Raw genomic sequence first — 57,671 nt, 5'->3', positions numbered from 1 at the left:
CTGATCGCGAATACCGCGCCGGTGGCGTTCGGTGCGATGGGTATCCCGATCATCGTCGCCGGCCAAGTAACCGGCATCGATCCGTTCCTGATCGGACAGATGGCGGGGCGGCAGCTCCCGCTGTTGTCGATCATCGTTCCGTTCTGGCTGATCCTCATCATGGACGGCCCGCGCGGTGTCCGGGAAACGTGGCCTGCGATCGTGGTTGCGGGCGGTTCGTTCGCGATCGTCCAGTTCCTGACCGCACAGTTCATCGGCCCCGAATTGCCTGACATCACCGCCGCGCTCGCCACGCTAATCGCGCTGCCGGTGTTTCTTCGCTTCTGGCAGCCCAAGCGCATCTTCCGCTTTGACGCGGCCGAAGTCGCCGCCGACGGCGCGGTGCCGGTCGCACCGGTGACGGCGCAAACCGTACGTCACACGCCGGCAAAGATCGCATGGGCATGGTCGCCGTTCCTGATCCTGACGGTGTTTGTCACGCTGTGGAGCATCGCACCGGTCAAGGCACTGTTCGCCGCCGACGGCCCGCTCGCGCACCTCGTCTTCAAACTGCACGTGCCGTTCCTCGACAAGCTGGTGGCCAAGGTGCCGCCGATCGTGAAGCAGGTCACGCCGTACGAAGCGGTCTATAAATTCGACTGGCTTTCGGCGACCGGCACCGCGATCATGCTGGCGGCGATCGTCACCATCGCCTTCCTGCGGATGAAACCGGCCGATGCGGCGCGCACCTTCGTCGAAACGCTCAAAAGCCTCATGATCCCGATCTATTCGATTGGCATGGTCCTCGCCTTTGCCTTCCTCGCCAATTATTCCGGATTATCGGCGACGCTGGCACTGGCGCTGGCGCATACCGGATCGGCATTCACCTTCTTCTCGCCGTTCCTCGGGTGGCTGGGCGTGTTCCTGACCGGCTCGGATACCTCGGCGAATGCGTTGTTCGCGGCACTCCAGGCCAATACGGCGCACCAGATCGGGGTCAGCGAGGTGCTGCTGGTCGCGGTCAATACCACCGGCGGCGTCACCGGCAAGATGATCTCGCCACAATCGATCGCGATCGCCTGCGCCGCGGTCGGGCTGGTGGGCAAGGAGTCCGACCTGTTCCGCTTCACCGTCCGCAACAGCCTGCCGCTGTGCGCACTGGTCGGGATCATTACCACGATCCAGGCCTATCTCGTCCCGTGGATGATCCCGTGAGCGCGGTCGTGAACGCAGCGCCCAGCGTGTCGGGCCGGGCCGAGGCAGCGATCGAGGCATTGATTGCCGAACGTAAACTGTTGCCGGGCGCGCGGCTTCCCTCCGAACGCGCGCTGGCCGACACGCTGGGCGTATCGCGCAACATCCTGCGCGAGGCGATGAGCCGGTTGGTATCGCAGGGGCGGATCATCATCCGCCCGCGCGCCGGCGCGATCCTCGCCGAACCGTCGGCGCAGTGGACGCAGGCGATGATCGCCGAACCGCTCGCCCCGCTGGTCGAGGGGAACTCGGGCTACGGCCATGACATCTTCGAAGTGCGCGAATCGCTGGACGGAACCGCCGCCTATCACGCCGCACGCCGGGCGGACGCGGTCGACAAGGACCGTATCCGTCGCCGGTTCGATGCGATGGAGAAGCTGCACGCGGCCGGCGATGTCGTCGCCGAGGCGCATGCCGACGCCGCGTTTCACCTCGCCATCGCCCATGCCTCGCGCAACGCGGTGTTGACCCATGTCATGTCGAGCCTGTTCGGGCTGCTGCACACCAGCATTTCGCAGAGCCGTGAAAAGATCTACGCGGTGCCGCGCACGTTCGAGGCGCTGTCGGCGCAGCACCGCGCGATCATGGAACGGATCGTTGCGGGCGATGCCGACGGCGCGCGCGATGCGGCCGACGTCCATCTCGAATTCGTGCGCACCACGGTTCGGCAGGTCGAAGACGACCTGGCTCGCACCGAACGCGCCGCCGCCGCACGCAGCGCCGGCCCCTCGCTTTAGATCCGGGAACGATCCGATGATTATCTCCGCCACCACCGACTATCGCGAAGCGGCGCGGCGTCGCCTGCCGCCGTTCCTGTTCCACTATATCGACGGCGGGGCCTATGCCGAGCATACGCTTCGCCGCAACGTATCGGACCTGTCCGACGTGGCGTTGCGTCAGCGGGTGCTGTGCGACGTTGCCGATATCGATCTGTCGACCACGCTGTTCGGCCAGTTGCTCGGCATGCCCGTCGTGCTGGCCCCGGTTGGGCTAACCGGCATGTATGCCCGACGCGGCGAGGTGCAGGCGGCACGCGCGGCGGCGGCCAAGCAGGTGCCCTTCACCCTGTCCACCGTCTCGGTCTGCGCGATCGACGAGGTGCAGCGCCAGTCGAGCGCGCCGATCTGGTTCCAGCTTTATGTGCTGAAGGATCGCGGCTTCATGCGCGACGCGCTGGAGCGTGCGCAGGCAGCGGGTGTCGAGACACTCGTGTTTACGGTCGACATGCCGGTGCCGGGCGCGCGGTATCGCGATGCACATTCGGGTATGTCCGGCCCCCATGCCGCGTGGCGGCGGATGTTGCAGGCGGTTACCCATCCGCGCTGGGCATGGGATGTCGGCATCCACGGGCGGCCGCACGATCTGGGCAACATCTCGGCCTATCGCGGGGCCGCCACCGGGCTTGCCGACTATATCGGGTGGCTCGGCGCGAATTTCGATCCGGGGATCAGCTGGCGCGATCTGCAATGGATCCGCGATTTCTGGAAGGGATCGATCGTCATCAAGGGCATTCTCGATGTCGAGGATGCGCGCGAGGCGGTGCGCTTCGGCGCGCAGGGCATCGTCGTGTCGAACCATGGCGGGCGTCAGCTGGATGGCGTGCTGTCATCGGCACGCGCGCTGCCGACCATCGCCGACGCGGTGAAGGGGCAGGTGACGATCCTTGCCGACTCCGGCGTCCGTTCGGGGCTGGATGTCGTGCGGATGCTGGCGCTTGGCGCTGACGCCGCGATGCTCGGCCGCGCCTTCATCTATGCGCTGGCAGCCGACGGGCAGGCGGGGGTCGCCAACCTCCTCGAACTGTTCGACCGGGAGATGCGGGTCGCGATGGCGCTGACCGGCGTGCGGACGATCGCAGACATCGATTCGACCATCATCGCGCGCTGACGCGGACCGCACCGGCGCGGACGCTGGACCATCAGGATAGGGGATACAGGATGCCGCATTTCAGGCAGCGGACGACCCGCGCCGTCTTGCTTTCGGGGCTGATGCTGGCGGGCACGGCGCCCGCCGCTGCGCAGACCGCCGCAGATTATCAGGCGCTGCGCAACAAGGTGGACGAGTTGCAGCGCCAGCTCGACACGGTGCAACGCGCGCTGGCGGCGGCGGCACCGATAATGGTGGCCACCGCATCGCCCCCGGCCGCCGCCGCACCGGCACCGCAAGCCGCGCATGACCCGCTGCCCCGCCCGGCAGGTGCGCCCCCGGTTACTGCACAGGGAGGACCATCGACGCTGCCGGCGGGCTATGGCTTCCGCATCGGCGAAACCAGCTTTCGCATCAGCGGCTTTATCAAGGGCGATCTGATCTTCAGCCGCTATGGCGACGGCGACACCGCAACCAATCCGTTGGGGCGCGAACTGTCGCTGCCGCAATCGATACCGGTCGGCGGGCGGCGATCAGGCATACTCGCCGATGCGTCGGCCAAACAGTCGCGGATCGCGTTCCAGACGGCGACACCGGTCGGCAATACCACGCTGACGACGCTGATCGAGGCCGATTTCCAGGTTGCTCCGGCGGTATCCGGCGGCGAGCGTGCGCTCAACCCATATACCTTCGGGCTGCGCCGCGCGGTCGCAGGCTATGGCGGGTTTGCCGTCGGCCAGGATTGGAGCAACTTCCAATATGTCGCGGCACTGCCGGAGACCGCCGATTTCGTCGGCGTCACCGACGGTACCGTATTGGTCCGCCAGATGCTGCTGCGCTACAGCCGCCCGATCGGCAGCGGGTGGACCGTATCGGCCTCGATCGAAAATCCGGAAACCGTCTCGGCGATGGCCGGCGCGCCTGCGTTGTCGGACAATGACGACGACAGTCTCCCCGACCTGACCGGGCAATTGCTGTGGTCGGCAAAGGGGGCCAGCCTGTCCCTGGCTGGACTGTTGCGCTCGATGCGGGTCGATCCGGCGAACGGTCGCTCGGCGGCCACTGCGCGCGGCTATGGCGTGTCGCTGGCCGGTATCGCGCCGCTGCCCACCGGCAAGGGTGATGATGTCCGGTTCATGATGACCGGGGGGCACGGGATCGGACGCTATGTCGGCGCGAACGTCGCGCCGGACGCGATCTACGATCCGGCGGAGGACCGTCTGTTGCCGGTATCGCTTCTCGCCGGGTTCGTTGGTGTGCGCCATTACTGGACCGGCACGTTGCGCAGCACCTGGATGGGGTCGTTCCAGCGGATCTGGAGCCCGGCATCCGCATCGGCGCTGTCGACACGACAGGTGTGGGACACCGCGATCAACCTGTTCGTATCGCCGCTGCCACGCCTCGACATCGGGGTCGAGGCCCGCCTGTCGCACCGTGAGCTAATCAACGGCTCTACGGGTACGCTCGATCGGCTGCATTTCACCGTCAAACAGGGCTTTTGATGGGCTGATCGGCGAGGGGGTCGAAGGGCAGCGCCAAAGGCTTCAGCGGACTTCGAAGCTGCCGGCGATCTCGGTTTCGTAACCGGCGCTGACCCAGCAGTCGAACGCGCCGGGTTCGATCTGCCACGTCCCGTCACTCGCGATCAAAGCCAGTGCGTCGCCGGCGATCGTCAGTACTACGCGTGCCTCGGCCCCTGCTGGCAGGGTGACATGCGTAAAGGTCTTCATCTGCCGTATCGGCCGCGTCCTGCTCGCCACGCGATCATGGACGTCGACACGGACCAGCGCGGTTCCGCCTCGCGTGCCGACATTGCGCACGAGGACCGATACCGGGACCGCTTTACCGGCCGCGACCGTCGGTGGCAGTAGCAATGCCGACAAGGCGAAGCGCGTATAGCCCATGCCCGCCCCGAATGGGTACAGCGCCCGGTCGGGCGCATCGCGCCAGTGGCTGCGCCCCGCCGTCATGGGATCACTGTCGGGCGCCGGCCGACCGGTACTGCGACGGTCGTAGGACCAGGGTTGCTGGCCTGGGGCCATTGGGAAGCTGACTGGCAGCCGCCCGGTGGGTTCGAGCACGCCGAACAGGATGTCGGCGACAGCCGGCCCGGTCTGTTCGCCCAGAAACCAGGTCGCCAGCAACGCCGGTGCGTCTCGAACCGCGCCGCTGAGCGCCAGCGCCCGGCCGTGACGCAGCAGCACGACGATCGGCTTGCCGGTAGTCGCCAGCGCCTCTGCCAATGCCTGTTGTGCGGCCGGGATGGTGATATCGACGCGGCTATTGCCTTCGCCCGACATGTCGGCGCCTTCGCCGATCGCGAGCAGGACGATATCGGCCGCCCGCGCGGCGGCCACCGCGCGGGCGATCCCGCCCGGCAGCGCGTCGCTGATGCCGCTGCCCGGCTCGACGACCAGCAATGCCGGATCGTCCATCATCGCCCGCAATCCGGTCGCGAGGTCGATACCATCTCCCGCCTTGCCCGCGAACGACCATGGCCCGTTCAGGTTGGCGCGATCCGCGCCGAACGGGCCGATCAGCGCCAGTCGCTTGCCATGGCGGGGCAGCGGCAGCAGGTCGCCATCGTTGCGGAGCAACACGATCGATTTGCTCGCGACCTCACGCGCAATCGCGCGGATCGCCTTGCTCCCGGTTTCGCGCCGTTCGGCCCGCGCGTCGATCGAGCGGAACGGATTGTCGAACAGCCCCAGCCGCTCCTTCAGCGTCAGTACCCGCCGCACCGCCTGATCGACCGCCGCGATCGGCACCCGCCCGTTTTCGACCAGCGTCGGCAGGTGGCGGACGTACAGCCCGCTCTGCATCGACATGTCGATCCCGGCGAGCATGGCGAGCCGCGCTGCATCGGCCTCGTCCGCGGCGATGCCGTGCGCGATCAATTCGCGGTCGGCGTCGTAATCGGACACGCATACCCCGTCGAAGCGCAGGTCGCCGCGCAACAGGTCGGTCAGTAGCCCCCGGTTGGCGCTGACCGGCACCCCGCCGAAATCAGTGAACGACGCCATCGTCGCGCCGGCCCCGGCGGCAAAGGCGGCGGCGAACGGCGGCACGAACGTCTCGCGCAGTTCGGCCATGCTCATGTCGACTGCGGCATATTCCATGCCGCCCCGTACCGCGCCATAGCCGACGAAATGCTTCGGGGTGGCCAGCAAGGCATCGGGCCGCGTCAGGTCGGGCCCCTGAAATCCCTCGACCCGTGCCTTGGCCAGGAGGCAATTGAGCAGCACATCCTCGCCGGCGCCCTCCGCCACCCGGCCCCAGCGCTGGTCACGGGCGACATCGACCATCGGTGCAAAGGTCCAGTGGATGCCGCCGGCCGCCGTCTCGCGCGCGATCGCCCGAGCCGCGCGCCGCGACAGGGCGGGATCGAACGCCGCCGCCTCCGCCAGCGGGATCGGAAAGATCGTGCGACACCCGTGGAGCACGTCGGCGGCGAAGGCGAGGGGGATACGCAGCCGGCTAGCCAGTGCCGCCTCCTGCGCGCGCCTGGCGCCCGCCGTGCCATAGCCGTTGAACAACATGCCGACCCGCCCGGCGCGTATATCGGCCAGCATCGCCGCCGCGCCGCGCGGATCGACAACGGGATTGAAGACGGCGCCGACCGGACGGACCTCGTCGTTGAAACAGCTGAGCTGCCCGGCCTTTTCGGCCAGGGTCATCTGCCGGATCAGCGCCTCGATCCGCGGCGAGGCGGCGCGGGCCGGGCGGGGCATCAGCACGGCGGCAGCGGTCAGCAGCGACGTTCGCAACACGTCCCGGCGACTTGGCCGGACCCGCCCGGTCCATTGTTGCGCAACCGCCACAGCGCGATCCTATTACATCGTGTTTGTTATACCATGATTGCCGCCTTTCGGCCGGAGGTCTAGATGTAACCGGTCCCAACGATGGCGGGACCAACGAATTCCACAGGTGGGAGAGGATCATGCTGACATTCAATCGCAACGCCGCGCGTGCGGCGCTGCTGGCAAGTGCGGCACTGTTGCCGACTGCTGCCTGGGCGCAGACGCCGCCGGCCGATCCGGCCACGGCACCGGCCGGAGCCGCCACGGCGGATGACGACCAGGACGTCATCGTCGTCACCGGCACGACCTCGCGCGATCGTCCGCTCATCACCGCTTCGGCCGACATCACGCTGGCCGACCGTGCCGACATCGACCGGCGCGCGCCGCGATCGACCGCCGACATGCTCGAACTGGTCCCCGGCATCTTCGTCGAAGCGACGGCGGGACAGGTTTCGAACAACTATTCGGTGCGCGGCCTGCAGGGCGGCGGCCAGCGCTTCGTCCAGCTGGAAGAGGACGGGATGCCGATCCTCTATGGCGGCGGCGGTGCCGACTTCTTCTTCGACCAGGACCTGACCATCGACCGGCTGGAAGCGGTGAAGGGCGGTTCGTCGGGCGTGCTGACCGTGAACGGGGCGGGCGCGACGATCAACTTCATCTCGAAACGCCCAAACTTCAAGGAAGCCGAAGCAGCGGCACGCGTCACCGCCTATAACTACGGTATGAAGCGCGGCGATTTCTATTATTCGCAGCCGCTTAGCGAAAAGTTGGCCTTCAACGTCGGCGGCTATGTCCAGTCCAGCCCCGGCGTGCGCGAGAACCCCTTCGACTATGCCGGCTGGCGGTTGAAGGGGATGCTGGAATATCGCTTCGACGGCGGCGGCTATGCGCGGCTGTCGGCGAAGGGCGGCGATGTCGAAAACGCCTATTACGCGACGATGCCGTACCGCCTCGACGGGGGCAAGGTGCGCGGTATTCCGGGGCTGGACACGCAGGATGGCAATGTCGGCGGCGATGCCTTTGCCAATATCGCGGTGCCGGTATCGACCTTCGCCCATCCCAGCGGCTTCCGCGAATTCCGCTACCGCGACGGGATCAAGGCGAAGACCACACAGGTCCGCTTCGACATCGAAAAGCCGGTGGGGGAGACGGTCGACCTGTTCGCCCATGTCCGATACCTGAAATACTCCTATGATTTCAACGGCCTGTTCCCTGGATCGGGTACGGGCAATGCGGGGCTGACCAGTGCGCAGAATTATCTGACGCCGGGCGCGACCTCACCGATCAACGACCTGCTGACGCTCGGCCGTGCCGCCTATCCGGCGGCGACGCGTTTCGGGATCAAGAACCTGCGAACCGGCGTCGTGCTGGGATCGAACCAGACCGCACAGCTCGCCGCGCTGGCGGGCAATGGCTTCCTCCAGCGCACCACGCTCAACCACGATTATATCGATGGCCGCGATTTCGGCGCGAATGTCGGCGGGCGCTGGGAATATGAGAACGACCGGTTCAAGAACTCGCTGACCGCGGGCGTCATGTATTACAACGTGATCCGCAAGCAGGACCAGTCGGCGACGGCCAGCCTGGTCAACGATGTGAAGACCAACAGCGACGTGTACGACATCGTTGCACTCGACGGTAACAACCAGGTCATCGGCACGCTGTCGGACAACGGCCTCGTCTCCTATGGCGACTGGGGTGCCGGCATTCGCGAGCGGCGCGATTCGGCCGTTTCGCTGTACGTGAACGACGAAGTGGCGTTCGGAGACCTGCGCCTCGACGGCGGCGTTCGTTGGGAAAGCGACGATGCGACCGCGCTCGACGGCAATCAGCTGGCGGTAAACCAGGCGGTGCAGCCGGGCGTCGGCGGCGTGGTCCGCACCGTTGGGTCCGGCTTCGATGGCACGTTCTCGACCCGGCAGCGGACGCGGCGCAAGGCATCGTACACCGTCGGTGCGAGCTATCTCATCACGCCGAACTTCTCGGTCTATGCCCGCTATGCCAACGGGTTCCAGACGAACAATGTCGACCCGATCACCACGATCGAGCTGTACGAGGCCGGCGTCCGGTACGAATATGGGCGGGTTTTCTCCGGGTCGGCGACCGTCTTCCGCACCAATTTCGACAACCAGAACTATAATTTCGCCAATCCCAACAACCCCTCCCAGCAGCAGAACCTGAACGCCGACCTGCGCACCAAGGGTATCGAGATCGATTTCGTGGTGCGGCCGACGAACTGGTTCTCGGTCGATTTCCAGGGGGTGTTCCAGGACCCGAAGCTGCTCAACCTCGAACTGGACGGCGTCGATCAGGGGGCGGCATTCGAAGGCAACCGGCCCGAGCGCACGCCCGCACGGCTGTTCACGGTCATGCCGACGCTCACGCTGCCCGATGGGCGGGGTGAGGTCTATGCCCGCTATAAGTATGTCGGCAAGATCTTTGCCGACAACGGCAACGGCATCGCGCTGCCCAGCTACGGCGTGACCGGGATCGGCGTGAACCTGAACCTGACCGAGCGGGTGCAGCTGAACCTGAATGCCGACAATGTGTTCGACGTCGTGGGCCTGACCGAAGGGAACCCGCGGCAGGGGCAGACGCAGGCGATCACCGATGGGTATTTCTATGCCCGCGGCATCGTCGGCCCGACCTATGGCGGGTCGCTGACGTTCCGGTTCTGAACGTCCGGGGTGCCGTGTCCACGGCACGGCACCCCCAGTCTTTACGGATGAGGTGGCGGATGAAGACCATGGTGCGGTGGATGCTGGCCGGTGTGATGCTGGCAGGGACGGGACTGGCGGTGGCGCAGCGCCCGGCCAAGGCGCCCGAGCTGGCCTATCAACTGAACGAGGGGCAGAACCTGAATGCCTTCGTCCGCGAAGGCCCAGTCGCCGCGCATCTGTTGCTGCGCAACGGCACCGACCCGCGCATCCTCGTCGCCTTTCCGGCAGGCAACAGCGGCGTCGGCCTGTGGTTCGAACCGCTGGCGCGTGCCGCGACGTGGCGGCTGGAACAGCCACCGCGCCCGACCACCGCGCCTGGCATCGCCGGCCCGCAGCCCGCGATCGTCACCATCGCCAGTATCGAAGCGCCGCAGCTGCGTATCAGGCAGGCGGTACTGTCGAGCATCCGGTTCCTGCGCGACTATCAGTCGGTCGGTCGTTTCCCGCCCGAGGTCGCGGTCGATCCGGTCATCACCGGCAACACCATCCGCTGGAGCCGTCCGCGGCTCGACGGGAAGCCCGGCTATCTGTTGCAGGTCCGGCTCTTATCCGGCCGCATCCGGGGCGGCGCGCTGGTCGCCGATGCCGGACGGCCGCTCCGCATGGAGATCACCGCGTCGAGCGGGGAAGTGCCGCTCACCGGCCTTGCCCCGAACGAGTTGCTGAATGCGCGCGCCGCCGATGATCCCGGCGCGCGCAACGCGCTGCGGTTCCTGAGCTATCGCGAGAAGTTCCTGGCCGGATCGTGGCGGTTTCAGACCTATTTCGGACGCGACACGCTAATGTCGGTGCGCCTGCTGATGCCGGTGTTGCAGCCGCAGGCGATCGAGGCCGGGCTGGGATCGGTGCTGGCGCGGCTGGATAGACGCGGCGATGTCGCGCATGAAGAAGGCATTGGCGACTTCGCCGTCGTCGATCGGCGCCAGCATGGTGGCAGCGGCGACGCCGCTGCGCTGGATTATGCGATGGTCGACGACGACTATATGCTGGCGCCCGTCGCGGCGGCCTATCTGCTCGACCATGGCAATGCTGCCTCGGCGCGCGCGTTCCTTGACCGGCCGCTGGTCAGCGAAGGCATGCCCGGCACCACCGCACCGGCGGGCAAGGCGCTGGTGCGGAACCTGCGCTTCGTCGTCGATACCGCGCGTCCCTTTGCCGACGATCCCGGCTATGCCCGACTGGTGGCGATCGGGAAGGGGCGGCTGACCGGGCAATGGCGCGACAGTGAAGAGGGGCTGGGTCGCGGGCGCTATGCCTATGACGTCAATGCGGTATTCGTGCCGGCGGCGCTGGAGTCGGCCGCGCGGATGCTGCGTGCCGGGCTGCTCGACCCCTATCTGACGGCGGAGGATCGCGCGGCCTTGGCTCGGGCCGAGGCGATGGCAACCGTGTGGCGTCAGCGCGCGCCGGGGATGTTTCGCGTGTCGCTGCCAGCGGCGCAGGCGAAACCCCGGATCGAGGGGTATGCCCGCAGCCTGGGCATTCCCGCCGCGCCTGCGCTGGCCTCGATCGGCGCCGACCCGCTCGTCTTTCACGCGATCGCCCTCGACGATAGCGGACGCCCGATCCCGATCGTCAATTCCGACGAAGGCTTCGCGCTGATGTTCGCCGAACCGTCGCCCGCCGACCTCGAAACCTATGTCACGGCTGCGATACGGCCGTTTCCGGCGGGGTTGATGACCGATATCGGGATGCTGGTCGCCAATGCCGCGCAGACGGACGCCGCCGTACAGGCCCGCTTTACGCCGGCGGCCTATCACGGTGCGGTCGTGTGGTCGTGGCAGCAGGCGCTGTTCGCCGCCGGCCTCGAACGCCAGCTCGCCCGCCGCGACCTGCCGCCTGCCACGCGCGCGGTGCTGACCCGCGCGCAGGCGACGCTGTGGCGTGCGATCAACGCCACCCGCGCGACGCAGAGTTCGGAGCTGTGGTCATGGGCGTATACCGGGGGCCGATATCACGTCGTCGCGTTCGGTGCGGGCAAGCAGGACGTCGACGAATCCAACGCCGCGCAATTGTGGAGTACGGTGTATCTGGCGGTCCAGCCGCCCGGCCGCGTCAGGTCAGCGACAGGAAAGCGGTAACCGTCAATCGTCCCCGCGTCGGATCGTCGCTGAGTACGGCGTCGGCCGGGATGGCGCCGCTGTGCAGCAACGCACTGCGATAGATTACCGCCCGGTTGCAGCGTCCGTCGACGGCGGAAACCTGTTCGAATTGCGCGGTCGACCCGGCGATATAGACGGGGGGCGGGGGCGCGGTGCGGACTTCGGCGCTGAGCGTGTCGAGATAGGCCGGCGCCCGATGCGCATCGATCGTCTCGAAGCCCGTAGCGCGGTGCCGGTAGAAGGCGGTTCCGCCGCTGTCGTCCGCGCCCAGATAATGGACCAGCGCGATGCGATTTGGATCGACGGCATCGAAATGCGGCAATCGCTGTTCGATCGACAGGCGCTCGGGCGGCGTGGTCACCACCGAAAAACTGGCATCGAGCAGGGCGATTCCGCCGCGATGGCCGAAGACGTGTGCCAGCACCTGCGACAGCGCCGGCCGGACCGCCTGAAAATAATCGTCCGGCAACGCGGCCCGCATCCCGGGATATTGCCGCCGCGCCGGTTCGAAGCGGGTAGCGGCGGCGAAGGTGCGCAGGGCGTCGGGATCGGGATAAAAATGGTCGACGATCGCGATGGGCTGTCGCTCCGTCCCGATCCGCCGGGCAACGATGTCGGGCGCCTTCATGCCGTACCGATCAGTGCGGCCAGCGCGGCGTCGTGCAGCGGCAGCGTCGGCGCGGCTCGGGCGATGACGTCGGCGATCTGCCGGACCTGGGCACGATTGGTCGCGCCGTCGATCGCGTCGGCCAGCGGATTATGGCCCTGCGCCACGATCCCCTGGCCGTTCAGCACCGCCAGCCAGCTCGCTTCGCGGAACAGTTCGTCGGGATCGAGGATGATCCGACCAGATCGGCGATATTGGTCTACGCGGGCGCGCAGCGTTTCGGGCAGCGCCATTGTCCGGCAATGCCGCCACAGCGGATCGTCCCGGCCGCTGGTGGCGTGATAGTGCAGGATCAGGAAGTCCTTGATCCCGTCCATGTCGCGGGCGAACACGTGATTGAACCGATCCGCCAGCGCCGGATCGCAATCGCGGGTCGGGAACAGCGTCAACAGCTTGGTGATGCCGCTCTGGATCAGGTGGATACTGGTCGATTCCAGCGGTTCGAGGAAGCCGGACGACAGCCCGATCGCCACGACATTGCCGCGCCATGGCCGGCGCCGGGTGCCGGCAGTGAACCGCAGGAATCGCGGCTCGGCCAATGCCTCGCCATCGAGGTTGGCGAGCAGGGTCGCCGCTGCCTCGTCATCCGACAGATAGCGGCTCGCATAGACATAACCGTTGCCGGTGCGATGCTGCAGTGGAATGCGCCATTGCCAGCCCGCCGACCGCGCCGTGGACCGGGTATAAGGCGTGGTCGCCGCGATGCGGGCGCAGGGCACGGCGACCGCCCGGTCGCACGGCAGCCAGTGCGACCAGTCCTCATACCCCTCGCCCATTTCGCCGGCGATCAACAGCGCGCGAAAGCCCGAGCAATCGATGAACAAATCCCCCTCGATCCGGTCGCCACGATCGGTCGTCAGCGCGGTGACGAAGCCCGTCTCTCCATCGCGTTCGACCTGATGCAGCGTCCCTTCGACACGGATCACCCCGGCTGCTTCGCTGAGCTTCCGGAGATAGGCAGCGTACAGCCCCGCATCGAAATGATAGGCATATCCCAGCGTCGACAGGATCGATCGCGCATCCCCTGCCGGCTTGGCGAACCGTCCCTGCACCGCCAGTTGTGCCGCGAGCGACAGCGCGGGCAGCGGAACATCCATCCCTTCCGCCTGCGCCTTCAGCCAGCGATGGTGGAACGCGACGCCGGGCAGGGTCGCGCCAAACTGACCGAACGGATGGAAATAGCGATGGCCCGGCGCGGTCCAGTCCACGAACTCGATGCCGAGCTTGAACGTTGCTTTCGTCGCCCGCAGGAATTCCGCCTCGTCGATGCCGACCAGTTCGTTGAACCAATGGATGGTGGGGATCGTGGCCTCACCGACCCCGACCGTCCCGATCGCGTCGGATTCCAGCAACGTGATCGCCACCGTATCGCCAAAGCTCTTCGACAGCGCGGCGGCCGTCATCCATCCAGCGGTTCCGCCCCCCAGGACGACGACACGGCGAACGCGATCGAATGCATGCATGGCTTCACTGGTACACCGCTGCCGGCGCATTGAAAACCGAGCAAGGCGAGGTGCGCGAGACCGCGACCGTCGGCCGGCGTGTGTGCATGACTTCCGGGTTGGGAGTGCTTGCCGCAGCCACCACCGCGCCTAGTTGCCAGGACCATCCGTTCTCAGAGTGGCATCGCCGCCACGGGTGCGGCGTGCAGACGTTCGATGTCGGTGCGAGGAGGCGCGCCGAACAGCCGTTTATATTCGCGGCTGAACTGCGACGGGCTTTCATAGCCGACGGCGAAGCCCGCCGTGCTCGCCGTGATGCCTCCCACCAGCATCAGGCGTCTCGCTTCCTGCAGGCGCAGTTGCTTCTGATATTCGAGTGGCGTCAGGCGGGTGATCGCCTTGAAGTGGGCGTGAAGCGACGAGGGGCTCATGCCGGCCTCGGCCGCGATGTCATCGATGCGGATCGGCCCGTCGAACGACCGGCGGATTGCGGCGATCGCCCGGCTGACCTGATAAAGGTTACTGCCAGCGGTCGCCACGCGGCGCAGCATGGTCCCGTGGGGACCTGTGAGCAGACGGTAGAGGATTTCGCGCTCGATCAGCGGTGCCAGCGCGTGGATCGTCTCGGGCCGGTCGAGCAATCCGACCAGCCGGCATGCCGCGTCGATCAGGTCGGGATCGGTTGGGTAGACGCCGAGCACGGGCAGGTCGCCGCCCGGTACCGCCTTGCGCTCGCTTATCATGAGATCGGCCAGCGTTGTGGGATCGAGATCGATCTTACAACAGAGATAGGGCCGCTCCGGGCTGGCATCGATCACGTGGCCGACGAGCGGCAGGTCGACGGAGACGAGGAGGTAATGGGCGGCGTCATAGACGACGCTGTGCTCGCCGATCGACACGCGCTTCGATCCCTGGGCGATCAGGCAAAGCGAGGCTTCGTAGACGGCGGGGGTGGGGGCGCTGGGCGCGTCCGAGCGGATCAGCGAGAGGTGCGGCATCGTCGTCGTGCAAATGCCGTTGCCGGCGACGTGCCGATCGATCCCGGCGGCCAGTTCATTGATCCGATCCATGCCGGCCTTTTCCCCCAGCAGAGCAACGCGGGCAAGTACCGAGCCCTCAACCCTGGAGGATCGTGCAAGCCATTCGGACGATCAATCTACCGTCCGGCCGGGGCTTCCCACCATCTGTCTGTCTTCACTGGAGCGAAAGGACTGCATCATGGCAGGAAGCATCGACAAAGTTATCCTGATCACCGGCGCATCGAGCGGGATTGGAGAGGCGACGGCACGCGAACTGGCCAAGGCCGGCGACCGGCTGTACATCGGCGCGCGTCGCGGCGAGCGCCTGAAGGCACTGGCGGAGGAATTGGGCGAGCGCGTTGGCTGGCGCGAACTCGACGTGACCGACGCCACCGACTTCGACGCCTTCGTCGCCGCCGCCGAAGCGCGGTTCGGGCGCGTCGACGTGCTGGTCAACAATGCCGGCGTGATGCCGCTGTCGCCACTGGCCGCGCTCAAACGCGACGAATGGAAGCGGATGATCGACGTCAACATTCACGGCGTCCTCAATGGTATCGCCGCCGTGCTGCCCCGGTTCGTGGCGCAGCACAGCGGGCATGTCGTCAATGTCGCCTCAGTCGCGGCACACATGGTTATGCCGACCGCTGCCGTCTATTGCGCCACCAAACATGCCGTGCGCGCCATCACCGAGGGGTTGCGGCAGGAGCATGACGAGATCCGATCGACGCTGATCTCGCCGGGCGTCGTCGCCACCGAGCTGGGGCACGACATTACCGACCCCGCCGTCGCTACCGCGTTGACGGGCTGGCGGAAGAAGGCGCTGACGCCCGACGCGATCGCGCGGGCGATCCGCTATGCGCTGGAGCAGCCCGAGGGTGTCGACATCAACGAGGTCATCGTTCGCCCGACCGCCGCGGATATGTGACTGCATGGGCGTGCCGGTGATGTAGCCGGCACGCCCACGCCGTTGGCCTGTCGAGGCCGTAGATCACCGTTGGCGATAAGCGACGCGGAATCCGATGTGCGAGGTGGGGAAGTCCTGCTCCTGCGCCTGGAACGCGGCGGGGCGGAATTTCGCGCAGTAATTGGTCGCACACAGGAAGCTGCCGCCCTTAACCAGTCCTACCGAACCGTCGCCGGAAACCCATTCCCACACATTTCCGACCATGTCGTACAGGCCAAAGCCATTGGCCGGGAAGCGCGCGACCGGGGCCACCCCGGCATAGCCGTCTGCGCCGGTATCGGCGATCGGGAAGATACCTTCCCAGACATTGGCGCGGGCCTTGCCGTGGTCGAATGCCCATGTGGTCGGATCGCGCGGGGTCGTCTGCCCCCCTCGCGCGGCGCGTTCCCATTGCTCGGCGGTGGGCAGGACGCCGCCGGCCCAAGTGGCATAGGCTGCGGCGTCGGCACGGTCGACATGGACGACCGGATCTTGCCAATGGCGGTCCAGGGCGCTGCCCGGCCCCTGCGGATGGCGCCAGTCCGCGCCTTTCACGAACCGCCACCAGCGGGCGGCATTGTCGAGCGGGACCGGTTCGGTCGGCGCGACGAACACGGCCGAGCCGCCGTCGCGTTCGGCGCGCGTGCGATAACCGGTAGCGGCGACGAAGGCGGCGAACTGGCGGTTGGTGACTTCATGCGCGTCGATGCGAAAGGCACCTACCTGGGTGGAAACGCCCGGCCGTCCTGCACCGTCCTCGCCCAGCAGCACGATGCCCGCAGGAATGGCGACACAGCGATCGGTCGCGTCGCATCGTGCGGCGGGCGCGTGCGCTCCGATCGATGCCAGCCCCGCTGTCGCCAGCAACAGCGTCGTCGCCCGCCTCACGGCTTGGCGATCCCGGCGGCGGGAACCTCGGCGACGGGCAGCGGCACCACGCCCTTCTCCTTGGCATAGGCGGTGTAGGCCGCGACCAGTTCGGCGAGGCGGGCCGGTTCGGCCGCTGCCAGATCGCGCGTCTCGCCCGGATCGCGCGCGACGTCGAACAACTGCCAGCGGCCAGTGCTGACCCCCTTGCGGGTGTAGCGATTGGTGCCGGCGGCGAGGTACACGACCTTCCAGTCGCCCTTGCGCAGGGCCCGGCGATAGAAGAGTTCGTAGCCGACCGGTTCATCCGCCGTCCGTACCGCCGGCGCGGCGGCGGTCAGGACCGGGCGCAGGCTATGCCCCTGATGCGGCAGGATCGCCCGTCCGGCAAAGGTCGCCGGCTGCTTCAGTCCGGCATAGTCGAGCAGCGTCGGCGCGATGTCGCGCACGTCGAGATTGGCGTTGGCGATCCGCCCGCCGCCGGCAACGCCCTTGCCAGCGGCAAAGGCGCTGACGCGGATGCCGCCTTCGGTGGGATAGCCCTTTACCAGCCAGGAGGGGGTCGAGTTCGCCTGCGCCCAGCCCGGGCCATAGCCGACATAGCTGGTCGCCGCGCCGATATTGGCGAGGCGGTTGTCGATGCCAAGCGACGGGTCGACCGGCGTCGGCGCGTCGGGATTGGCGGGCGGTGCCTTCGGGTCGGCGATCTTGAAGCGGGGCGAGGGCGCTTCGATGACATTCCCTTCCGGGCCATTGTCCGACAGGAACAGGATGACGGTGTTGTCATAGCGGCCCTGCGCCTTAAGCGTGGCGATCACGCGCCCGACGTTCTGGTCGAGCCGATCGACCATCGCCGCATAGACCTCCATCTTGCGCGCCTCGATCGCCCGCTCTTCGGGCGATAGCGACGCCCAGGGGCGGACCTGTTCGGTCGGGTGGGCGATGGCGTCGGCGGGGACGAGGCCAAGCTGCTTCTGGCGGGCAAGTCGTGCGTCGCGCAAGGCTTCGTAGCCGGCGTCGTAGCGGCCCTTGTATTTCGCGATCGTCTCCGCCGGAGCCTGCAGCGGCCAGTGGGGTGCGGTGAAGGGCAGATAGGCGAAGAACGGCCGGCCGTCGCCGGCGCGCTTGGCCTGGTCGAGATAGCCGATCAGCCGGTCGGCCAGGTAATCGGTCGAATAGCGCCCTGCCGGAAGCGACGCGGGCTTGCCGTCATCGCGGTAGCTGGGAGCGAGGCCGGCATTCTGCCACGCGGCATTCTGATCCGCGCCGAAATGGTTCGACAGCCCCTGCAAGAGCGCGAAGCTGTGTTCGAAGCCGCGTGCCGCCGGTTCACGATCGGGGGTCAGGCCGAGATGCCATTTGCCCGCCATCAGCGTCGTATAGCCGCCCGCGCGCAGCAGTTCAGCGATCGAGGCGACGCGGTCGTTGAGATAGCCTTCATAGCCCGGCCGGCCGCGCGTTGCGTCGCTCAGCAGTTCCGCCATGGTGCCCAGGCCCGCCTGATGATTGTCAACGCCGCTCATCAGCATCGAGCGGGTCGGCGAGCAGGTCGGCGCGGTATGGAAGCCGGTGAAGCGCACCCCCGACAGCGCCAGCGCGTCGAGGTTCGGGGTGGCAATCTCTCCGCCGAACGCACCCAGATCCGACCAGCCGAGATCGTCGGCGACGATCACGAGGAAGTTGGGCGCATCCTTGGCGGCGACGGCGCGCGCTGCCGGCGCTGGCGCTGGCGGCGTTTCCGGTGCGGTGACGGCGGGGAGCGCGAACAGCAGCGCGGGCAGGGCAGCGGCGATCAGGGGCGTGGCCGGCATGGGGTCTCCGAAGAAGGCGAAGGGGTCACGCACGGGCATAACGCCCCGGCGGGCAGCAACAATAAAGATAATCTACCAATCAAGTAGGATTTAGTGCGTTCGTTTCGCTGGCGTCCCTATCCTAGCCATGCGCCGTCCGGCGAACGCGCCGCCATCATTCGTGACCGAGGGACCATCGATGCCGATTTCGCCAGCCCGTGCCTGCCGCTTGCTCCTGCTGGCCGGGGTGGCCCTGTCCGCTACGCCGGCGATGGCTGATCCGGTGCCGTCGGCCGACGAAGCCGCTACCGATGCCCCGAAAGATGCGGCGGGTGGCGAGGATATCGTCGTCACCGCGCGCCGCCGTGCCGAGCGCAGCCAGGACGTGCCGATCGCGATCAACGCATTCGGTGCGGCGCAGATCGAATCGACCCGCACCTACAACCTGCGCGACCTGCAACAGCTGACACCCAGTCTGGTCGTCACCAACACCAATCCGCGCAACACCAGCATCAACATCCGCGGCCTCGGAAACAATGTGGCGGTGTATAATGACGGCCTGGAGCCCGCGGTCGGCGTCTATGTCGACGGCGTGTATCTGGCGCGGCCCGGCCAGAGCGTGTTCGACCTTGCGGACCTCGAGCGGATCGAGGTGCTGCGCGGCCCGCAGGGAACGCTGTTCGGCAAGAATACTTCGGCCGGCGCGGTGGTGGTGACGACCAAGGCGCCGACCTTCGATGTCGACGGCGGCGGCGATGTGTCGCTTGGCAATTTCGGGTTTCGCCAGCTTCACGCCTATCTGTCCGGGCCGATCACCGACAGCCTTTCCGCGCGACTGTTCGTGTCCAAGACCGACCGCGACGGCTTTACCCGCAACCGCTTCGACGGGCGCTTCGGACAGGATTTCCACGACCTGAATGTCCGGGGGCAGCTGCTCTACAAGCCGACCGACACGCTGACGCTCCGTGTTATCGGCGACTGGGGGCGGCAGCGTTCGTTTACCGCCGGGACGATCCTGCTCGGCGTGATCCGGGCTTATGACAACGGCATCAATTTAGCGAACAACTATTACGACCGCGCCGCACGGCTCGGCTATACGCCGGTCCCGGCCGATCCCGCATTCCGCCTGACCGATGTCGACGCCAATCCGCGCTATGCGATGAACCAGCACGGTATCAACGTTACCGCCGACCTCGATCTGGGCGCGGCGACGCTGACCTCGGTCAGTGCCTATCGGGCGTGGAACTGGTATCCGCATAATGACGGCGACAGCACCAGCATCGATGCCGGTGCCGATTTCCACCAGAGCAACGAACAGCGGCAGGTCAGCCAGGAATTGCGCATCGCGTCGAGCGGCGACCGTCCGGTCGATTATGTCGCGGGCGTCTATTATCTGTACCAGTCGATCCGCGCGGAGGCGGTCAATCGCTATGGCAGCCGTGCCGCCGACTGGTTCCTGCCGCCGACGACCAACGCCGCAGTCGGGGCTGCGGCGCTGAACGATTACAACGTCGTCAGCCAATCGCGGCCGGTGACCGACAGCTATGCCGCCTTTGCCCAGACGACATGGCATGTCGTGCCCGGCGTCGATCTGACGACGGGGTTGCGCTATACCTATGAAACCAAGCGCGGCTATTTCGATCAGGTCGCGACCGGGCGATCGCTGACCGGGCTGACGGCGGCGCAGCAGGCAGCGGCGCAGACGATCCGGTCGCGCTATGGCGTTGCCAACCGCTATGATGCGGCGACCGAGGCGGGGCGGCTATCGGGACAGGCGACGCTATCGTGGAAGCTGGCGGACCCGGTGCTCGGCTATGTCACCTATGCGCGGGGCAACAAGTTCGGCGGTCTGAACCTGGCCAACATCACCACCACCGGGCAGTTCGCGGCCAACCCGGTGATCGCGCCCGAGACGATCGACAGCTATGAGGCGGGGGTGAAGACGACGTGGTTCGGGGGGCGCCTGACCGCCAATGGCGCTGCCTTCTGGACCGATGTGAAGGATTACCAGACGACGATCATCGACATCGAACGCAACGGGGTCAGCTTCTTCACTAACGCCGCCAAGGTCCGCACCCGCGGGTTCGAAGGCGATCTCCGGGCGACGCCGACGCGGTGGCTGACACTGTACGGATCGGGCACCTATGACGATGCGCGCTATATCTCCTATGCCAATGCGCCGTGCCCGATCGAGGTCACCGGCCGGACGCTGTGCGACCTGTCGGGACAGCGCCTGCCGGGAGTATCGAAATGGGCCGCATCGGCGGGTGGCGAACTCCGCGCGCAGATCGCCAACATGGCCGGTCGTTCGGGCGAGGTCTATTTCGGCAGCGACTACAGCTATCGATCGAGCACCAACACCACCGCCAGCCTGAGCCGCTATTCGGTCATCCCGGCCTATGACCTGTTGAACCTGCGGCTCGGCTTTCGCACGGACGACGGGTTGTTCGACGTGCAGCTTTGGGGCCGCAACGTGACCGACGAGACGTATTTCCTGTCGCGCGCAGCGGCCAATACCGGCGCGATCACGGGCACCCTGGGAGACCCCAGGACCTATGGTATCACCCTGCGCACCCGCTTGTGAGATCGCCGGGACTTGGCTGTTCCTGAACGGACGACCATGGGTGGGGCACAGCCACCCTTTCTTTCGAGCGATACGCCCGGCCGTCGTCGACGATCCGCACGCCTGCCGTCGTGTGATCGAGTGAAATGTCGATGCGGAAGGTATTTGTCATCACGGCATCGTATTTCGACACATGCCGGCGATCGGGGGCGGGCAAGACTGGCTTGGCCGTTCAACTCCATCGGGGCACGTTAATCCGGCAAATCCGGCGTATTGTCCGTGACATGCCGCGCGATGGCCCCCGCCGTCGTCCACCAGATGCGGGGGTCGTCGGCCTCGCGCAGCCGGGTCAGGATCCGATCGAGATGCAGCGCGCGGTGGGGCTGCCCCATGATATAGGGGTGCAGCGCAATGCCGAGCGCCAGCGGGCGGCGCTCGCATTCGCTTAGCAGCTGCTCGATACTGTCCGCGATCATGTCGGCAAAGGTCGATGCTTCCTGATGACGGGCGATGATCGAGGGGATGTCGTTGACCTCCTGCGAATAGGGCACCGACCAGATCCCCTTGCCGCTGCGCGTGCGCAACCGTGTCGGCTGATCGTCATGTGCCCAGTCGAGGACATAGTCGAACCCGGCTTCCTCCAGCAGATCGGGGGTGCGATGGCTTTCGGAAATCCACGGCCCCAGCCACCCGCGCGGGCGCACGCCGATCGCGGCGAACTCCTCCAGCGTCCGGGCGATCAGGTCGCGTTCCTCCTGCTCGCTCTGCTCGCCCTCGGCCTGCGCGTTGGTCCGGCCATGGGCGGCAATTTCGTCCCCACGGTCGCGACAGGCTTCGGCCAGGCCCGGACACTGTTCGATGACCGCACTGTTCAACAACGCGGTCGTCTGGAGTTCGAGACGATCGAACATCTCCATGAAGCGCCATGCTCCGACCCGGTTGCCATAGTCGCGCCACGCGAAGTTCATGACGTCGGGGTCGGTCTTGGCCGGCGCCAGTTCGGCGCCCAGGCCGTTGCCGAAGGCAAAGACCTCGTGGTTGACGCCGAGGTAGAGGGCAAGCCGCCGCCCCTCCGGCCAGCTATAGTCCGGGCGTCCGACGATCGGGCTGTAGGTATAGCGACCATGGTGGGGCAGGGCAGCCATGTTCAATTTCCTCGATAGGTCGAATAGCCATAGGGACTGACGACCACGGGAACGTGATAATGGCCGTCGCGGTCGGTAACGCGGAACGTCAGCGTGATTTCCGGAAAGAATGGCGAAGCCGCCGCATCGGGGTAGCGCGACATGTCGAACCGTAGCTGGTAATTGCCCGGCCCGAACGCCTTTGCTTCGCCGAATGTGCGGACGCGCCCATTGGCATCGGTGGAGGCGGTGCCGACCTGCTGCCACGCGCCGTTGCCGTCGCGCTTGAACAGAACGACCGGGATGCCCGTGCCGCCAACCCCGCGGGCAAGGTCGAGGACATGGGTCGAAATGTCCGCCGCCGCAGCGGGCGTCGCCAATATTGCGCCCAGCAGGGCGAGCGCGATCGTCTTCATCGTCAAAATCCTTATCGGTTGGTGGAACGGGGAAAGCGGGTGTCGAGCCGCGACGGGGCAGGGGTGACCATCACGCCACGCTGGACGAGGCGGCGGTTCGCGGGCGGTGCAGCGACCGCCGGGGCGGCGTTGTCGGCATCGACGATCACGAACGTCGCCTCGTCGCCCACAGCCAAGCCGTGGCGTTGCCGCCCGATAACCGTCGCGGCGTCCGTCGTGGCCAGGTCCAGCGCAACCGCGAGATCGGCATCGGTGAAGAATCCGGATCGGTATCCGATCATCGATGCCCGGCCGAGCATGTCGGCATCGCCATACGGCCACCACGCATCCCGGATATTGTCGTTGCCGGCGAACACCCGGACGCCCGCCCCGCGCAGGAGCTTGATCGGCGGGAAGGCGCGATCGCCCGGCGCGTTGGTCATGATCGCCACGCCCGCCTCCGCCAGCAGATCGGCGGTGTGCGACGCATCATCGCGCGGAACGTCGCCAAGGGCATAGGCATGGCTGACCGCGACCTTGCCCTGCAGCCCGGCGGAACGCGTGCGCCCCGCGATCCGCCGCAATTGTTCGATGCCCTGTCGGCCGGGCTCGTGGAGGTGGATGTCGACCTTTGCGCCGCGCCGTTCGGCAATGCCGAATACGATGTCGAGGTGCGCATCGGCGTCGCCATCGAAGGCGGAAGGGTCGAGCCCGCCGACGACGCTCGCACCCTCGCGGACGGCGGCGTCGAGCAGATCGGCGGTGCCCGGCGACGCCAGGATACCGGCCTGTGGAAAGGCGACGATCTCCACATCGACCCGTCCGCGCCATGCCTCGCACGCCGTCTGCACCGCATGGAGGTTGGCCAGCCCGAGCGTCGCGTCGATATCGACATGGCTCCGCATCGCGACCGTCCCATGGGCATGTGCCTGCGCCAGCAGCGCGTTCGCCCGTGCCGTGACGGGCAGCGCCTGTGCCAGCAGCCGCTTCTCGATCTTCAGCCGATCGGCAAGGGTATCGGCCGGCTGGTGCGGATGCCAGCGATCACCGACGAAGCTCTTGTCGAGATGGATGTGCCCGTCGACAAAGGCCGGCAGGACCAGCAGCCCGTCGAGGTCGATCACGTCGGCGTCCTCTCCGACGGCCGATGGGTTCACGAACCAGCCATCCCGCACCGCGAGGTCGATCCGCCGACCAGCCGGCATATGGGCATTGCGGAATACGCAAGGTCTCGTCGTTTCGGTCAAGGCGGCAATCCTCCAGTCGATCGAACGACGACATGGAAACGAACAGCTGCATTTACGAATGATATGTTGTTATAATGATTATTCGATATCAGAATGCCGTATGCTTGATCCCAGATTGCTGCGCACGTTCGTCACGGTGGTCGATTGCGGCAGCTTCACCGCTGCCGCCGATCGGCTGCATTCCACCCAGTCGACGGTCAGCCAGCATCTCGCACGCCTCGAAGCGGCGGTGGGGCACGGCCTGATCGATCGATCCGCTCGCCCGGTCGCGCCGACCCCCGCAGGCGAACGAATGCTGGGCCATGCACGACGGATGCTAGTGCTACAGGCCGAGGTGCAAGCGCTGCTGGCCGACCCTTCGGGGACGAGCGCGCTGCGGATCGGCGTGCCCGACGATATCGTAACTCCCGCATTCGGCCGGCTCCTCGCGCAATTCGCCAGGCGCTATCGCGAAATGCGCCTCGATGTGACGACCGGTCTCAGCCGGGATTTGAAACGGCGGTTTCGGGGAGGGGAGCTCGATCTGGTAGTGGTCAAGGAAGCGGTGACCGATGGCGATGCGCGGGCGACGTTCCCCGAGCCCCTCACCTGGGTGGAGGCGAGCGACAGTGCCGCGTGGCAGGACCCGCTGCCGCTCGTCACCTTTCCGCCCGGCGGCCTCTACCGTGACCTGATGATCGACCGGATCGAACGGGAAGGGCGCCGCTGGTATATCGCCTTTACCGGCAACAGCCTTGGCAGCGTCCTGTCCGCGATCGAGGCAGGGCTGGGCGTGTCGGTCCTGCCGGTCGGCACGATCGGGCATCATGCCGTCCGCGCCAGCGACCTGTTCTCCGCCGAAGCGCCTTTATCGCTGGCGGTCTACGCCTGGGAAACCGGCGGGCCGACCGGCGACCTGCTGCAATCGCTCATTGCCGGTGTGGCGGACAGGTAGCGCGTTGGGGGGGGCCATGCGTTCTCCGGCCGCTATCGTCATCAACCTTGCCCATTACGCCCGACAAAAGCCCGTTACCGCCTCTCGGCAAGGAAACGATCCGCCGTGCGCAGCGACAACGCCATGATCGTCAGCGCCGGATTGGCGGCAAGCGCGCTCGGGAAGACGGAATTGTCGCAGATCAGGAGGTTGGGAATGTCGAAGCTGCGCCCATCGGCGTCGACTACCGCTTCGTCCCCATTGGTCCCCATGCGACACGTGCCGATGGTATGGGCCGACCTATCGACCGCAAAGATGTCGTTTGCCCCCGCCGCTTCCCAGATTGCGGTCATCGTACGGCGGGCATGTCGGTCGATCGCGCGCTCGTTACGCTGATAGCTGAAATCGATCCGCGCCTTGCGCTGGCCAAAGGCATCGGTCTCGTCCGACAGGGTCAGGCGGTTATCGGGGTGCGGCAGGCAGTCACCGTTGATCCCGATTCCCGCCATCCGATTATAGTTGCGCAGCAGTGCCGTCAGCCGTTCGCCCCACAGCCCGGCCCCCCGCGCCAGGCCGCTTGCAAGATTCACCGGCAGGACGCCCAGGCTCTGGATCAGATAGCCGCCGACGAAATCGGCATCGTCCGGCCGCATCAGGTCCTCGGTGATAAGCGACGAGGGGTAGCCACGGTTCATCCGCATTTCGGCATCGAAACTGCCCCATACCTGTGTCGCGACATGCGCCATAAAGTTGCGACCGACCTGCCCACTGGAATTGGCGATGCCGAGGTTGAGCAGCAGGCGCGGGGTTTCCACGCCGCCGGCGCACAGGAAGACCGCACGGCAGCGTTGGCGGTGGTCCATGCCTTGTTGGCGATAGACGACCGCGCTGATCCGCCCGGCGTCGTCGAATTCGAACGACAGTACCCGCGCCTCGGCCCGGACCTCAGCGCCGTATGCGACCGCGTGGGGCAGGTAGGTGGTATCCATGCTAGTCTTGGCGGCGTTGCGGCACCCCTGGTGGCAGGTGCCGCAATTGACGCATGCCTGCCGCTGCCCCCAGTTGGGTTGATCGCGGTCGCGCGATACCAGCGCGGCGGGCGCATCGGTCGCGGTGATACCGACCGTCGCACACCCCCGCGCCATCGCATCCGCAGATGCATTGCGCGGCACGGGCGGATAGGCATAGCGGCGGCCGTCATCCCACGGATAGCGCGCAGGGCCCGAAACACCGGTAAAATCCTCCACCCGTTCGATATAGCCGGTCAGTTCGGCATGATCGATCGGCCAGTCCGCGCCCGCCCCCGTCAACGACCGGAGCCGCAGGTCGCGCGGATCTGGCCGGGGACAGAACGCGCCCCAGTGCAGCGTCGATCCGCCGACACCCATGCCCGAATTGTTCGAACCGAACGCGGTCGGGTCCGCGCCGCCGCTCAACCGTTCCTCCATCCAATAGATGTCGGCTGCCAGTTCGTCGGCGACATGCTCATGCGGCCGAAAGGCGCGGCCCGCCTCCAGCGCGACGACCGACAGTCCGGCCTTCGCAAGCTTAGACAGGAGCGGCGCGCCGCCGGCACCGGTGCCGATGACCACGGCATCTACGATGTCGTTGGCGGAAAAGGGGGCGCGGCTCATGCGGTCGTCTCCGTGGCCTGCTGCCATTGTTCGATGTCGTCGGCGGCGGTACGGGTATAGCCCTGCTTGCGTGGACCATCGCCGCCCACCGCAAAGCCGTCATAGCCGATCGCGGCCATCGCGGCGGGGGTTGCCATCCACTGGCGTACGATCTCTGCCCGAACATCGGCGAACCACAGCGCCATCTGCGCGGGTGACAGGTGATCGGGGTCATCGGCAATGCCCGCCTCTCCCCCGTCGATGCGCTGGAGCCAGTCACGCTGCGCGTCGGCTGGCAAGCCTGCGAAACTGCCGGCGATCCGGTCGAGCGTTGCCAGGCCGCGTGCCCAAGCCACGGGGTCGGCTGGCAGTTCGGCAAAGCGCCAGCCATCGCCCGACCCATGCACCGCCACGCCGACCCGCCGCGCCAGATCGTGATCGGCGCCGCGATCGGGCAAGACTTGCGCGATCAGCGCGGCGACTAGCAGCAGTTCGCTGTCCGACCAGCACGCCGCGTCGCAGGTCACCGGGCAGGTTCGCGCGAGCATTGCGGCGCGCGTCCGACGGCTGACCCGACCCGACCCGAGCAGCCGGACGAAACCCGCCGGCAGAACGGCGTCCGCAATGGCGGCGCTATGCCCTGCAATCGCCTTGGCCAGTGCTTCGGGCTGTTCATAGGGGATCAGGTGCGCCGCGCCGTCGATCTTCGTGACCGTGCCGTGCGGGTAATGCGGCAGGTTCAGCGCCCGCTGCGCTGCCTCGCCCAGATCGCCATCCTCGGCGCCGGCGAGGATCAGCGCGGGGATCGCGACCGTGCCGACGCGCGACGACCAATCCTCGCGGCTGCCACGCTCCAGCCAGCCCAGCCACGCCTCTCGGCTCGACCGCTCGACATCGGCGATCGCCTGTTCGCGCAATGGATCGGGCAGCGGGGCGGCGCAATTGGCATCGACAAAGGTTTCGGCATCGCCGCGCGCAACTTGGCGATCGGCTACCCAGCCAATCATCTGCGCCCGGCGCTCGTCCTCAATTGGTTCGGGCGCGGGCGGCGATGCTGCGACCAGCACCACGCCGACGATACCGGCAAGTCCTTCCTCACCCGCCGCCGCCCTTGCGGCGACCAGCGTGGCGATCTTCCCGCCCATGCTGTGCCCGACCAGAATGCAGGCAGTCAGGCTGTGCGCGCGGATCGCGTCCGCCAGGGTGTCGGCCATCGTTCCGACATCGGCATAGCCGCAATCGGCGCGGTCGCCGAATCCGGCAAGGTCGAGCGCGAGACACGGATGGTCGGACAGATGCCGACGCACCATATCCCATTCCCGGCCGCTTGCGCCCAATGCGTGCAGAAATACGAAGGTCGGTTGCGTCATGCGGCCTCATCCAGCGGAGTCTCCTGCTGGACGACGCAGCGCCGTTCGCGTTCCCAACCATCTGCACCGACGGAAAATTAATTCGGATCAACATCGTAGGGCAGATTGGTTCCCGCCATTCTCGGCACGTCATGGGCGGAACCGCCGGCCGTCACGAACGCTTCGTCACGGTCATGCCCGTGCTTGGCAGGCGTCTGGATGAAGAGGATCGGCCCATGGCCAAGCGTGACCTGACCGCCGGGATCGACGCATCCGAATTGGCGGAGGGTGCCATCATCGCCGGGGAATTGGACGGCAGGGATATCGTCATCGTCCGTCACGGCGGGCGCATCTGCGCATTGTCGGGGACCTGCACCCATTTCAAGGCGCCGCTGGCGGACGGGATCGTCATCGACGGCACGATCCGCTGTCCATGGCATCATGCATCCTTCGACGTGACGACCGGCGAGGCGGTCGGCGCACCGGCGTTCGCCCCGCTCGACCGGTTCGAGGTGATCGAAGCCGATGGCCGCATCCGGATCGACGGTCCTGCGCCGACCGCCGAAAGCGCGTCGGATCGCGCGACGCCCGATCTCGGTCGGATCGTCATCGTCGGTGGCGGCGGTGCGGGACATGCCTGTGCCGAAATGCTGGCGCGCCACGGCGCGGGCGGGTGCGTCACGCTGATCGAGCAGGAAGACGAAGCGCCCTATGACCGGACCTTCTGTTCCAAACAATATCTGGCGGGCAAGGCTGAGCGCAACGACAGCGCATTGCCGCCGCTGCCGGGGGTAACCCTGCACCGTGGCGAACGCGTGTCGGCGATCGACCGCACGGCAAAGGCGCTCCGCCTCGGCGATGGGGCCACGCTTGGCTATGACACGTTGGTTCTTGCCACCGGTGCCGAGGCGGTGAAGCCCGATTTCTATGGTGCCGACCGTGCCGATGTCCATGTCGTGCGGACGCTGGACGATGCCGACCGCTTGATCGCTGGTGCTGCCCAAGCCGAGCAAGCGATCGTGGTCGGGTCGAGCTATATCGGGATGGAAGTCGCCGCATCGCTGATCGCGCGCGGGCTGCAGGTGGCTGTCGTGTCCGACACGGCACTGCCGATCGAACATACTGCCGGTCCAGAGGTGGGTGCGATGGTCCGCGATCTGCACCAGTCGAAGGGGGTGATCTTCCACGCCGAACGCCGCGTCGTGCGATGGGACGGCACCGCAGCGATGCTCGACGACGGCACTAGGCTGCCCGGCGACCTGATCGTGGCCGGTATCGGTGCCGAACCCCGCCTCGATCTGGCACGGGCCGCCGGGCTGACACTCGCTGACAAGGACGCAGGCGGCGGCGTCTCCGTGGACAGCACGCTGCGGACCTCCGATCCTGCGATCCATGCGATCGGCGACATCGCGAGCGTTCCCGACCCGCGCCTCGGCCACCCGATCCGTGTCGAGCATTGGGTCGTTGCCCAGCGCATGGGGCAATGGCTGGCGCGCCATCTGCTGGGACAGGCGCGCGGCGACTATACCGACGTGCCGTTCTTCTGGTCGGGGCATTACGACCTGAGCCTGCGCTATGTCGGCCATGTCGCAAGGACGGACGACCGGACAGTCGATGGGGACGTCGATGCGCAGGATGTCGCTGTCCATTTCCGCGAGGATGGCCGCGAGCAGGCGTTGCTGACTACCGGGCGCGACCGGCTGTCCCTCGAACAGGAAGCTGCGTGGGAGCGGGGGTAGCGGCTGCGGCCATTCTTTCCCAAAAGCCATCGGCGGGTGTGCTCACGCGGATGGTGGAAAGATCGGCTATAGCTGGCGCGGAGCCGCGGACGGTCATGATCGACGCAACCTACTTGAATGCGCACCGCACGGCATCCAGCCTGCGAGTTGAAAAGGGGATTCCGGTCGCCTGATTGGCCGTGCCAAGGGCGGCATGAACAGCAAGCTGCATGCCGCCGCCGATAAGGACGGCCGCCCCTTGCGCTTCTTCATGACCGCCGGCGACCTTAGAGACTACACCGGCGCGGCCGCGCTGCTGGCCGATGATCGCTGCCCAACCGTCATCTTCTGGCTGTGATCAACGAGTCCCGATCCTAATCGAGCTTCTGTTCCCGCAACCAGTCGAAGAAGCGGTCAAGCCATAACCCGTTGCGCAACTTGCCGGGGGGCACGTCGAAGATATGGAGCTCGACCGGTCGTCGCGCCGTGCGCCAAAGGGTGGTCAGGGCCTGTAGTCCGTCGGTAACCGGGCCGTGCCCTGTCTCCGTCACCAGGAACAGGGGCGGGGCATTGGCGGGAACCGTCACATCCTGCAGCGCCGGGCCGAATATCGAGGCAATGAAGCGCGGGCGGGCCTGTGGGTCGGCGGCAATCAGCGTTCCGATCGCCACTCCGCCGCCGGCCGACGTCCCCATCAGGCCGATACGCGATGGATCGACCCGCCATTGGCGGCGCTGGCTACGGATCAGGTCGAAGGCGCGGCGCGTATCGGCGACCGCAAAACGCAACACCGCCTGAAGGTTCGGATCGTTCGGGGATGGATTGGCGTTCGCGTTTCGAATGGCTAACGGCGGATATTCCGGCCAGCGTGCCGGTTCCGCGGCCGGACTAGTCGGCAGTTGCGGTGCGTTCCGGGTTTGCAGCACGCGGTATTTCAGGATGAATGCGGCCGTGCCGGTATCGTTCAGCCGCTTGACCACCTCCAACAACTTCTGGTCGATGCCGAGCACGCGCAACCCCCCGCCGGGAAGGAGGATGACCGCATCACCAGTCGCCTTGGCCGCATCGGGCAGATAGACCAACAACCCCGGGTCGCGAACGTTCGATACGATCGTCCCGTCCGCGCTCGTCGCGGCGCGTTCGGGCAATTGCCAGCGTTCCGAACCGGGCGCAGGACCGTCGTATAGCCGCTGGACGATTGGAGCGACCTGCGCCTGCGCGCTGGCCGCGACGACCAGGGCGATGCAGGACAGTGCGGGGGCGAGCAGCTTAACCAAGGCGCTTGCGCTCGATCTTGACGTCGCCTTCGCGGCACAAACCGCAGGCCGGCCCCGTGAACATCGCTGCTGCGCGCTGATCCCCTTTCAATTGCCAGTCGAGCCATGCGACGGTGATGCGTGCGCCCCTGCCGCCATTGGCCTGCATGAACGTACCGCCATGCCCGACCGGCAGGTCGACCAGCACCGCCGGTACCGTATCGAGGCGGGCGAAGTCGTCGGTGCCGTTGGGGTAGGCGACGTCCTGTGGTCCGCCCATGACGTACAGCACCGGACCGTGCAGCGCCTTCAACAGGCTCTTGTCGACTTCCATACCCGCGATCGGTTGCGCGCCATTGGCGAAAATCCCGCTATTGTGGACAATCACCGTCCGCACGCGCGGGTCGCCGCCGACCTGCAGCGCCTGCAACCCGCCACAGCTATGCCCCGATACCGCCACCCGCTGGGTATCGATCCGGCCATACAGCGCGCTTCGTTTGTCGGCATTCGCCTTGATCGCCATGTCCAGCCCCGCCGTCACGTCGCGTGCGAGCGTTTTCACAGGCGGGATGACCTTTCCCGGCGGCGGGGCAACCGGTGGTTCGGGCCGATACACCGCCCCGGGGCCGCTGCGAATAGTTCCGGCTGCGACCACGATATAGCCGTGCGAAGCGATCTCGGACAGGAACAACCGGGCTGAGGCTCCGTCGTCCGAACAGCCACCATTGCCCCATAGCAGTACCGGAAGCTTGCGCTTTCCCAACGCCTTCAGATTGGCGGGACGATAGACGGTATGGCCGGGGAATGCCGGATCTTCCAGCTTCATCGCGGGATAGGCGCCGGTCCCGCGGGTATCGGGCACCTTGTTGAACGCATCGGCCGTTTCGGCGGAAGACGCTGGCGCGCCGGCGGGCGGCGTCTGTGCTGCCGCAGGCAACGCCACGATGGCGATCACGGCCGAAAGAAGCTTCTTCATGGCTATTCCTCTCCAGGGACGGGAAGGGATTGCCAGCGTTCAAACGCCTCTGCAAGCGTTTTCATTAATCGATCATGCGCTCTCGCGGGCGATGATCCTGAAACCGACCGGCAACCGGGCGGGAACGGGTTCGCCGGCCGCCAGCCGTTGCAGGACTCGGATTGTCTCCCGCGCGATCTCGTGCCCATCGATATCGATCGACGTGATCGTCGGGCGCATGTCGCCGGCCAGGCGGAGGTCGCCAAACCCCATGACCGCCAGCGAGTCGGGCACGCGGATGCCCGCCGCATGTGCCTCGATGATCAGCCCCTGCGCGATCCAGTCCGATCCGCAGATCGCGACGTCGGGTTGCGGATCGAGCCCGACCAGGCCGCGAAAGGCAACGCGCCCCTGGCCGAAATGGCTGGGACTGGAAACCGGCTGCAATTTCGGTTCCTCGCCGCCCAGGTCGCGCCAGGCGGATCGAAAACCCTCCGCGCGCTCGATTGCGCGCGACGACTGTGGAACGACGAGATACGGGCGGCGATATCCCCGGTCCCGAATGAATTGCGCCGTCGCTTGCCCGACCGCGAAATGGGAAAAGCCGATCGCAATCTGGATCGGATCGTCGGGCAGCGCCCAGGTTTCGATGACAGTCGTCGGGTGGTTGCGTAGCCGTTGGCGGATCGCGGCGTCGGTCACCACGCCGGTCAGCAGGATCGCATCGACCCGGCGGGACAGGGCGGCGTCGATCTGGCGGTCGAGCATCTCATTGGCCGATCCGGTCAGCGATATCATGACGCTGTTACCGTCGTTCGACAGCTCCTCGATCATCGCTTCCACCGTGTCGTTGAAGATCGACTGGGCGATGTCGGGAACCAGCACGGCGATGATGCGCGAACGACTCGATGCTAGGGACCCGGCATTGCGGTTGGGAACATAACCGACCTCCGCAACCGCCGCTCGAATCCTGATTGCGGTTTCATCGGCAACGACGGAAGGATTGTTGAAAAATCGCGAGATTGTTGCCGGCGAAACACCAGCAATCCGAGCGACTTCTCCGATTTTGGGCACCTTACTATGCATGGCAGGGGCGGGCATGCATGAAATTATGGCTTGCAAGCGTTTTCATAGCCATTAGCATAGCAGCATGTCCCATGATTTCGATCCCCTTGCGCCAGAAACGTTCGACAGCCCACATGAGGATTATCGGCGGTTGCGCGCAACATGCCCCGTGGCACACAGCGATGCATGGGGCGGCTTCTGGGCGCTGATGAAGCACGCCGATGTCGCGGCGGTGGCGGCGGACTGGCAAACCTATCTCACGTCGCAGCAGAATGTCGTGCCGAAGGTCGCCTTTACCGGCCGCCGTCCGCCGCTACACCTCGATCCACCCGAACACACGCCCTACCGCCGCGCGCTTGCCCCGCTCCTGTCGGACCGCCGGGTCGCCGCACTCGAACCGGTGATGCGTCGCATCTGCCGCGATCTGCTGACGGCCATGGTCGCACGCGGCGGCGGCGACGTCTGCGCCGACTTTTCGTCGCACATGCCCGTCGCGGTGTTCGGCCATTGGATGAACCTGTCCGAACTTGCAGTCGATCAGCTCGCACAGGTCGGGCAGCGGTATAATATCGCGGTACAATCCAACGATATCGAACAGACGCGTATCGCCAGCGCCGCGCTGTACGAGGTTGCGCAGAACGTCGTCGCTGCGCGCCGGGCCAATCCGCTGGCGGTCGAGACCGACGCCACCAGCGCGTTGCTGGCGGTTCGCGTCGATGGCGCGCCGCTGCCCGACGAGCTGATCGTCGGCACCATTCGCCAGGTTCTCGTCGTCGGCCTGATCGCGCCCAGCGTCGTGATCGGCGCGATGGCGGTGCATCTGGCGCGCGACCCCGCGTTGCAGACGAAACTGCGCAATGATCGCGCGCTGCTGCCGGCGGCGGTCGATGAATTCCTTCGGCTCTACACGCCCTATCGCGGGTTCGCGCGGACGGCCGAGCGCGACGTATGCATCCGCGGGCGAACCATCCCGGCGGGCGAGCCGATCGCGCTCGTCTATGCTTCGGCCAATCGTGACGAAGACGTCTTCGAGGATCCCGACAGCTTCCGGCTCGACCGGCCCAACATGTCGGCGTCGCTGGCCTTTGGTCGCGGCCCACATATGTGCGTCGGCGCGGGGCTGGGTCGTCTCGAGCTGATCGTCGCGCTTGACGAACTGCTGTCGGCCGCGCCGGGCTTTGTGCTCGCGGGCGAGCCGATGCCGACCCGCTTCCCGGAGATCGGGGCGCTGAGCGCGCCGATCCGGTTCGAGCAGGCGGCATGACCGCGCCGCGCCGCAGGATCCCGATCGAGGGCTATATCCTGCTGTATTTCCTCGCCTATCTCCCCAACATCCTGGTGACGGCGGTGCTGACGCGGGTGCCGCATCCCGGATTGGGGCGCCCGCTGACCGGGCTGGAGACGCTGCCGGCGACGCTGATCCTGAACCTCGCCCTGACCTATGCCTTTATCTGGGTATCGGGCTGGCACCGCGACGCCCACGGCGTTCGCATCCTGGGCCTCCGCGTGCCCGTGCCGACCCGGTTCACGCTGCTGTCGGGGGTAGGGACCGCGTGCATCATCTTCACGGTGCCGCTGTCCTACACGTTCGAAGGGGTCAGCATCCCTTTCATCCAGCTGCTGATGCGGGGCGACGTCCTCCTGATCGCGCCGATCATCGACCTGATGTTCGGGCGGCGGGTGCGCTGGTGGAGCTGGGCGGCGATCGGTATCGTGGGCATCGCGCTGCTGACGACGCTCTACAGCCGGGGCGGGTTCGCCATGCCGCCGCTCGCGATCGTGACGGTCATTCTCTACACGCTCGGCTATTTCATTCGCCTGTCGGTGATGACGGCGGTCGGCAAGACCGGCAATCCGGCCGATGTCCGCCGCTATTTCGTCGAGGAAAAGATCTTCGCCCTGCCGATGTCGATCGTGATCCTCGCCGGGCTTTCGGCGGCGGGGCTGGGCGACCAAGCGAATGAACTGCGCTTCGGCTTCGTCGATATCTGGTTCGATGCGTCGCTGCCCTGGCTGATCTTCATCGCGGTCACGCTGACGATCGTATCGATCTTCTCGGTCATCATCCTGCTCGATCCCCGCGAAAACGCCTATTGCGTACCGCTGGAACGGGCATCGAGCCTGGTCGCGGGCGTCGTCGCCGCGCTGATCCTGGCCGCCGGATGGGGCATGCGGGCGCCCAGTGGAGCCGAACTCGCGGGCGCCGGCCTGTTGATCGCCGCCATCGTGCTGCTGTCACTCGCCCCCCGGTGGCAAGCGCGACGCAGTGCGGCCCGGGCCACCTGACACCAACCGATCGTCAAATTGCCAGCGCGCGACAGACGCGCAGGCGCAACATGGGAGAATTGTCGTGATCCATCGGATGCCGAAACCTAAAGCCGTGCTTGCCGTTCGCGTGGCCGGCAGCGCGCTGTCGCTCGCTCTCGCTTTCCCGGCGATCGCGCAGGTGGCCGAACCGGTCGCCCCGAACGCGAGCGACGCCCAAGCCGCCGAGGATGCGGCGCTGGAGGATATCGTCGTTACCGGATCGCGCATCCGGGGAACGGCGCCGGTCGGTTCCAGCGTGGTCGCGCTTGGTCGCGACGAGATACAGGCGGCGGGTGCCACCACCACGGCGGACGTACTGCGCCAGGTGCCGCAGATCGCGGCGATCGGCATCAATGCCGAAGGGTCGTCGGGCGCGGCCGCACCGTCGAACATCAGCCGGGCCAGCGCCCCCAATCTGCGCGGCATCGGCCCGACGGCGACGTTGACGATCATCGATGGCCACCGCGTACCGACACAGGGCACGCAGGGTCAGCTGGTCGACCCGTCGTTCATTCCGCCGCTGGCGCTGGAACGGGTCGAAGTCATCGCCGACGGTGCGTCCGCCATCTACGGCTCCGATGCCGTGGCCGGTGTCATCAACCTGATCCCGCGCAAGAATCTGGACGGGGCGGAGGTCAGCTTCCGTGTCGGCTCAGCCGATGGATACTGGGATTATCAGACGGGCGGGGTGGTCGGCGGTGGCTGGGGCAGCGGCCATGCGATGTTCGCGGTGGACCGCATCTGGAACTCGGCGCTGCGCGGCAGCGACCGGGATTTCGTATCCAGCGACCGCCGCCGGTTCGGCGGCGCGAACGGCCTGACCACCAATTGCGGTGTGCCCGGAACGCTGACGATCGGCGGCACGGCATATCGCGTGCCCGCAGGCAGCGGCACCGGGCTGTCGCTTGGCAATCTGGCCGCAGGGCAAAACAGCTGCGACAGCGCCAAGCTGGCCTATCTGATCCCCGAAACCGAGCGGACCAGCCTGTTCGGCTATGCCGAGCAGGAAGTGGCCGACCGGATCAAGATCTTCTCGCAAGGCTTCTACAGCGCCCGCAATTCCGAACAGTTCGAAGCGCTTAGCCTCAATGCCGTCACGGTACCGACCGGCAACCCGTTCCGCCCGACCGGGGTGGCGGCGGGCACGCCGGTGCTGTTCTCCGGGCTGTTGCAGGCGTTTCCGTCCGGCCGCACCAGGATCGAAACCGAAACCTATCAGGGGATCGTGGGCGCGGAGGCGCGACTGGGCGGTTTCCGGCTACAGCTGTCAGGGTCCTATGGCCGGGGCCGCGACAATACCGATCGCACGCAGGTCAACAATTTCTTCCTGAACCAGTCGCTGCTCGACACCAATCCGGCGACCGCGCTCAACCTGTTCACCGGTGCTGCCGGCAACAATGCTGCGACGATTGCACTCGTGACCAGCGGCCGTTTCAACGTGACCGGGCAAAGCACGCTCAAGACGCTGGAAGGGACGGTTGACGGCGCGCTGTTCACGTTGCCCGGTGGCGCGGTTCGCATCGCGGTCGGCGGCGAATATCGCGACGAGCGTCTGGATGGCACCTTCATCAGCAGCAGCCCGGTCAATGGTCAGCCCGGCACATCGGGTTCCAGCAACAGCCGCAGCGTCAAGGCGGTCTATGGCGAACTGGTCGTCCCGGTGTTCGGCAGCGGCAATGCCGTGCCGGGATTTCACCGGCTTGATCTCACCGGGGCGCTGCGCTGGGAAGAATATAGCGACTTCGGCTCGACGACCAATCCCAAGTTCGGCGCCAACTGGAGCCCGATCGAAGGGCTGACGATCCGGGGCAGCTATGGCACGTCGTTCCGCGCGCCCGGCCTGTCGGAAAACGATGCGCTGTCGAGCGGGGCGGGCATCTATCAGTTCCCCGCGCCCCTTGCCAACGGCACCTTCGTCTATGCCGCGCTGCTGGCTGGCGGCAATCCCAATTTGCGGCCCGAGACGGCAACCACCTGGAGCGCCGGGGTCGACGTTGCCCCGCGGGGCATACCGGGACTGAAGATCAGCAGCACCTATTTCAACATCGATTATACCAACCAGATCGTCGATGGCTTCGGTCGACTTTTCCTCTACCTCAACAATCCGACGCGCTATGCCGGCTTTGTCGGGCTGGCCGGTACCCCCGCCTTCAACACCTTGCGACAGACCTTCGCGAACAGCGGTTTCAGCGCGTCGCCGGCGCTCAATTTCGCCGATCCCACGCTCGCGCTGATCGATGCTCGCCGGACGAATGTCGGGGTGGTGCAGGCCGAGGGGATCGATCTACAGGCAACCTGGTCGCTGGAGACCGCGAATGCCGGTACCTTCACCCTCGGGGCGAACGGTACCTATTTCCTGACCTACAAGACGGGGGAAACCGGTGGTGCCTTGCTTGAGAGCAAGAACCAACTGGGCTTTCCCGTCGAATTCCAGATGCGCGGCAGCCTGGGCTGGCGCAGCGGCGGCGCAGCGGCCACCGTCAACTGGAACCATGTCGGCCCGTACCGGAATATCAACAGTTCGCTGGTCGGTCGGATCGGGGCCTACGACACCTTCGACCTCGATATCGGCTACAGCTTCGACGGTGACCCGCACAGCTTCTCCCGCGACCTGCGACTGGGGGTCAACGTGCGCAACCTGTTCGATCGCGACCCGCCTGATGCCGACCTGACGAACGGGTACGATCCGACCTATTCCAGCGCGTTGGGACGGATCATCGCGATCAACCTGTCGAAGAAGTGGTGATACACGTCGCCGGTGCGGTTCGGGGCAACCTCGCATCGCACCGGCCGCCGATTGCCCCTGCGTCAAGGCGGATAGGGAGTCCTAGTTCTTTCCCGAGCGCTACAACCGGGGAGATGATGCTTGTCCTGGGAACGGTCGGTTCGGCCTTTAGCCGCGCGGGCCGCCGCATCTGTGCAAAAGACGGCTAAGGCGTACGTCTCTGGTAGGGCGGATTGTCTCAGTGACACTGTCCATCGATACAGGTAGTTAGCGCGCGTGCAGGCGATCAGGCACCTTTTGGCGCAACGCCATCTGGCCGTGCTGATCTGCGCGGCCACGCTGCTGCTGAAGCTGCTGGTGCCGACCGGGTACATGATCAACAACGCGTCCGGGCATTTTGCCATCACCATCTGCTCCGGCACCGCTCCGCGTGCAATGACGATGGAAATGCCGGGGATGCATGGCGACATGCCCGATCACGGCAAGTCAAAGGATCATGGCAAGGCGGAGATGCCCTGCGCCTTCTCGGGGCTGTCGGCCGCGATGCTGGGGGCGATCGATCCCGTCCAGCTCGCTGCGCTGATCGTCTTTATCCTGGCCCTCGGGCTAATCGCGACCATCCCGCCGGCACCCTCACGTCCGGCATATCTACGCCCTCCGCTTCGGGGACCACCGGCCTACCTCTGACCCGTCATTCCGCGCCGCTTCATCCGGCGTGACCATGCATTGCGGCCCGCGCCATCAGGCATCGGGCTGGTCAAAGGTATCTCTCATGTCTCGAATACAACTTCTGGCGGGTGCCGCTGCGCCCTGCCTGCTGCTGGCGATGCCGGCTGCCGCACAGACCCAGGACACCTCTCCTTCAACCGACGTCGCTACATCGCAAAGCTGGACCGGCGAGATCATCGTCACGGGCACCCGTGACGGCTATGCGGCTCCCGAGACAAGCGCGGCCACGCGCACCGACACGCCGCTGATCCAGGTGCCGCAGTCGGTCCAGGTGCTGACCCGTACGCTGATCGAGGAGCAGGATCGCCGCACGCTGGGCGCCGCGCTGGTGAACGTCTCGGGCGTCACCCCGACGCGTTCGGACGAAGTGCTGTTCATTCCGCCGATCGTCCGTGGCTTCCCTGCGGAAGTGTATCTCGATGGGCTGTCGGTCTTTGCCGGCAACCAGCAGGCCTATGATCCCAACAGCCTCGTCGGCATCGAGCGGATCGATGTCCTGAAAGGCCCGACCGCCACGCTCTACGGAGGCGGCATCGGCACGCCGCTGGGCGGGGTCATCAACCTCGAAAGCGTCCGGCCGAACGACAAGCTAGGCGGGTATCTGGCGATGCGTGCCGGGAGCTTTTTGACCTGGAACCCTCACGGCGACATCAACGTGCCGCTCGCGGACGGGATCGCGGCGCGGATCACCGGCGAGTATCAAAGCAACGATAGCTGGATCGACAAGGTGCATGGCAACCGCTGGTCCGTGCAGCCCAGCCTTTCGGTCCGGATCGATCCGGCAACCGATCTGCTGCTCCAGGGGCAGTTCGGCCGTCGCCGCAATCTCGAATATTCCGGCCTGCCCGCCGATGCGGCGCTGGCCGGTACGATCGATCGCAATGCCTTTCCCGGCTCGCCGATCGATCAGCCGCTGACGACCAACGATATCCGCATGGGGCAGGCGACACTGCGCCACGCCTTCTCGGATCGTCTAAAGCTGACGGTGAGCGGGCGCAATTATTCGAGCGTGATCGATGAACAGGGCAGCTTCGTCTATCCGGGTCTCTTCCCCACGGGCACCGTCGCTCCGCTCTACGACGTGTTCCCGATCACCATGCGCAACCGCACGAAAGAGGCGACGGTCGATGCGAACCTGTCCGGTGACGTCGATCTGCTGGGCGGGACGCACAAGCTGCTCGTCGGGGCCAATTACGACTGGACCAGCTTCTACAGCGCGATGGGGCTGTTCGTCAGCGAAAGCCCCTCGGGCACGATCGACCTGTCCAATCCCAGCTATGATTTGCGGTATACCCCGCAGCTGCCGGTCAATTCCTACACCGACGATCGCTTCACCACGTTCGCCGGCTATGTCCAAGATCAGGCGACCTATGGCCCGCTCCATCTGACCGGGGGCTTGCGCCTGACCTCGCTCAAGTTCGTCGAGAACAGCAACATCGGCGTCGCCAACGACAAGACCTACACGCACCTCTCGCCCCGGATCGGCGCGACCCTCGACGTGGGGAAGGGCGTCGCGCTGTTCGCGGGCTATGCGACCGCGTTCCGCGCGCCGTTCGGTTTCATCGGCACGGTGTCGCCGGTGCCGGAGACGTCGAGCAACATCGAGGGCGGCGTGAAGCTGGCGCTGGCCGGCACCGGCCTGTCCGGCACCATCGCCGTGTTCCGCCAGACCCACGACAACGTCGTCACCGCCGATCCCGCCAATGTCGGCTTCTACGTCCAGAGCGGACGGCAACGCGCCCGCGGCGTCGAGTTGGACATGGTGTGGGAGCCGACGCCGGCCTTCTCGCTGCTCGCCAATTACGCCTACACCGACACCCGCGACGACGGCGTGGCACCTGGCGACCGGCTGATCCGCGTGCCCAGGAGCAGCGGGCGTGTCGCGGCCCGCTACCGGGTGCTGCATGGTCCGGCGAAGGGCTTGGGCGTAGGTGCCGGCATCAGTGCCTTTACCGCGCGCGGATTGACGCTGCCGAATACAATCGCGGTACCGGGCTATGCCGCGATCGACGCGCAGGCATCCTACGACGTCGGGCGGTTCACGTTGGGCGCGTCGGTGGTCAACCTCGGGAACCGCCGGGCCTTCGATCCCTATTTCTATCTCGGCTATCCGGTCGTCGCGCCCAACCAGCCCCGATCGGCCTATGTCACGCTGAAGGTGCGGATATGACCGTGGTACGCCCCGTATGGCGTTCCATCACGCTGGCGAGCCTGGCGGTAACGGCCGTGCCGTTGGCGACGATCGCAAGCGCGCAGATGCCGGCGACCAACGGGACGGTCATCCCGCTTTACCCCAAAGGCAGCGTGCCCTCGCTCGGTGTGCCCGAACAGCGGGATCAACTGCCGAACGGCGAGACGGTGATCTACGACGTGAGCGAACCAACGCTGGAGCTGTATCGCCCTGCACCCGGTCGCACCAACGGCACGGCAGTGATCGTTGCGCCGGGGGGCGGGTTCGTGGCGCTCGGCTATACCTTTGGCGGGACGGAGGTGGCACGGGCGCTGGCAGCGCGCGGCATTACCGCCTTCGTGCTGAAATACCGGACGATCCGGAGCGGCGACGGGCCGATGCGGATGCCCGACGTCCACATGAGGGAGATGGACGTCGTCATGTCGCGGGCGAAGACCGGCATGCCGGTCGAGATGCCGCGCTTCGCCGGCGAACCGCACGCGGTCGAGGATGGCGCGCGCGCGATGGCAATCGTCCGGCAGCGCGCGTCCGAATGGGGGATCGATCCCCGCCGTGTCGGTATCCTCGGCTTCTCGGCCGGGGCCTATCTCGCGGCCGATCTGGCGATCGGCGAGGTGGCGTCGCGTCCGGATTTCGTCGGCTTTATCTATGGCGGCCTGCGCACGCCGGTGCCTGCCGATGCTCCACCTGCATTCATCGCGGGAGCGGCCGACGACGAATATCAGCCGAACGATCCGGTCCTGCTCTACCAGGCATGGCGGAGGGCGGGGGCAGCGGCGGAACTGCACCTGTATGAGCGCGGCGGGCATGGCTTCGACCTTCGCCCACAGCGGACCCCGAGCGACCGGTGGTTCGACGCCTTTACATGGTGGCTCACAACCCGCCTGAGCGCACCGTCGCACGTGCCGCATCGCCCAGCGACTGACGCACCAATCGGGCCGGCAAAGTGACGTGCGGCACGGTTCGCCACGAGCGTCTTGCATAATAGTATATCGATAGTGATATTAATGTGCGGGCGATCGGGCCCTCATCAAAAGGAATATCGGCCATGTCCTCGCGCCTGCAATCACTTCACCATATCGGCGTCATCGTGCAGGACCTCGATGCGACGATCGCGTGGTATGAACGCCATCTCGGATTTGCGGTCCTGTCGACCTTCGGGTTTCCCGGTGCGCGGGTCGCGTTCATCGGGCGCGGCGCGGTGAAGCTGGAACTGTTCCAGATCGACGGTGCCGCCCCGATCGCGCCGGAGCGCAAGGAGGCGCTGAGCAACCTGCGGATCGGCGGGATCAACCATTTCGCGATCCTGGTCGACGATATCGACGCGACGCTGGCCGAACTGGTGGCGAACGGGGTCGAGCAGGCCTATCCGGTCAGCGACGTGCCAGACGGCAGCGGCGACCGCTGGGTCTTCATCCGCGACAATGAAGGCATGTTGATCGAACTCTATCAGGCCGCCTGATCGCGGGGGCCGGTCCCGGCGCTACCGGGACCGGCGCTCGTCACCTGACCCGCGCAGTCGCGAGCGAATATTCGGGCAGGTCGACCTTCTCCGCATCGCGCGCGAAGTTGCCCGTCACCAGCTTTTGCAGCGGTGCGGCGCTGACGACACGGGCGGCGGCGCGCAGCGCGCCGACGCCCAACCGGCTGTGCGGCCACAGCAGCCGGGGCACAATCCTGGGCAGGCCCTGACCCTCGTCGACATAAGGTCGCATCACCGTCTCATAGCCTTGTGCGGCTGCCCTCGGATCGGCATGCCGACACAATTCACCCACCAGAACATAGCTGCCGACAATCGCCAGTGTCGTGCCGATCCCCGACATGCCGGTCGGGCACCATGCCGCATCGCCGGTCAGGAAAACGCGGCCGTTCGACCACCGCTCCATCCGCACCTGTCGCATCACGTCGTAATAGAAATCGTCGGTCGCCTCCATCGCGTCGAGCAGGCGCGGCAATTCCCATCCGACATCGGCGAAGCGTTCGCGGACATGGCGTTTCTGGCGATCGATATCCCAATGTTCGGTCCCGTCGGCCTTGCCCTGCATGCCGATATAGACGCCCAGCGTCGTCGCCTCCCGATCAGGCTTCAGGATCGCGCCGCGCCCCTCGGTCGTGTTGTACAGCCGGGCATAGTCGCCGTCGTGATCGCGGCGGGGGACGGAGAAATAGGCGACGGTCATGTCCATCCAGCGCGGATCGTTCTCGCCAGGAAAAACGATATCGCGCGTCGACGACGACCCAACTCCCTCGGCGACGATGACCGTCGTATAGCGCCCGGTGCGGCCGCTGGCGAAGGTGACATCGACGCCGGTATCGTCCTGCACGATGCCCGCGACATGGTCGCCGAACCGCGTGTCCACGCCGTCGCCCAGATCGTCGAACATCAGCCGGGCGATGTCGCCACGGCGGATTTCCAGTTCGGCGGTAGGACCCCGGTCGCCGTCCCCGTCCACGCCGAAGCGTGCGACCAGCTGGTTGTCGCTGTTGACGAGGTCGGTGCCATATTCGCCGGTGCTGAGATCGAGCGCCGCCTGCTCCAGTGCCATGCGCCGCAACACCGCACGGCCCGCGCCGCGGACATCGACATTCTGTCCGTCTGTCCGAAACAACGCCGCCCGCTCGACCAGATCGACCGCAATGCCCTGTCGTGCCAGCCACCATGCCGCCGTGACCCCGGCGACGCTCGCGCCGGTGACCAGAACCCTGTCTTTCATGTCCAACAACCTCCAACGGGAATGGAGCTTGAACAAATATATCACGTATGATGTTACATCTTGACGCATTGATCTCGCTGCCGTCACCGCCCTACGGTGTGCCATGACCGACCGGACCGACATCCATCCCGAGGCGATCGCCGCGCCGGGCTATCTCGCCAATCATGCCGCGACGGTCTTCAACCGCGTGGTCGATGCGGCGTTGCGGCCGCACGGGGTGACGCTGGCGCTGATCGGGCCGGTCATGCTGCTGTCGTGGAAAGGGCCGATGGCGCAGCGCGACCTGGTGTGTGCGTCGGCGGTGAAGCAGCCGGCAATGGTGGCGCTGCTCGGGCGGCTCGAAACGATGGGCCTGATCGCCCGCACGCCGCACGAAAGCGACCGCCGATCGGCGGTTATCGCGCTGACCGAACGCGGGCAGGCCATCGCCGCGATCGGGCGCGAAGTACTGCTGGGCAAGAATGCGCGCGCGCTGCGCGGGTTCAGCGCGCTGGAGACTGATATCCTCGTCACCCTGCTGCACCGGCTGATCGGGAACCTCGAAGCCGATGAGCAGGATGAGGGAGCGACCGCCTGACGCGGCGGGCCGACCGTCAGCGGCGCGGGTGCAGGATGGCTTCGAGGTTGCGTTCACCGTCGCGTGTCTGCGCGCCGTTCGCCAGCGCCCGGCGCGTCAACTCGGCCGCAGCCGGTCGTGCAAAGGTCTCACTCAACAGCGTGTTCTGGACCAGCAGCGCGTCGAGCGGATCGACGAAGTTCGCATCGACCGCCGCCTTCGCTGCCGCGATCACGCCATCGGGGAGTGCCGCGATATCCTGCGCCAACCGGTCGACGAAAGCATCGAGTTCTACGTCAGGCACCGCGCGGTTGATCCAGCCGTAACGCTCGGCGGTTGCGGCATCGATCAAGTCGGCGCCGAGGATGATTTCGAGCGCGCGTGCCCGCCCGACCAGGCGCGGCAGATAGACGGTGCCGCCGGCACCGGGAATGATCCCGGTCGGTGCCTCCATCTGCGCCATCGCACCGCGCTCCAGACTGGCGAAGCGCATGTCGAGCGCCTGCAGCAACTCCGCACCACCCCCGCGCGCCTTTCCTGCCAGCTTGCCGATGGTGACCTGCGGCAACGTGCGCAGCCGTTCGAACAGCCGCTGCATCGGGTTCAGACGAGCGTCCTGGTCCGTGCCGATCGCGAGGTCGGCAAAGGCCGACGGGTTATCGACGAACGCCATGTCGCCATGGGGAACGAAGAAATCCGGGTCGGCGCTCGCGAACACGATCACCCGGATCGCATCTTCATCCCTGACGCGCGCGGCAAACGTATCGAGGTCGGTCATCAGCCGCGCGTCGAGCAGGTTGAGCGGTGGGTTGTCGATTACGACGTGCGCCACGCCGCTGGATGGCGTCACCCGCAACGTCGCGAAATCGGAATAGGTCATGCATCATCTCCTGATGCGACACAGGTAGCGATTGCGTACCTGGTATCAATCAGGCACTATCAAGCGACCAGGTATCCTTGGGTGAACCTATGCCAAGCGAAACGTCATCGTCGCCTTTCACCAGTCGCGTGCTGCTTGACCAGATCGCCGACAAATGGACTGCGTTGATCCTTGGCGCGCTATGCCCGGGACCGCTCCGGTTCAACGCGCTGCGCCGGTCGCTGGACGGCATCACCCAGACCTCGCTGACCAAGACGCTGCGGCGACTGGAGCGGAACGGGTTGCTGCACCGGACGGTGACGACCGAAGCGGTGATCGCCGTCGAATATGCGATTACGCCACTGGGCCGGACGCTCGGCCCGCTGTTCCAGGCGCTGGATAGCTGGACGCAGGATCACGTCGCCGAGGTCGAATCCGCACGACGTCGCTATGACGGCTCGGCCGACTGAACCCAAAAGCCGACCCCGCCGCCAAAGGCCTCAACACCAAATAGCCTTGGCAAACCGCGACACCTCGCTCGCCAGCTCTCGATCTTCGGGTGTGTTTCCTTGAAACCCGCCGTGCGGCATCGCCTCGAAGACGTGCAGTTCGGCCTTCACGTCCGCCAGGCGCAGTGCGCGGTGCATACGTACCGCGTTGGACAGGAAAAGGTCCCGCGTCCCCGACTGGAGGAAGGTCGGTGGAAAGCCGGTGAGATCGCCGAACAGCGGGGATAGGTACGGATGCGACAGATCGGCGCTGCCGGCATATAGCTGGTTGTTCCGCATCAGCGAACCAGGCAGCACCACATCGACCATCTGGTTCACTTCGAAGCTGTCACCGGATTCGGTCAAATCCACCTCTGGCGACAGGAGGATCATCCCGGCGGGCATGGGCAGCCCTTCGTCCCGACCGCGTAGCAGCATTGCCGCCGCGATATTACCGCCCGCCGATCGTCCGCCCACGATGATGCGTGACGGCGAATGGCGTTCCAGCACATAGCGATAGGCCGCCAATGCATCATCCAGCGCAGCCGGATAGGGATGCTCGGGCGGCATTCGGTAATCGACGCCGTGGCAAACCACTCCATGCTGGTCGGCCTGCATCCGGGCCTGTGCCCGGCAAGCCTCACCGCCGCCCACCACCAGCGCACCGCCATGGAAATCGAGATAGGCGCAACCCGGTTGCTGCGTGGTTTCGGGCGTCGCGATGTGGATCGTGGCGGTATCGGTCAGGATCGTCTGTACGGTTGCCCGCAACGTGCCAGCGAGTGCCTTGACCGCCGCCGCATAGTGCCCGTCCGCCGCGGCCTTCACCTTCATCCACCCGGCATAATCGTCGGGAAGCGGCATCGCATAAAGCGCGTTCAGCGGCACGCCGTCGTCGTTCACCTGCCGTTCGAGGCTGTCGCGCGCCTCGGGACTGATGGATGCTGGAAAGGGAATGCGACGGCTTTGGACCGCGACACCGTGTTTTTGATCGCTCATGTCGTTACGCTACTCTCAATGCCAACAGGTTACAGGTGAGCGCAAGAAGTCGGATCGCCCATGGGTGCCTCCTTATCTCCTCACCCATCGTTCCACCAAAGGAACAGCAGGCGAGATCGAGAATTACGAATGCGCGACCTTGAAGCCGTAATGGGATCGGGCACGTCGGATGCCACGATCCACTTGCCGAACAGCGCAAAGCCGCACGATTTGGCGAGGGCGACGGATGCGAGGTTATCGAGCTGGCAACGATACTGCGGCTCATATCCCTGTCGCCGCGAGAAATCGCTGATCGCCGGGACGACCGCGCGTGCGAACCCTCTTCCCCGAACGTCGGGAAGCGTCAGCACGCCCAGGTCCGCGACCGGAGCGCCGTCCCAAAGGCATGCGCTGGCGACGCTGACCAATCGATCGCCGTCAAAGCAACCGAACACCGCCCAGTGATCGATCTCCACGAACGCATCGTCGCGGTCCTGCTCCGATGCATCGGCTTGGAACGCCTCGAATGCAGTGCGATCCTCGATCGTGAGGCGACGCGCGGCTACCGATCGATCCGGTGCGATGCAGGTGCCGGCGGGAAGGTAGAACAGATAATCCGGATCGTGCAGGCTAACGCCGCCGCGTGCCAATTGGTCCTGAATGCCGGCGATCGACGTGGCACTTGCCGCATGGGGACCAATCCGGTCGACCAGCTCGGGGCGCAATACGGTTCGCACCGATCCGTCCATCCCCTCCAGCATCATCGCCGGACGTTTTGGGTTCAGCTTCTCGCTTACCGTCCATGTCGAGCTGCCGTCGCCGGCAAACACTTCATGCCGGTACTCCAGAACGGGCTTGGGAAAGATCGTCATGCGGCGGGACTACCACAGCGGCACGCTGCCCCGGCAGCCCATTTCCCCAATGGGATGGAGAAACGGGGAAACGGGCAATTTTCCTGTTCTATCGACCTGCATTCGAAAATGACCTGTGCCATTATCGATCCCGCATCGACTTGCTATACCTCGCCGATGGATATCGAGACGTTCGTGCGCGGTCTACCCAAGACCGATCTGCACATGCACCTGGAAGGCAGCATCGAGCCTGAGCTGATGATGACGCTCGCTCAGCGGAACGGCATCCCGCTTCGCTGGGAGACAGCCGATGCGCTTCGTGCGGCCTACCGGTTCGAGAACTTGCAGTCCTTCCTCGACCTGTATTTCGAGGGATGTCGCGTGCTGGTCACGCAGGCCGATTTCCATGACGTGACGCGGGCGTACCTCAATCGCGCCCATGCCGATGGCGTGGTCCATGCCGAAATGTTTATCGGCCCCCAGAGCTTCACCGAACGAGGCGTGCCGATCAAGGCTTTGATGAACGGTGTGCTGGATGCGATCACGGATGCACAGGCAGGTATCAGCGCGGGCCTGCTCATCAGCGTCCACCGTCACCGCAGCGAGGCCGACGCCATTGCTATCCTAGACCAGATCATGCCGTGGCGGGACCAGGTAGTCGGCGTCGGCATGGGCGGGGCGGAACGCGGCAATCCGCCATCGCGTTTCGCCCAGTTCTACCGGATTGCTCGGGAACGCGGCTTCCGCACGTGCGTACACGCTGGGGAGGAAGGGCCAGCCGCCTATGTCCGCGAGGCGATGGAAGTGCTGGCGGTGGATCGCATCGATCACGGTAATGCCTGCCTCGACGATCCCGATCTGGTTGCCGATCTGGCCGATCGGCGTATTCCGCTAACCGTCTGTCCGCTTTCCAATCTGCGGCTGAAGGTCGTGACGGACCTGAAGCAGCATCCGCTCAAGGCGATGATGGCGACGGGCCTGCATGTGACGGTCAACTCCGACGATCCGCCATATTTCGGCGGCTATGTGACGGAGAATTTGCTGGCGTGCCGCGAGGCTCTCGACCTGTCGGTTAAGGATCTGATTGGTCTTGTCCGCAATGGGATCGAGGCTGCCTTCCTTGCGCCGGACGAACGATCACGCCTGCTGACTGAGTTGACGCATTATGTCGCGCGGCAGGGCTACGCTGAACCTCATACCTTCCCTTTTGTGCTTCCCGGCTAAATCGGGCCACCATGCCCGGCAGCACCGCGCGAGCGAGCTACAAGACGCCAATGACGTCAGGGTTTTGCCTGCGAGGCCTAGCCTTTCCAGCGTGTGGGCGGCGACCGCTGCCGGCCGCGGGATCACGGTGCGGACCAGAATTGGCCTCCCGGTAAACCTCATGGCACGGGACGCTTCCGATATAGGGCTTCCCATGCTTCCAGCCGTTCCATTGTATCAGGTTCGTGGGGAAAGCCGACCCACCGCAGCCGTGCGGGTTTTCGAAGAGGCGCTGCTCGGCGTCGTCAGGGACTGGCTGGATTCAGCCGATCCGGTGTCGGTCGATCCGGCACCAGCAGCGCCGGCCGCCTCGTTATTGGCCTGATCGATATCGGGGAGAGACGCAGCGTGCTGGCTGCGCTGGAAAAGACGCAGTGGAACAGTGCTTCTCCGAGTGCACGCGCAGCCAGAAAAGCCGTGGATACGGGGGTGCGGTAGCGTCGCGGCGTCACCTCGGGCAGAAGGCGGCGGTGAGAGTCGTGGAGGTTAACGCGCGTATGACGGTCAATCGCCGGGTGTTCATCGTTGGCGGCGCGTCATTGACGCTAGCCGGTCAGGGGCATGCCCAATCCCACGACCCCGCAACGTCGTTTGCGAATGTGGAACAGTTGCATGGTGGGCGACTGGGCATCTTTGCCCTGGATACGCAGACCGGACGCTCGCTCGCATACCGGGCCGACGAGCGCTTCAAATTGATGAGCAGCTTCAAGGGGCTGCTGTCGGCGATGATACTGTTGGACGTGGCAAAGGGACGGGGCAGTCTGGATGCCCCGGTTCGCTATCAGCCATCGGACCTGATACCCGCATCACCGGTGACGCAGGCCAATGTCGCGCGTGGGACGATGAGCGTCGGCGAGTTGTGCGAAGCGATCATGTACCGCAGCGATAACACCGCGGCCAATCTGCTCATGCGCCGTGCCGGCGGCCCGGCCCGGCTCACCGCTTTTCTGCGCAGCATCGGCGACACCGTCTCCCGCATCGACCATTACGAGGGGGATTTGACCGGGCACCCCCTGCCAGCGGATAGCACGTCACCGCGCGCGGTGACCAAGGCGGTTCGGCAGATCATGCTCGGCACGATCCTCCCGAGCTTTGCACAGCGACAGTGGGAAGGATGGATGGCCGGGAACGTCCTCGGTCGTACGCGGTTGCGTGCCGGTTTCCCGGCTAACTGGGTCTCGGGCGACCGAAGCGGCACGGGTGACGGCATCTGCAACGACTTCGCCTTCGCCCGGCGCCCTGCTGCGGCCCCCCTTCTGCTCAGCGTCTATTACGCCGCGCCGGGATCGGAATTGGCGGATCAGGAAGCGGTGCTGCGCAAGATCGCCCGACTCGTCGTCCAGTGGCAGACGCCTTCGCGGTGAACCGCCGCGGCCGAACGCGCCTTCGATGCCATTCGCGTCAATCTGGTCGTGCCGGGGCCTATCGATACAGCGATGATCCGTGAGGTGGTCGGCAAAATTGGCGCGCGGGCGCTGCGCAAGAAAGTACCGCTTGGACGAATCGGCGAGGCAGGGGAGGGCAAAGGCCGGCGCCTTCCCGCTGTCCGACCAAGCGAGCTTCATTACCGGCGCCGAGCTGACGGTGGACAGCGGACGGACTGTCGCGCCGGTCGGCCTGCTCTGACGCGACGACACCAGCTGCGCAGACGCTGGTCAAGCGCGTAGGCAAAACCGACGATATCGCGTCTTGCGTCGAATGGCTGTTATCCGACCGCGCGGGATGGATGACCGGGCAGACCCTCTCCCCCAACGGCGGAAGCGTGCTGGTCCGGTAAAAGCTGCAAAAAGAACAATGGCACTGGCGCTCGTGCTACTGGCCATCGGCGGCCTGCTCTTCATCGGTACTGTGTTTTGCTAAGCCAAACAACAGGCAGTATTTCCGGGGGCCACAACGCTACGCCGTGCAGCCAACAACCAACCTGACCAAGTAGGCCGCCACTTTTTTAGGCTGTCGCGCTCGGCCTTGTCTCTCGCTAGCTCGCGGCCCAGCCGTTCCTTACTCTAACGTTCGCCTGAAATGAGATGCCCGTCGCGGTGGAGCAGCCTGCAATGCGACAGAAAGGCGGCGGCGGCCGGGGATAGCGAGCGGTGCCTCAGATACGCGATGCCGATCTTGCGCTCGATGACCGGCTTCTCCAGCGGGCGCCAGGCAACCGCGGGGTTCGCAAGCATCGTGATCGTGGAATGCGGCAACACGGTCACGCCCAGCCCGGCGGCAAGCAGGCCACCCATCGTCACCAATTGCGAAACTTCGTACAGAGGACGAACCGTAATCCCGGCGCGCAGCAGAGCGGCATCAGACATGGCGCGAACACTGCTGCTGGTCGCCATCGCTAAAAAGGGTGCCTCCGCCAGCGTCGACCACGGTGCTTCGCCCATAATGTCGAATGGCGATCCCGATTGGAATGCGAGGACGCAGCGATCGGCGAACAGCGGTTCGAACAGGTAATCGGGTTCGTTGATTTCGGTAACGAACGCCAGATCGATCTGGCCATCGCGAAGCTGCCGGTAAAGCGTCCCGGCAATATCGTCGCGGATCACGATTTCGACCGAGGGACTGCCTGCAACGTAGCTGCGGATGACGTGCGGCAGGGAGGCGGCGGCGAAGGACGGCAGCGCACCGATCACGATCCGCCCGCGCATGCCCGTCAGGTCCTTGGACAGCGTAGCGAACGCATGGTCGAAATCGGCGATCAGCCGCTCGACCGTCGGCAGCAGCATCGCGCCGGCGCTCGTCAGCTCGACATGGCGTGAACTGCGGTCGAACAGGCGGACACCCATGTCCTCCTCCATCAAGCGGATCGTCCGGCTGAGCGCGGGTTGCGACAGGTTCGCCGACCGGGCGGCCTCGCTGAAACTGCTGGTGCGGGCCACCGCCATGAACAGACGCAGCGTTGCCAGATTGGGGGTGCGGCTCATCCGGTCCTTTCCTCCATCGATCAGCTTTTCGGATTGATCGATGCCAACATTCTATTTTTATAATCATACCGAACGATTGATAACGCGTCGAGCGGACGAAACCGGCGCCAACAGCTGGATCGCCCGACAAGAGCCGATGTCCAGTCGGCCGTCCTCACAGGGGAGGTTTCCATGCAAGGTCGTAAGACTCGTTTCACGCGCACCAGCCTGACCGCATTGGCGCTCGGTCTCACATCGCCTGCCATTGCCGGCACATCGGCCATCGTCGGACAGGATGGCTCGGCTGGCTTGCCCGCGCCCGAGATAGACGCCGCACAAACGACCAGCGCACAGGACCCTGCGGCTGGTGCGAGCGTCGCGAGATCGGCCAACGCCCCGACCGGCGTTGCCGGCGATGCGGGCGACGATGTCGATCAGCAGGGCGCGCTGTCGAACGATGCCAAGACCGGCGAGGGGGCGGATATCGTCGTCACCGGCACCAATATCTCGGGCGTGAAGGCGGTCGGCAGCGAGGCGGTTACGCTGACGCGCGAGACGATCATCGCCAGCGGCGTCGCCTCGGTCGCCGATGCGGTCAACACGCTGCCGCAGGTCCGCAACCTCGGCGATTTCCGCGAAGGCGGGACGCAGGGCTCGTACAACTCGCAACAGGGTTCCGCGATCAATCTGCGCGGGCTGGGTGCGCAGGCGACGCTGACATTGGTCGACGGCCACCGCGTGGTCGGCACCGGTGCTGCGTCCAATTTCACCGAAGCCAATCAGGTGCCGATCGCCGCTGTCGCCCGGATCGAGGTGATCGCCGACGGCGCCTCCGCCATCTATGGTTCGGACGCGGTGGCGGGCGTGGTCAATTTCGTGCTGCGCAAGGATTTCAACGGCATCGAGGCATCGAACCGCGTCACCAACCAGTCGGGCGGGTTCCAAATCCAGCCGTCGATCACCGCCGGCACGACGTGGAGCGGCCTTGGCGGCCTTGGCGCGGGCAATGTGCTGGTCAGCTACGAATATACGCACCGCGATCCGTTCCTGCGCGCCAAGAACCGCTTCCTGTTCAATGATCTGCGACCATTCGGTGGGCCGGACAACCGACTGAACGGCACCACCGCCACGCTGGCGGGGCCGGCCAATATCTATGTCCAAAATGCCGACGGGTCACAGAACCCGGTGCTGCCCAGGGCCGGTTTCTACACCTATTACGGGCTGCTGCAGGGGGCGAATGTCGGGCTGACGCCGGGTGACCTGCTGGTCAATCAGCCGAACCTGACCGACAATGCCTATTATAACGACTATACCGGGCGGCTCGACCGGCATCAGGTGTCGCTGTTCGCCAACCAGGAATTCGGCCCCTCGATCGAGGCGTTCGTGCAGGGGACCTATTCGAACCGGCACACCTTTTCCCGGTCGCCGGCATCGGCGGTGCAGAATGTGACGTTGTCACCGTTCCTGCTCGACGCCAGCGGCGCGGTGACGGCAACGCGCAATCCCTATTATATCGCTGGCATCCCCGGCGTGGCGGCGAACGCACCGCTGAACGTGCAGTATAGTGCGCTGAAGGATATCGGTTCGAGCAACTTCGACAACCGATCCGAAACCTATTCGATCACTGCCGGGGCGCGGGTGAAGCTGCCATGGAGTTGGCGGGCGGAGGGTTACTACACCTATGGCCGCGACGAGGCGTGCAATTATTGCCAGAGCGGGACCAACATCAATCCCAACGCACTGCAATATCAGATCAATCTGGGAACGATCAATCCGCTGAGCACGCTGGCGCTGACGCCTGCGCAGTTGGCCACGATCGCCGGCGACAATGTCCAGCGCAGCGGCAACGGGCTGGACAATGCCCTCGTCAAGTTCGACGGACCGTTGTTCGCGATTCCGGCCGGCAGCGTGCGCGCGGCGTTCGGCGGTGAGCGTAACAAGCAATACAACTTCAACATCAACGGCGCGAACCGCAGCGCCACCAACGAGTTCCTGCTCGACACCACCGCCGACAACAGCCGCCTGTCGCGCACCATCTGGTCGGCGTTCGGCGAACTCTATGTCCCGCTGATCGGCGAGGAGATGGGCATCCCGCTCATCAAGAGCCTGACGATCGACGCCGCGATCCGGTACGACGATTATTCGGACGTCGGTTCGACCTCCAATCCCAAGATCGGCGGGACATGGGTGGTCAACGACATTCTCAGCCTGCGCGGATCGTGGGGCACGTCGTTCCGCGCGCCGTCTCTGCCGGACGTCAACCTGTTCTCCTATTCGGCGGTCGGCGGCTTCGCCTTCTCGAACAACGATCCGCGGGTCGTAAACGGGGCAGGGCCGGGCTTCACCAACATCGGTGTGGTCGTCGGATCGAACCCGGAATTGCAGCCGGAAAAGGCAACCAACTGGTCGGTCGGCGGCAATCTGAAGCTCGGCGACTTCACTGCCGAGGCGACCTATTACAATATCCGCTATACCGGCCGCATCCAGCAGCCCAATTCGATCGCGGCGTTCCAGGCGGGAGCCTATCCCGGTTATAACGGCTACAGCCAGTTCATCTTGCCGATCGCGAACCCCAGCGGCTGCGTGAACACCGATCCGGCGACCTTCGATCCGGTGCTGCGCACCTATCTCAGCCGGACGCTGCTCTATGGTACGCTGCCCAATCCGTGTGCGGTCAACGTGCTGATCGACGGGCGCAACGCCAATCTGGCCGCGACCCGGCAGGACGGGCTGGATGCGTCGATCAACTATCTGCACAAGTTCGATGCGCTGACCGTAAATGCATCGGCCGCGGTCAGCTGGACGATCAGCAACGAGGAGCAGGTCGTTGCCGGCGCGCCGTTCGTCGACCGGCTGGGCTTCTACAACTCGCCGACCGAATGGCGCGGACGGGGTTCGCTCGGGCTGCTCTATCGCGGGGTCAGCGCCAACGCCTTCGTCAACTATATCGGTTCCTATCTGAACGATCTGGCGCTGGGCCCGATCGGCCAGTCGATCCCGCCGCAAAAGGTCGATGCGTGGACGACGGTCGACCTGACGCTCGGCTATGCCGCCGACCTGAAGGATGCCGGCACCCCGTTCAGCGGGCTCCGGACGTCGATCACCATCCTCAACCTGTTCGATCGCGATCCGCCGATCGCGATCACATCGAACGGCGCGTTCAACGGCGCCTATTCGAACCCGTTCGGACGGACGGCGACGATGCAGGTTACGCTGAATTTCTAATCGCTTGCGGTCGCATCGCATTCGGTTCCACGATGCGATGCGACCAGTTCAAACCAGAAACGGGGTCGGGGGGATGTTGGCACTAACCGGATTGGCGGCGATCGCGGCGTTGCTCGCGGCGATCCTGTCCAATCGCGTATCGCCGCTGGTCGCGCTGATCCTGATCCCGGTCGGGGCAGCGTTGCTGGTCGGGATGAGCGATCAGGTGCCGGCGTTCATCCTGTCCGGACTGGGCAAGATCGCGCCGGTGGCGGGGATGTTCATCTTCGCCATCCTGTTCTTTGGGGTGATGACCGATGCCGGCCTGCTGGCACCATTGGTCGCCCTGGTCGTGCGACTGGTCGGGGACAGCCCTGAACGGATCGCGCTGGGCACCGCGCTGCTGGCGCTGCTGATCCATCTCGACGGGTCGGGGGCGGTGTGCTTCCTCGTGACCATCCCGGCGCTCCGGCCGGTGTATGACCGGATCGGGATGGACCGGCGGGTGCTGGCGTGCACCGCATCAATGGCGGCGGGCGTCAACTTCCTGCCATGGACCGGGCCGACGCTGCGCGCCTCCGCGTCGCTCGGCGTATCGACGTCGTTACTGTTCACGCCGATGATCGGGGTGCAGCTGGTTGGGCTGATGTTCGTCGGGGCGGCATCATGGTGGCTGGGGCGGCGCGAGCGGGTGCGGCTGGCCGGATCGACGACGTTCGCTGCCGGCGACGCCGGACTTGCGCCGGCCCAGCCGGTGGCCGCACCGGTCCACGGCTGGCGCTTCGCGGTCAACATCGTCCTGACGTTGGCGGTGGTCGGCACGATGGTGTCGGGACTGGTCGAACCGGTCGTGGTCTTCATGATCGGCACCGCGCTGGCGCTGCTGGTCAATTATCCCGGTGCCAGGGCGCAGCGCGAGCGGATCGACGCGCACGCCCATGCCGCCCTGCTGATGGCGAGCATCCTGCTGGCGGCCGGGGTGTTCACCGGCGTGATGACCGGATCGGGCATGATCGGCGCGATGGCGGCGGCCGGGGCGGGGCATTTGCCGGCATCGGTCGGCGGGCATCTCGCCGCGATCCTTGCCGTGGTGGCGATGCCGCTCAGCCTCGTCTTCGATCCCGACTCCTTCTATTTCGGCGTGCTGCCGGTGATCGCGGAAATGGGTGCCGGCTTCGGCATCCGGCCCGAGGAGATCGGCCGCGCCGCGCTGCTGGGGCAGATGACGACCGGCTTTCCGATCAGCCCGCTGACGCCGGCAACGTTCCTGGTGGCGGGGTTGAGCGGGATCGAGCTTGGCGCACACCAGCGGTTCGCGATCCCGTGGTTGTTCGCCGCCAGCCTGGTGATGACCGCCGCCGCCCTGCTGATCGGGGTGATCCCGCTATGACTGCGACGCGGTACCAACGGGGTTTCGTCCGGATCGGAGCCGGGTCGGGCTTTGCCGGCGACCGGATCGAACCCGCCATCGAACTGGTCGAACGGGGCGAGCTCGACTTTCTCGTCTTCGAATGCCTCGCCGAACGCACCATCGCCCTTGCGCAGGAACGGTTGCAGGCCGATCCGGGGGCTGGGTTCGACCCGATGCTGGTCGAACGGATGCGGCGCGTCCTGCCCGCCGCCGCTGCGCGCGGGGTGCGGATCATCACCAATGGCGGCGCGGCGAACCCGATCGCCGCCGCCCATGCCGTCGCCCGCGTCGCGCGCGAACTGGGCCTGCCCGGCCTGCGGATCGGTGCGGTCACCGGCGACGACGTTTTGAGCGTGCTGGCGGACAGCGACCTGTCGCTGATCGACGGGGTGGGGACGGTCGCCGCGCTGCGCGACCGGATGGTGTCGGCCAACGCGTATCTGGGGGCGGACGGCATCGTCGCCGCGCTCGATGCCGGGGCCGATATCGTCATCACCGGGCGGGTCGGCGATCCGTCGCTGTTCCTCGCGCCGATGATCCACCGCTTCGGCTGGTCCTCCGACGACTGGGGTCGGATCGGGCGCGGTACGCTGGTCGGGCACCTGCTCGAATGCGCCGGGCAGTTGACCGGCGGCTATTTCGCCGATCCGGGGCGCAAGGACGTGCCCGATCTCGCCCGGCTGGGCTTTCCCTTCGCCGATGTCGATGCGAACGGCGATGCGCTGCTCGGCAAGGTCGCGGGGTCCGGCGGGCTGTTGTCGGTCGCGACCTGCACCGAACAATTGCTCTACGAAATCCTCGACCCGGCCGCCTATCTCCAGGCCGACGTCACCGCCGATTTCAGCCAGGTGCGCTTTGAACAGGTCGCGCACGACCGGGTCGCGGTATCGGGCGGGGCGGGGCGGACACAACCGGCTTCGCTGAAGGTATCGATCGGTTACGACGACGGCTTTATCGGCGAGGGGCAGATTTCCTATGCCGGGCCGGGCGCGGTCGCCCGCGCGCGGCTGGCACTCGGCATCGTGCGCGAACGGCTGGCGCTGACCGGCGCGGACGTTCGCGAAATTCGCTGCGACGTCATCGGGCTGGACGCGGTGACGCGGGCGGCGGACAACCGCGGCGACGGCGGCGGCGAGGTGCGCGCGCGGATCGTCGGGCGCAGTCGGAGTGCAACGGGCGCGCAGGCGATCGGCGCGGAGGTCGAGGCGCTCTATACCAACGGGCCGTTCGGCGGCGGCGGGGTCAGCCGCGGCATCCGCCGGGTGGTCGCCATCGCCTCCTGCCTGATCCCGCGCGACGCGACCGCGCCCCGCGTGCACATCGTGGAGGTCGGCGATGCGGCTGCATGATCTGGCCCATGTCCGCACCGGCGACAAAGGCGACATCTCGCAAATCTCGGTCATCGCCTATCGTGCGGCGGACTATCCGCGGATCGCGCGGGCGCTCGATACGGCGCGGGTCGGTGCGGTGCTGGGCGTGGCCGCCGGAGCGATCCGCCGTTACGAATTGCCGCAGCTGGGCGCGCTCAATTTCGTGCTGGAGGGGGCGCTGAGCGGCGGCGTCACCCGTTCGCTGGCACTGGACGCCCATGGCAAGACGCTGGGCGCGCATCTCCTCGCCCTAGAGATCGGGGACGGCGTATGAGGGGCGCAGGCTGGCCGACGCTGACACTGATCGCCTTGCCGACCGTGGCCGAGGCGCGGGTGACGCGGATCGTGGTCGAACGTAGCGAACCGGCGGGCGACGGCTTCACGATGCTGCGCGGCCGCTATGAGGGCGAACTCGACCCTCGCGATCCCCACAACCGCATCATCACCGACCTGTCGGCGGCCCCGCGTACCCCGCGCG

46 protein-coding genes and 2 pseudogenes (2 of these 48 cut by a window edge) are annotated in these 57,671 nt (G+C 66.0%); 29 read left to right on the top strand and 19 right to left on the bottom strand.

Annotated elements, in window-relative coordinates; translation table 11 throughout:
- The 4 genes in view from lldP to ASE58_RS10695 are tightly spaced (at most 50 nt apart) and all read left to right on the top strand, a layout consistent with a single transcriptional unit that may run on beyond the window.
- Positions 1 to 1,194: the 3' portion of an L-lactate permease gene (gene lldP, locus ASE58_RS10710; RefSeq protein WP_055820859.1), read on the top strand. 480 nt of this gene lie to the left of the window's left edge; 1,194 of the gene's 1,674 nt are visible here — the last part of the coding sequence; its start codon lies beyond the left edge, outside the window; it ends in the stop codon at positions 1,192 to 1,194.
- Positions 1,179 to 1,970 (top strand): FCD domain-containing protein, encoded by a 792-nt coding sequence (locus ASE58_RS10705; RefSeq protein WP_235515912.1) that lies wholly within the window; start codon positions 1,179 to 1,181, stop codon positions 1,968 to 1,970. Before lldP ends, ASE58_RS10705 begins: the two co-directional genes overlap by 16 nt.
- A 16-nt stretch (positions 1,971 to 1,986) precedes the next feature.
- Complete coding sequence (gene lldD, locus ASE58_RS10700) at positions 1,987 to 3,120, top strand: FMN-dependent L-lactate dehydrogenase LldD (protein WP_055820856.1); 1,134 nt, start codon at positions 1,987 to 1,989, stop codon at positions 3,118 to 3,120.
- Positions 3,121 to 3,170: 50 nt separating this feature from the next.
- Positions 3,171 to 4,601 carry a DcaP family trimeric outer membrane transporter gene (locus ASE58_RS10695; protein ID WP_235513578.1) on the top strand — a complete coding sequence of 477 codons (1,431 nt, stop codon included), beginning with the start codon at positions 3,171 to 3,173 and terminating at the stop codon, positions 4,599 to 4,601.
- A 42-nt stretch (positions 4,602 to 4,643) separates the two neighbouring features.
- Here ASE58_RS10695 and ASE58_RS10690 read toward each other — a convergent pair whose 3' ends face one another.
- A complete protein-coding gene (locus ASE58_RS10690; protein ID WP_235513577.1) occupies positions 4,644 to 6,869 on the bottom strand; it encodes a glycoside hydrolase family 3 N-terminal domain-containing protein in 2,226 nt (741 codons plus the stop codon).
- Between the two features lie 170 nt (positions 6,870 to 7,039).
- Between ASE58_RS10690 and ASE58_RS10685 the strand changes: the two genes are divergently transcribed.
- Together ASE58_RS10685 and ASE58_RS10680 are read left to right on the top strand one after the other, a co-directional pair.
- Positions 7,040 to 9,577, top strand: a complete 2,538-nt coding sequence (locus ASE58_RS10685) for a TonB-dependent receptor domain-containing protein (protein ID WP_082467902.1) — start codon at positions 7,040 to 7,042, stop codon at positions 9,575 to 9,577.
- Between the two features lie 59 nt (positions 9,578 to 9,636).
- The gene (locus tag ASE58_RS10680; protein ID WP_055820849.1) at positions 9,637 to 11,700 is read left to right on the top strand and encodes a hypothetical protein; all 2,064 of its coding nucleotides are present in this window, start codon (positions 9,637 to 9,639) and stop codon (positions 11,698 to 11,700) included.
- Here the strand turns inward: ASE58_RS10680 and ASE58_RS10675 are convergent.
- The 3 genes from ASE58_RS10675 to ASE58_RS10665 form a co-directional block, all read right to left on the bottom strand.
- Positions 11,675 to 12,349 carry a DUF6445 family protein gene (locus tag ASE58_RS10675; protein WP_055820846.1) on the bottom strand — a complete coding sequence of 225 codons (675 nt, stop codon included), beginning with the start codon at positions 12,347 to 12,349 and terminating at the stop codon, positions 11,675 to 11,677. The two genes, ASE58_RS10680 and ASE58_RS10675, sit on opposite strands and share 26 nt — an antisense overlap.
- Positions 12,346 to 13,851, bottom strand: a complete 1,506-nt coding sequence (locus ASE58_RS10670) for a tryptophan halogenase family protein (RefSeq protein WP_055820843.1) — start codon at positions 13,849 to 13,851, stop codon at positions 12,346 to 12,348. The genes ASE58_RS10675 and ASE58_RS10670 overlap by 4 nt, the downstream gene beginning before the upstream one ends.
- A 152-nt stretch (positions 13,852 to 14,003) precedes the next feature.
- Positions 14,004 to 14,900, bottom strand: coding sequence for an AraC family transcriptional regulator (locus ASE58_RS10665; RefSeq protein ID WP_055820840.1), 897 nt, complete (start codon positions 14,898 to 14,900; stop codon positions 14,004 to 14,006).
- 148 nt (positions 14,901 to 15,048) lie between these two features.
- Between ASE58_RS10665 and ASE58_RS10660 the strand changes: the two genes are divergently transcribed.
- Positions 15,049 to 15,774: an SDR family oxidoreductase gene (locus tag ASE58_RS10660; RefSeq protein WP_055820837.1), complete on the top strand. Its 726-nt coding sequence runs from the start codon at positions 15,049 to 15,051 to the stop codon at positions 15,772 to 15,774.
- A gap of 63 nt (positions 15,775 to 15,837) precedes the next feature.
- Here the strand turns inward: ASE58_RS10660 and ASE58_RS10655 are convergent, their stop codons facing one another.
- Both ASE58_RS10655 and ASE58_RS10650 read right to left on the bottom strand, forming a co-directional pair.
- The gene (locus ASE58_RS10655; RefSeq protein ID WP_055820834.1) at positions 15,838 to 16,680 is read right to left on the bottom strand and encodes an SUMF1/EgtB/PvdO family nonheme iron enzyme; all 843 of its coding nucleotides are present in this window, start codon (positions 16,678 to 16,680) and stop codon (positions 15,838 to 15,840) included.
- Positions 16,677 to 18,470 carry an arylsulfatase gene (locus tag ASE58_RS10650; RefSeq protein ID WP_055821147.1) on the bottom strand — a complete coding sequence of 598 codons (1,794 nt, stop codon included), beginning with the start codon at positions 18,468 to 18,470 and terminating at the stop codon, positions 16,677 to 16,679. Before ASE58_RS10650 ends, ASE58_RS10655 begins: the two co-directional genes overlap by 4 nt.
- 178 nt (positions 18,471 to 18,648) lie before the next feature.
- Here ASE58_RS10650 and ASE58_RS10645 point away from each other — a divergent pair, with 178 nt between their 5' ends.
- A complete protein-coding gene (locus ASE58_RS10645; protein ID WP_055820832.1) occupies positions 18,649 to 21,033 on the top strand; it encodes a TonB-dependent receptor in 2,385 nt (794 codons plus the stop codon).
- Positions 21,034 to 21,263: 230 nt separating this feature from the next.
- Here ASE58_RS10645 and ASE58_RS10640 read toward each other — a convergent pair whose 3' ends face one another.
- The 3 genes from ASE58_RS10640 to ASE58_RS10630 are packed head-to-tail and all read right to left on the bottom strand — an operon-like array spanning position 21,264 to position 23,778.
- Entirely contained in the window at positions 21,264 to 22,157 is an 894-nt protein-coding gene (locus ASE58_RS10640; protein WP_055820829.1) for a polysaccharide deacetylase family protein, read from the bottom strand.
- Positions 22,158 to 22,159: 2 nt separating this feature from the next.
- Positions 22,160 to 22,552 carry a hydroxyisourate hydrolase gene (gene uraH, locus ASE58_RS10635; protein WP_055820825.1) on the bottom strand — a complete coding sequence of 131 codons (393 nt, stop codon included), beginning with the start codon at positions 22,550 to 22,552 and terminating at the stop codon, positions 22,160 to 22,162.
- 11 nt (positions 22,553 to 22,563) lie between these two features.
- On the bottom strand, positions 22,564 to 23,778 hold the full coding sequence (locus ASE58_RS10630) for an amidohydrolase family protein (protein WP_235513575.1): 1,215 nt from the start codon (positions 23,776 to 23,778) through the stop codon (positions 22,564 to 22,566).
- A 100-nt stretch (positions 23,779 to 23,878) separates the two neighbouring features.
- Between ASE58_RS10630 and ASE58_RS10625 the strand changes: the two genes are divergently transcribed.
- Positions 23,879 to 24,712 carry a LysR family transcriptional regulator gene (locus ASE58_RS10625; RefSeq protein WP_055820819.1) on the top strand — a complete coding sequence of 278 codons (834 nt, stop codon included), beginning with the start codon at positions 23,879 to 23,881 and terminating at the stop codon, positions 24,710 to 24,712.
- Between the two features lie 74 nt (positions 24,713 to 24,786).
- Here ASE58_RS10625 and ASE58_RS10620 read toward each other — a convergent pair whose 3' ends face one another.
- Together ASE58_RS10620 and ASE58_RS10615 are read right to left on the bottom strand one after the other, a co-directional pair.
- Positions 24,787 to 26,325 carry a GMC family oxidoreductase gene (locus ASE58_RS10620; RefSeq protein ID WP_055820817.1) on the bottom strand — a complete coding sequence of 513 codons (1,539 nt, stop codon included), beginning with the start codon at positions 26,323 to 26,325 and terminating at the stop codon, positions 24,787 to 24,789.
- Positions 26,322 to 27,674: an alpha/beta fold hydrolase gene (locus tag ASE58_RS10615; protein ID WP_055820814.1), complete on the bottom strand. Its 1,353-nt coding sequence runs from the start codon at positions 27,672 to 27,674 to the stop codon at positions 26,322 to 26,324. Before ASE58_RS10615 ends, ASE58_RS10620 begins: the two co-directional genes overlap by 4 nt.
- Positions 27,675 to 27,889: 215 nt before the next feature.
- On the opposite strand from ASE58_RS10615, the gene ASE58_RS10610 reads away from it, so the two are divergent.
- The gene (locus ASE58_RS10610; protein WP_055820812.1) at positions 27,890 to 29,392 is read left to right on the top strand and encodes an FAD-dependent oxidoreductase; all 1,503 of its coding nucleotides are present in this window, start codon (positions 27,890 to 27,892) and stop codon (positions 29,390 to 29,392) included.
- A gap of 35 nt (positions 29,393 to 29,427) precedes the next feature.
- Positions 29,428 to 29,690 (top strand): annotated as a pseudogene (locus ASE58_RS17540) (IS5 family transposase); the annotation flags it as partial.
- Between the two features lie 55 nt (positions 29,691 to 29,745).
- On the opposite strand, the gene ASE58_RS10605 reads toward ASE58_RS17540, so the two are convergent.
- From ASE58_RS10605 to ASE58_RS10595, 3 genes are all read right to left on the bottom strand, one after another.
- Entirely contained in the window at positions 29,746 to 30,648 is a 903-nt protein-coding gene (locus ASE58_RS10605) for an alpha/beta hydrolase (protein WP_055820809.1), read from the bottom strand.
- Entirely contained in the window at positions 30,641 to 31,603 is a 963-nt protein-coding gene (locus ASE58_RS10600) for a hypothetical protein (protein ID WP_235513573.1), read from the bottom strand. Before ASE58_RS10600 ends, ASE58_RS10605 begins: the two co-directional genes overlap by 8 nt.
- Before the next feature lie 72 nt (positions 31,604 to 31,675).
- Positions 31,676 to 32,683: a LacI family DNA-binding transcriptional regulator gene (locus ASE58_RS10595; RefSeq protein WP_235513572.1), complete on the bottom strand. Its 1,008-nt coding sequence runs from the start codon at positions 32,681 to 32,683 to the stop codon at positions 31,676 to 31,678.
- A gap of 133 nt (positions 32,684 to 32,816) precedes the next feature.
- Between ASE58_RS10595 and ASE58_RS10590 the strand changes: the two genes are divergently transcribed.
- From ASE58_RS10590 to ASE58_RS10560, 7 genes are all read left to right on the top strand, one after another.
- The gene (locus ASE58_RS10590) at positions 32,817 to 33,911 is read left to right on the top strand and encodes a cytochrome P450 (protein ID WP_235513571.1); all 1,095 of its coding nucleotides are present in this window, start codon (positions 32,817 to 32,819) and stop codon (positions 33,909 to 33,911) included.
- On the top strand, positions 33,908 to 34,933 hold the full coding sequence (locus tag ASE58_RS10585; protein ID WP_055820800.1) for a hypothetical protein: 1,026 nt from the start codon (positions 33,908 to 33,910) through the stop codon (positions 34,931 to 34,933). Before ASE58_RS10590 ends, ASE58_RS10585 begins: the two co-directional genes overlap by 4 nt.
- Before the next feature lie 94 nt (positions 34,934 to 35,027).
- Positions 35,028 to 37,700 (top strand): TonB-dependent receptor plug domain-containing protein, encoded by a 2,673-nt coding sequence (locus ASE58_RS10580; protein WP_162233522.1) that lies wholly within the window; start codon positions 35,028 to 35,030, stop codon positions 37,698 to 37,700.
- Between the two features lie 255 nt (positions 37,701 to 37,955).
- Positions 37,956 to 38,366, top strand: a complete 411-nt coding sequence (locus tag ASE58_RS10575) for a DUF2946 family protein (protein WP_055820793.1) — start codon at positions 37,956 to 37,958, stop codon at positions 38,364 to 38,366.
- Positions 38,367 to 38,451: 85 nt separating this feature from the next.
- Complete coding sequence (locus ASE58_RS10570) at positions 38,452 to 40,578, top strand: TonB-dependent siderophore receptor (protein WP_055820790.1); 2,127 nt, start codon at positions 38,452 to 38,454, stop codon at positions 40,576 to 40,578.
- Positions 40,575 to 41,549, top strand: coding sequence for an alpha/beta hydrolase (locus tag ASE58_RS10565; protein WP_082467896.1), 975 nt, complete (start codon positions 40,575 to 40,577; stop codon positions 41,547 to 41,549). The genes ASE58_RS10570 and ASE58_RS10565 overlap by 4 nt, the downstream gene beginning before the upstream one ends.
- 98 nt (positions 41,550 to 41,647) lie before the next feature.
- Positions 41,648 to 42,061: a VOC family protein gene (locus tag ASE58_RS10560; protein WP_055820787.1), complete on the top strand. Its 414-nt coding sequence runs from the start codon at positions 41,648 to 41,650 to the stop codon at positions 42,059 to 42,061.
- A gap of 40 nt (positions 42,062 to 42,101) precedes the next feature.
- Here ASE58_RS10560 and ASE58_RS10555 read toward each other — a convergent pair whose 3' ends face one another.
- On the bottom strand, positions 42,102 to 43,313 hold the full coding sequence (locus ASE58_RS10555) for an FAD-dependent monooxygenase (RefSeq protein WP_055820783.1): 1,212 nt from the start codon (positions 43,311 to 43,313) through the stop codon (positions 42,102 to 42,104).
- A 103-nt stretch (positions 43,314 to 43,416) separates the two neighbouring features.
- On the opposite strand from ASE58_RS10555, the gene ASE58_RS10550 reads away from it, so the two are divergent.
- A complete protein-coding gene (locus tag ASE58_RS10550) occupies positions 43,417 to 43,890 on the top strand; it encodes a MarR family winged helix-turn-helix transcriptional regulator (protein WP_055820780.1) in 474 nt (157 codons plus the stop codon).
- 16 nt (positions 43,891 to 43,906) lie between these two features.
- Here ASE58_RS10550 and ASE58_RS10545 read toward each other — a convergent pair whose 3' ends face one another.
- The gene (locus tag ASE58_RS10545; RefSeq protein WP_055820778.1) at positions 43,907 to 44,749 is read right to left on the bottom strand and encodes an enoyl-CoA hydratase/isomerase family protein; all 843 of its coding nucleotides are present in this window, start codon (positions 44,747 to 44,749) and stop codon (positions 43,907 to 43,909) included.
- Positions 44,750 to 44,877: 128 nt separating this feature from the next.
- On the opposite strand from ASE58_RS10545, the gene ASE58_RS10540 reads away from it, so the two are divergent.
- On the top strand, positions 44,878 to 45,198 hold the full coding sequence (locus tag ASE58_RS10540) for a winged helix-turn-helix transcriptional regulator (RefSeq protein ID WP_235515911.1): 321 nt from the start codon (positions 44,878 to 44,880) through the stop codon (positions 45,196 to 45,198).
- 30 nt (positions 45,199 to 45,228) lie between these two features.
- Here the strand turns inward: ASE58_RS10540 and ASE58_RS10535 are convergent, their stop codons facing one another.
- Together ASE58_RS10535 and ASE58_RS10530 are read right to left on the bottom strand one after the other, a co-directional pair.
- Positions 45,229 to 46,215 (bottom strand): alpha/beta hydrolase, encoded by a 987-nt coding sequence (locus tag ASE58_RS10535; protein ID WP_055820772.1) that lies wholly within the window; start codon positions 46,213 to 46,215, stop codon positions 45,229 to 45,231.
- 80 nt (positions 46,216 to 46,295) lie between these two features.
- Entirely contained in the window at positions 46,296 to 47,066 is a 771-nt protein-coding gene (locus ASE58_RS10530) for a GNAT family N-acetyltransferase (protein WP_156347693.1), read from the bottom strand.
- A gap of 156 nt (positions 47,067 to 47,222) precedes the next feature.
- On the opposite strand from ASE58_RS10530, the gene ASE58_RS10525 reads away from it, so the two are divergent.
- The 4 genes and pseudogenes from ASE58_RS10525 (at position 47,223) to ASE58_RS18565 (ending at position 50,085) form a co-directional block, all read left to right on the top strand.
- A complete protein-coding gene (locus tag ASE58_RS10525; RefSeq protein WP_055821141.1) occupies positions 47,223 to 48,269 on the top strand; it encodes an adenosine deaminase in 1,047 nt (348 codons plus the stop codon).
- 536 nt (positions 48,270 to 48,805) lie between these two features.
- Positions 48,806 to 49,672 (top strand): class A beta-lactamase, encoded by an 867-nt coding sequence (bla, locus tag ASE58_RS10520; protein WP_055820769.1) that lies wholly within the window; start codon positions 48,806 to 48,808, stop codon positions 49,670 to 49,672.
- A 15-nt stretch (positions 49,673 to 49,687) separates the two neighbouring features.
- A pseudogene (locus ASE58_RS18570) lies at positions 49,688 to 49,975 on the top strand (hypothetical protein); the annotation flags it as partial.
- Entirely contained in the window at positions 49,909 to 50,085 is a 177-nt protein-coding gene (locus ASE58_RS18565; protein WP_082467950.1) for an SDR family oxidoreductase, read from the top strand. The pseudogene ASE58_RS18570 and the gene ASE58_RS18565, both read left to right, overlap by 67 nt.
- Positions 50,086 to 50,311: 226 nt before the next feature.
- Here the strand turns inward: ASE58_RS18565 and ASE58_RS10515 are convergent, their stop codons facing one another.
- Positions 50,312 to 51,229: a LysR family transcriptional regulator gene (locus ASE58_RS10515; RefSeq protein WP_055820766.1), complete on the bottom strand. Its 918-nt coding sequence runs from the start codon at positions 51,227 to 51,229 to the stop codon at positions 50,312 to 50,314.
- Between the two features lie 171 nt (positions 51,230 to 51,400).
- Here ASE58_RS10515 and ASE58_RS10510 point away from each other — a divergent pair, with 171 nt between their 5' ends.
- The 5 genes from ASE58_RS10510 to ASE58_RS18140 form a co-directional block, all read left to right on the top strand.
- Positions 51,401 to 54,433 carry a TonB-dependent receptor plug domain-containing protein gene (locus ASE58_RS10510; protein WP_082467894.1) on the top strand — a complete coding sequence of 1,011 codons (3,033 nt, stop codon included), beginning with the start codon at positions 51,401 to 51,403 and terminating at the stop codon, positions 54,431 to 54,433.
- Between the two features lie 73 nt (positions 54,434 to 54,506).
- A complete protein-coding gene (locus ASE58_RS10505) occupies positions 54,507 to 55,802 on the top strand; it encodes a CitMHS family transporter (RefSeq protein ID WP_055820761.1) in 1,296 nt (431 codons plus the stop codon).
- Entirely contained in the window at positions 55,799 to 57,172 is a 1,374-nt protein-coding gene (locus tag ASE58_RS10500) for an acyclic terpene utilization AtuA family protein (RefSeq protein WP_055820758.1), read from the top strand. The genes ASE58_RS10505 and ASE58_RS10500 overlap by 4 nt, the downstream gene beginning before the upstream one ends.
- Entirely contained in the window at positions 57,159 to 57,467 is a 309-nt protein-coding gene (locus ASE58_RS10495; protein ID WP_055820755.1) for an AtuA-related protein, read from the top strand. The genes ASE58_RS10500 and ASE58_RS10495 overlap by 14 nt, the downstream gene beginning before the upstream one ends.
- Positions 57,464 to 57,671: the 5' portion of an alpha/beta hydrolase domain-containing protein gene (locus ASE58_RS18140; protein ID WP_055820752.1), read on the top strand. 1,760 nt of this gene lie beyond the right edge of the window; the window shows 208 of its 1,968 coding nt (coding positions 1-208); its start codon is at positions 57,464 to 57,466; its stop codon lies off the right edge, out of view. Before ASE58_RS10495 ends, ASE58_RS18140 begins: the two co-directional genes overlap by 4 nt.

The organism is Sphingomonas sp. Leaf9 (assembly GCF_001421355.1).
Classification (GTDB): domain Bacteria; phylum Pseudomonadota; class Alphaproteobacteria; order Sphingomonadales; family Sphingomonadaceae; genus Sphingomonas.
This window is presented reverse-complemented; position numbering and strand designations above follow the sequence as displayed.

What these genes read in the sequence shown, in the direction of transcription:
- bla (WP_055820769.1), top strand. Translation starts at nt 48,806, where the DNA reads ATGACGGTCAATCGCCGGGTGTTCATCGTTGGCGGCGCGTCATTGACG.
- ASE58_RS10495 (WP_055820755.1), top strand. Translation starts at nt 57,159, where the DNA reads ATGCGGCTGCATGATCTGGCCCATGTCCGCACCGGCGACAAAGGCGAC.
- ASE58_RS10695 (WP_235513578.1), top strand. Translation starts at nt 3,171, where the DNA reads ATGCCGCATTTCAGGCAGCGGACGACCCGCGCCGTCTTGCTTTCGGGG.
- ASE58_RS10555 (WP_055820783.1), bottom strand. Translation starts at nt 43,313, where the DNA reads ATGAAAGACAGGGTTCTGGTCACCGGCGCGAGCGTCGCCGGGGTCACG.
- ASE58_RS10595 (WP_235513572.1), bottom strand. Translation starts at nt 32,683, where the DNA reads ATGCCCGCCCCTGCCATGCATAGTAAGGTGCCCAAAATCGGAGAAGTC.
- ASE58_RS10620 (WP_055820817.1), bottom strand. Translation starts at nt 26,325, where the DNA reads ATGAGCCGCGCCCCCTTTTCCGCCAACGACATCGTAGATGCCGTGGTC.
- ASE58_RS10500 (WP_055820758.1), top strand. Translation starts at nt 55,799, where the DNA reads ATGACTGCGACGCGGTACCAACGGGGTTTCGTCCGGATCGGAGCCGGG.
- ASE58_RS10685 (WP_082467902.1), top strand. Translation starts at nt 7,040, where the DNA reads ATGCTGACATTCAATCGCAACGCCGCGCGTGCGGCGCTGCTGGCAAGT.
- lldD (WP_055820856.1), top strand. Translation starts at nt 1,987, where the DNA reads ATGATTATCTCCGCCACCACCGACTATCGCGAAGCGGCGCGGCGTCGC.
- ASE58_RS10615 (WP_055820814.1), bottom strand. Translation starts at nt 27,674, where the DNA reads ATGACGCAACCGACCTTCGTATTTCTGCACGCATTGGGCGCAAGCGGC.
- ASE58_RS10560 (WP_055820787.1), top strand. Translation starts at nt 41,648, where the DNA reads ATGTCCTCGCGCCTGCAATCACTTCACCATATCGGCGTCATCGTGCAG.
- ASE58_RS10510 (WP_082467894.1), top strand. Translation starts at nt 51,401, where the DNA reads ATGCAAGGTCGTAAGACTCGTTTCACGCGCACCAGCCTGACCGCATTG.
- ASE58_RS10600 (WP_235513573.1), bottom strand. Translation starts at nt 31,603, where the DNA reads ATGAAGAAGCTTCTTTCGGCCGTGATCGCCATCGTGGCGTTGCCTGCG.
- ASE58_RS10660 (WP_055820837.1), top strand. Translation starts at nt 15,049, where the DNA reads ATGGCAGGAAGCATCGACAAAGTTATCCTGATCACCGGCGCATCGAGC.
- ASE58_RS10680 (WP_055820849.1), top strand. Translation starts at nt 9,637, where the DNA reads ATGAAGACCATGGTGCGGTGGATGCTGGCCGGTGTGATGCTGGCAGGG.
- ASE58_RS10535 (WP_055820772.1), bottom strand. Translation starts at nt 46,215, where the DNA reads ATGAGCGATCAAAAACACGGTGTCGCGGTCCAAAGCCGTCGCATTCCC.
- ASE58_RS10505 (WP_055820761.1), top strand. Translation starts at nt 54,507, where the DNA reads ATGTTGGCACTAACCGGATTGGCGGCGATCGCGGCGTTGCTCGCGGCG.
- ASE58_RS10525 (WP_055821141.1), top strand. Translation starts at nt 47,223, where the DNA reads ATGGATATCGAGACGTTCGTGCGCGGTCTACCCAAGACCGATCTGCAC.
- ASE58_RS10570 (WP_055820790.1), top strand. Translation starts at nt 38,452, where the DNA reads ATGTCTCGAATACAACTTCTGGCGGGTGCCGCTGCGCCCTGCCTGCTG.
- ASE58_RS10565 (WP_082467896.1), top strand. Translation starts at nt 40,575, where the DNA reads ATGACCGTGGTACGCCCCGTATGGCGTTCCATCACGCTGGCGAGCCTG.
- ASE58_RS10545 (WP_055820778.1), bottom strand. Translation starts at nt 44,749, where the DNA reads ATGACCTATTCCGATTTCGCGACGTTGCGGGTGACGCCATCCAGCGGC.
- ASE58_RS10625 (WP_055820819.1), top strand. Translation starts at nt 23,879, where the DNA reads ATGCTTGATCCCAGATTGCTGCGCACGTTCGTCACGGTGGTCGATTGC.
- ASE58_RS10610 (WP_055820812.1), top strand. Translation starts at nt 27,890, where the DNA reads ATGGCCAAGCGTGACCTGACCGCCGGGATCGACGCATCCGAATTGGCG.
- ASE58_RS10640 (WP_055820829.1), bottom strand. Translation starts at nt 22,157, where the DNA reads ATGGCTGCCCTGCCCCACCATGGTCGCTATACCTACAGCCCGATCGTC.
- uraH (WP_055820825.1), bottom strand. Translation starts at nt 22,552, where the DNA reads ATGAAGACGATCGCGCTCGCCCTGCTGGGCGCAATATTGGCGACGCCC.
- ASE58_RS10530 (WP_156347693.1), bottom strand. Translation starts at nt 47,066, where the DNA reads ATGACGATCTTTCCCAAGCCCGTTCTGGAGTACCGGCATGAAGTGTTT.
- ASE58_RS10670 (WP_055820843.1), bottom strand. Translation starts at nt 13,851, where the DNA reads ATGCATGCATTCGATCGCGTTCGCCGTGTCGTCGTCCTGGGGGGCGGA.
- ASE58_RS10585 (WP_055820800.1), top strand. Translation starts at nt 33,908, where the DNA reads ATGACCGCGCCGCGCCGCAGGATCCCGATCGAGGGCTATATCCTGCTG.
- ASE58_RS10650 (WP_055821147.1), bottom strand. Translation starts at nt 18,470, where the DNA reads ATGCCGGCCACGCCCCTGATCGCCGCTGCCCTGCCCGCGCTGCTGTTC.
- ASE58_RS10665 (WP_055820840.1), bottom strand. Translation starts at nt 14,900, where the DNA reads ATGGATCGGATCAATGAACTGGCCGCCGGGATCGATCGGCACGTCGCC.
- ASE58_RS10515 (WP_055820766.1), bottom strand. Translation starts at nt 51,229, where the DNA reads ATGAGCCGCACCCCCAATCTGGCAACGCTGCGTCTGTTCATGGCGGTG.
- ASE58_RS10675 (WP_055820846.1), bottom strand. Translation starts at nt 12,349, where the DNA reads ATGAAGGCGCCCGACATCGTTGCCCGGCGGATCGGGACGGAGCGACAG.
- ASE58_RS10645 (WP_055820832.1), top strand. Translation starts at nt 18,649, where the DNA reads ATGCCGATTTCGCCAGCCCGTGCCTGCCGCTTGCTCCTGCTGGCCGGG.
- ASE58_RS10550 (WP_055820780.1), top strand. Translation starts at nt 43,417, where the DNA reads ATGACCGACCGGACCGACATCCATCCCGAGGCGATCGCCGCGCCGGGC.